The following is a 55153-nucleotide window of genomic DNA, read 5'->3' as shown; positions in this document are numbered from 1 at the left end:
CGCGTACCGGTGCCACGTCACCCCGGGCCGCTATCCACGTTCCCCTAACCGGGGGCAGGCCGACGGCCGGATCGGAGCCGGGCCCGGAAGTGTCGTACAACCGGACCGGCGGCTCGTCCCCGGTCAACACCACCTCGGCGAACGGCACCCGGATGTCCGGCCGGCTGCCCTGGACGTACACCTTGCGACGAGCTTCCACGAGAACTGCCTCCCTGCTGTGTGTTCGGTCCGGCCAGCCGTCCCGGCCGGTCGTCGGTGCCATCCACTGGTGCCGGTCACCGGTGCCATCCGAAGTGGTCCAGTGGGCCGCTACCGCCGCCGAGTCGCCAACGTCGGGCACCGACGAGCGCTCCGGCGACGTACTCCTTGGCGAACCGCACCGCTTGCGGGACCGCGTCGCCGAGGCCGAGCCGCACGGCGATCGCGGCCGAGAACGAGCAGCCGGTACCGTGCGTGTTCCCGGTCGCGACCCGAGGGCCGGGCAGCAGTTGGACCTCGGTACCGGTCCACAACGCGTCGACGGACTCCGCCTCATCCGGCAGGTCGCCACCGGTGACCACCACGTACCGAGGGCCGCCCGAGGCGAGGTCCCGCGCCGCGTCCGCCAGATCCGACCGGCTCGACACCCGCCGGCCCAGCAGCGCCTCGGCCTCCGCCCGGTTGGGCGTCGCCACCATCGCGTACGGCAACAGCCGCTCGACCACCGCCACCGCGCCGAGCCGGTGACCGCTGGTCGAGACGAGTACCGGGTCGACCACCAGGTTGGGTAGCAGCCCGTCCCTGGCCCGTTCCGCCACGGCCGACGCGATCTCCGGGGTGCCGAGCACACCGGTCTTGACCGCCCGGACCGCGAAGTCGGCCAGCACCGCGTCGACCTGTGCGGTCACCACGTCGGGCGGGAGCGGGAACACCCCGGCCACCCCGAGGGTGTTCTGCGCGGTGACCGCGGTGAGCACCGAGGTGCCGTACGACCGCAGCGCGGCGAACACCTTCAGGTCAGCCTGGATGCCGGCACCAGCCCCGGAGTCGGAACCGGCGATGGTCAGCACCACCGGCGGTGTCATCGGCCCACCGCCGCCGCCAGCAGGGCACCGACCAGTGCGGCCGGGTCACCGGCCCGCATGACCGCCCCCATCACCGCCACCCCACCGGCACCGGCCGCCCGGCAGGCCGTCACCTGTTCCGGGGTGGTGATCCCGCCGAGGGCGAGCACCGGAGTCCGGGTACGACGAACCAGTTGCGCCAGACCATCCGTTCCGAGCGCCGGGCCGTACCCCGGTTTGGACCCGGTCGGAAAGACCGGCGACAGGGTGACATAGTCCACACCGGACAATTGGCTCAACTCGTCTGCGTTGTGACACGAACGGCCGACCAGCCGCACCTCGGGTGACATGGGCTCCGAATCGGCGGCGGGCAGATGCACCGCGTCGCCACCGAGCGGGTCGGGACCCGCGACGACCAGCGTGCCGCCCACCGTGGCCAGGACCGTCCGCAGCTCGTCGGCCAACTGGAGACGCACGTCGCGGGGCAGATCCCGCTCCCGCAGAACCACCCAGCGCGCACCGCCGGTCACAGCGTCCCGTACCACGTCGACCAGCGGCCGGAGCGCCTGCCGCCGATCGGTGAGCACCACCACCCCAGCCGGTACGCCACCGCCACCCGACCGGTCCGGTCCGGTCACAGCTCGGGCCGCCCGTCGTCCGAGGTGGAGGCCAGCGCATGGAACCGGCGCGGGATACGGCCGGCACCGGCCGCCAGCCGGCCCGCCGCCACGGCGTACCGCATCGCCGCCGCCATCCGGGCCGGGTCGGCGGCCCGGGTCACCGCGCTGGCCAACAGCACACCGTCGCAGCCGAGTTCCATCGCCAACGCCGCGTCGGACGCGGTGCCGATACCGGCGTCGAGGATCACCGGCACGTCGACGCTCTGCCGGATCAGCCGGATGTGGTGCTGGTTGGTGATGCCCAACCCCGAACCGATCGGGGCGCCGGCCGGCATCACCGCGGCGCAGCCGACATCGGCCAACCGGCGGGCCAGCACCGGATCGTCACTGGTGTACGGCAGCACGGTGAAGCCGTCATCGACCAGCCGCTCGGCGGCCGTCAGCAACTCCACCCCGTCGGGCAGCAGCGTCCGCTCGTCGCCGATCACCTCCAGCTTCACCCACGACGTCCCGAACGCCTCCCGGGCAAGGTGGGCGACCTTGACCGCCTCTGTCGCGGTGTAGCAACCGGCGGTGTTCGGCAGCAGCCGTACGCCACAGCGGTCCAGCACCTCCAGCAGACCGCCGCGCATCGTGGCGGCCGTGTCGATCCGGCGTAGCGCCACGGTGACCAGCCCGGTGCCGGAGGCCCGGATCGCGGCTTCCAGCGCGTGCAGGCTGGCGGCGCCACCGGTGCCGAGAATGAGTCGGGAGCCGAAGATCTCCCCGCCGATGGTGAGCCCACCGGCATCCCCGGTCACCTGACCGACCGGTGCCCCACCCGACGAACCGTCCATCCCGGTCACCCGCCCTGGGCCGCGGTGAGCACCTCGACCCGGTCCCCGTCGCGCAGGACCGTGGTCGACCAGCCGGCCCTGGGCACCACCTCACCGTTCACCGCGACCGCCACGCCCCGGGTCTGTGCCGTCGACCCGGTCACCAGCTCCACCACGGTCGCGGGTTCGGGCAGTTCCCGTCGTTCCCCGTTCACTGTCACTTCCGCCACGTCCACGCCTCCTGTCAGTCGGTGACGAACCGGTCCGGCGTGAACGGCACCATCGCCGGATCCGGTACGCCGGTCGAGAGCAGATCGGCGACCAGGTCGGCGGTCACCGGGGTGAGCAGGATGCCGTGCCGGTAGTGGCCGGTCGCCACGATCACCTCCGGCCGGTCCGGCAACCGGCCGATGATCGGTGCGTTGTCCGGCGTACCGGGCCGCATCCCGACCTGCGCCTCCACCAGCTCGTACTCGGCGATCTCCGGCATCAGATCGGCGGCGGCCCGGAGCAGCCGGAGCACCGCCCCGGCGGTGACCGCGTCATCGACACGTTCCTCGACCGTCGCGCCGACCACCACCTCACCGTCGGTACGCGGCACGAGATAGACCGTCCAGCCGTCGACGTATCCCCGGACGACGTGCCGGAAGCCCGGCGCGGCACCACCGGGTGCCCGCAGCCGCAGGATCTGGCCCTTCACCGGCCGGACCGGCAGGCCGGTCAGCGCAGCGGCACCACAGCCGGCGGCCACCACCACGGTCGGTGCGTCCACTGCGGACAGGTCGGTGACGGTGTCCCGGATGAACGCCACCCCGGCGCGGTCGGCCGCGACGCGCAGCGCGGCAACCAACCGACGCGGGTCGATCTGGTGGTCACCGGGCGCATGCGCGCCGCCGCGTACACCGGGCGCCAACAGCGGCTCGTAGGCCCGCAGCTGCGCCGGTCGCAGCGGGGTGATCGGCAGTCCGAGATCCTGCTGGTACGACCACAGTCGCCGCGCCTCGGCCACGTCGTCGCTGGTGAGCCCCACGACCAGGGTGCCCTCGGTACGGTAGCCGAGGTCCAGTCCGGACACCTCGGAAAGCTCGGCTGCGAACGCGGGCCACCGCCGGGCCGACTCGGTCAACAGCCGGGTCAGCGCCTCCTCGCCGAAGTACGCCTCGGCGACCGGGGCCAGCATGCCAGCCGCGACCTGGTACGCCCCGCGACCCGCAGCGAACACAGCTCCCGCCACCTCGTCCGCCCCACCGCCCGAGGCAAGCGCTCCGCCCGCCACCCCGTCCGCCCCACCGACGCCCGGGTCCGGGTCGTACACGGCCACCCGCCTGCCCCGTACCGCGCACCGCCAGGCGACCGCCAGGCCGATCGGCCCACCGCCAACCACCGCCACGTCTGCGCGGAAGGGCTCCCGGTCGGATTCTGCGGTGAAGGGGGCCCTTCCTAACACGAAAGGGCTCCGACCAGCGCGGCGGTCGCGCGAGCCGGATCAGCAGCGGTGGAGACCGCACCCACGACCGCCACGCCGTACGCGCCAGCGGCCAACAGTTCGGGCACCCGGGCCGGGGTGACACCGCCGATCGCGATGACCGGCACGGCCACCGCCCCGGTCACGTCCCGGATGCCGGCCGGCCCGATCGGAGCCGGCAGCCCGTCCTTCGTCGTGGTGGCGTAACACGGGCCGACACCGAGATAGCTGGCACCCGCCGAGACCGCTTCCGCAGCGGTCGCCGGGGTGCGAGCGGTGACGCCGAGCACGGCGGTCGGGCCCAGCACCCGCCGCGCGGCGGCCACCGGAAGGTCGGAGTCGCCGACGTGTCCGCCCGCAGCGCCCACCGCCAGCGCGACGTGCAGCCGGTCGTTGACCAGGCAGGTCGCCCCGGCCTCGGCGCACAGGTCCATGACCCGTACGGCCAGGTCGTAGGTTTCCCGGTCGCTGGCCGAGTCGGCCACCCGGACCTGTACGACCAGGTCCGGCCCGGCCACCGAGAGCGCGGCCCGGGTAACGGCCAACGGGTCACACCCGGGTCGGGTGTCGGTAATGAGATGCAGTCGTCCCAGGGACAGCACGGCAACACTCCTCCCTGCGCCGGCATTACCCGGATCAGGTTCGACGGTCGGGGGCTGCAGCCCCCCTCTCAGCCCGGTACACCGGGCTCCCGTGGGTCACTTCTTCGCCGAGGCTACGTCGTCGAGGAGGTCAAGTAAAGAAAGGTGACCTGACACACCAACCACGAAGGGCAACCGGACGCATCGATCGGTCAACATCCGATGTGCCCGGTTGCCCCGGCCAGCGCCTGCTCAGCGCAGGGAGATCAGTGATCTAGATCGAGGTTCAGAGCAGGGCGTTCAGCGCGGCGAGATCCTCGGCCGAGGGTTGCCAGCTTCCGGCTGCGGCGTTGGCCCGTACCTGGTCCGGTGTGGTGGCTCCGGCGATGACCGAGGTGACCGCCGGCTGGGCGGCCAGGCCGGCGATCGCCACGTGGAGCATGGTGAGGCCGCGCTCGGCCGCGTACGCCTCGATCGCCTCGATCGTGTCCCACGGCGCGTTGGCCAGCCGCTCGGCGTAACGGCCACCACCGGACAGCCGGCTGCCCTCCGGCGCCGCCGCACCACGCCTGTACTTGCCGGTGAGCAGCCCGTCCGCCAGCGGGAAGAACGGCAGCAGTCCCAGACCGAACTGCTGGCAGGCCGGAACCACCTCTGCGGTGACGTCCCGGTCGAGCAGGTTGTACTCGTTCTGCGCGCTGATGAACGGGGTGTATCCCCGGGTCCGGGCCACCCACGCCGCATCGGCGATCTGCCATCCGGCGAAGTTGGAGTTGCCGAGGTAGCGCACCTTGCCATCGCGGACCAGGTCGTCCAACGCGGACAGGGTCTCCTCGATCGGCGTACCCGGGTCGGGCTCGTGCATCTGGTAGAGATCGATGTAGTCGGTGCCGAGCCGGCGCAGCGACGCCTCCACCGCGCGGGCAACGTAGCGCCGGGCACCCCTGGCCCCGTGGTCCGGCCCGTTCATCCCGTGCATGTTCATGCCGAACTTCGTCGCCACCACCACGTCGTCACGTCGACCCCGCAGCGCGGCACCGAGCTGCTCCTCGGAACCGCCCTGGGGCTGGCCGTAGATGTCAGCGGTGTCGAAGAAGTTGATTCCCGCGTCGAGCGCGGCGTCGACGACGGCCCGGGTGCCGTCGAGGTCGAGTTTGCGGCCGAAGTTGTTGCAGCCGACCCCAACCACGGACACCACGAGTCCGGAGTTGCCGAGCCGGCGGTAGGTCATTTCACTCACTGATCAACCCTATGCCCATGTCGACTGTCGTGGCCTGACGACGGCCCGGTTGGCAGGCGTGGGTTGGGAAGGGACCCTTCCCACCCGGAAGGCGACAACAGGGCTTCCCTACACCCCCCAGACCGGTTCCGGGGTCTCCACCACCTCACCGTCGCCACGGAAGAGCACGAACCGGTCGAAGGACCGGGTGAACCACCGGTCGTGGGTGACGGCGATGACCGTGCCCTCGAAGGCCCGCAGCCCCTCCTCCAGTGACTCCGCCGAGGCCAGGTCCAGGTTGTCGGTGGGTTCGTCGAGCAACAGCAGCGTCGCCCCGGACAACTCCAACAGCAGTACGAGGAACCGGGCCTGCTGTCCACCGGAGAGCGACCCGAACCGCTGGTCGCCCTGGCCGCTCAACTCGTACCTGCTCAGCGCGGCCATGGCGGCGTGCCGGTCCATCCCGGCGCGGTGCTCGTCCCCCCGCCAGAGCACCTCGACCAGGGTCTTCTCCATCAACTCCGGCCGGTCGTGGGTCTGGGAGAAGTGACCAGGGCGGACCCGGGCGCCCAACCGGGCCACGCCGTCGTGCCGTACCGGGGTCAGGTCCAGACCACCGGCCAGCGGCACGTTCGCCGGATCAGGGTCGGTGCCGCCCCGGGCCAACAGCCGCAGGAAGTGGGACTTGCCCGTCCCGTTGGCACCGAGCACCGCCACCCGGTCGCCGTACCAGAGTTCCAGGTCGAACGGATAGGTCAACCCGTCCAGCTCCAGCTGCTCACACATCACCGCCCGTTTACCGGTACGGCCACCGGCCAGCCGCATCCGGATGTCCTGGTCCTTGGGCGGTAGCGGCGGCGGCCCGGCCTCCTCGAACTTGCGCAGCCGGGTCTGCGCCGACTGGTACCGCGAGGCCATGTCGGAGTTGTAGGCCGCCTTCTGCTTGTACATCAGCATCAGCTCACGCAGCTTCTGATGCTCCTCGTCCCAGCGCTTGCGCTGCTCTTCGAGCCGGCCGTGCCGGGCCACCCGGGCCTCGTGCCAGGTGGTGAAGCTGCCCGGATGGACCCAGGCGCTGCCCCCTTCCACCGCGACCACCCGGTCGGCGGTCTGGGCCAGCAGCTCCCGGTCGTGCGAGACGTAGAGGACGGACTTCTGCGACTCGCGCAGTCGGGCCTCCAACCACCGTTTCCCGGGTACGTCGAGGAAGTTGTCCGGTTCGTCGAGCAGCAGCACCTCGTCCGTGCCGCGCAGCAGCAACTCCAGCGCGAACCGCTTCTGCTGCCCACCGGAGAGGGTCCGCACCGGACGGTTCCGGGTCTGTTCCCAGGGCAGGTTGAGCACGATCGTCGACACCGTGTCGAAGAGCACCTCGGCGTCGTAGCCGCCGGCTTCCCCCCAGGCGGCCAGCGCATCCGCGTACGCCATCTGCGCCTTGCCCGCGGCGGAGCTGAACTTGCCGCGCACCTCGGCGGCGTGCAGGGCCGCCTCGGCGGTGGCCAGCCGCGCACCGGCCGACCGGAGCGCCGGGGCGGCCAGCGAAAGTGCCAGGTCCCGCAGCTCCGTCTCGTCACCGATCATGCCGATGAACTGCCGCATCACCCCAAGGCCGCCGCTGCGGGCGATCGCGCCGGTCTTGGTGGCCAGATCACCGGCCACCATCCGGAGCAGGGTCGTCTTGCCGGCCCCGTTTGGCCCGACCAGGGCGACCTTGGCTCCCTCGCCCACCCGGAACGACACATCGGCGAAGAGTTCCCGGCCATCTGGCAGCGTGTATCCCAGTCCGGCGACGTCTATGTACCCCACGACGGCATACTGCCTGACCCTGGCGGGTCGGGGCACCCGGGTTTTCTGTCCCGCCCTCGGGTCGGCGCCTGTCCCGCCCTCGGGTCGGCGCCTGTCCCACCCTCGGGTCGGTGCTCAGCGGGTCACCCGCAGCACCCGGTAGCCCTTCTGGCTGGCGTGTCGCTCCACCGTCCAGCCCTGTTCGACCAGCCACTGGGCCAACGAGTCGCCACCGAGGTGTCGGGCCACGACCAGCCAGGCCACCCCGCCCGGAGCCAGCCGGGGCAGCCACCGCAGCAGCATGGCGTGCAGTTCCTGCTTGCCGATCCGGATCGGCGGGTTGGACCAGATCTGCGCGAAGGTGACCTCCGCCGGCACCTCGTCCGGCGCGGCCACCCGTACCCGGTCCGCGACACCGACCCGGGCGGCGTTCTCGGCGGCGAGTTCCCGGGCCCGGGCGTTCACGTCGACCGCCCAGACCGTCGCGGAGGTCACCGAGGTCGCCAGGACACAGGTGATCGGACCGTAGCCGCAGCCCAGGTCGAGCAACGGCCCGTCCGCGTCGGGCTCGGGCAGTTCCGCCTTGCGCAGCAGTACGGCGGTGCCGGGGTCGAGCCGGTCCGCGGAGAAGACCCCGCCGGCCGTGGTCAACGTGTAGTCCTGACCGGCGGCCGAGAACTCGATGTCACGCCGGTGCGGGGCAGCTCCGGGCTGGGCGCTGAAATAGTGTTCGCCGGTCACGCCTGGCATTGTCGCGCACCCGTTCCGGTGCCTGCTCCGGTGCCCGGTCCGGTGCCTGTCCGGCCGGTCGACTGCCGGTCCCGGTCATCGCCGATGCAGGTCACGGGCGACCCCGCGAAGGTCACATCCACCGATGGATCAGTCACGGATCAGGACAAGAGGGAACGCGCGATGCGGAATCCCACGTCGTCGATCTGGAAGGTCGGATGGCTGCGACGCCGTACCGAGGCCCGGCAGCTCCAGTGCTCGTCACACCAACCACCGCCACGTAACACCCGGTAACTGCCGTAGACCTCGGCATCGTAGATGTCCCAGCACCACTCCCAGACGTTGCCGAGCATGTCGTACATGCCCCACTCGTTGGGCTGTTTGCCGCCCACGTCGTGGATCCGCTCCTGCGAGTTACCGCGATACCAGGCGATCTCGTCGAGCGGCCCGTACCGTGGACCGGCCGTACCGGCACGACAGGCATGCTCCCACTCGGCCTCGGTCGGTAACCGGTACCCGTCGGCGGTCGGATCCCACTCGATGCGTTCGACGTCCGCAGGGTGGCGGTACACGGGGGCCAACCCCTCTCGCCGGGACAGGGCGTTGCAGAACCAGACCGCGTCCAACCAGGAAACACCCTCGACGGGTAACCGGTCGCCGCGCGCGGTGCTCGGCCGCTCGCCGACAACCTGCGCGTACTGCGCCTGGGTGACCGGAAACATCGCAAGCTCGTACGGGGTCAGCTCGACCGACCAGTTTGTCTGCGTTCGCCGGTCCGACAACGTCACCTGCCCCGGCGGGACGGCGATCATCATCGGGCACCGGTCACTGCCGTGCCCCGACCCGCAGCCGCCGGGTCTGATCCGCCCGGCGGGCGTACTCGGCCGGGTCGTCCGGATAGCCCACCGCGACCAGGGTCAGGCCGTGGGCCGGTGCCACCGTCACCTCACTGGACCGCTCCCGCCGACTGAGCAGGCTCGCCGGCCACTGCACCGGACGTCGGCCGTCGCCGGCCACCAGCATCGCGCCGACCAGGCTACGCACCATCGACTGGCAGAACGCGTCGGCCTGCACCGTGGCCACCAGCACCCCGTCCGGGTCACGCCGCCAGTCCAGGCGGGTGATCTCCCGCAGCGTGGTCGCATGCTCCTTGCGGCGGCAGTACGCGGCGAAGTCGTGCTCACCGACCAGGCCGGCGGCTGCGCCGTTCAGCGCCGCCAGTTCCAGTGGACGTGGCCAGGCCAGGATCTCGTGCCGACGTAGCGGCTCCGTACCGTGCGGGGCGTCGGTGACCCGGTACTCGTACCGCCGGAAGGTGGCCGAGAAGCGCGCGTCGAAGTCGGCCGGCATCTCGGTCACGGCCCGGACCCGTACGTCGCCGGGCAACAGGCCGGCCAGCCGGCGCAGCAGGGACCCCTGCAACGTCTGCCAGGCGCTGGTCAGCAGGTCGACATGGCAGACCTGACCGGTGGCATGCACGCCGGCGTCCGTACGACCGGCCACGGTCAGCCCGGTCACCGCCGGCGGAACCGCCATCGGCTCCACCGCCGCCGGACCCGGTTCCATCGTCGCCGGGTCCAGTTCCGCTGCCGCCGGAACCGACTCCACTGCTGCCCGGCGGGCCGGGCCCGCAGCACCGAAGACCCGGTCCAGGGCCTCGGTCAGGACACCGGCGACGGTACGCCGCCCCGGCTGTACCGCCCAGCCGGAGAAGTCGGTGCCGTCGTAGGCGACGTCAAGTCGTACCCGGGTGTGTGTCTCCACTCGAACCTCCCCCAGATAGCGTCCGGGCCCGGCACCCTCGGAAAGGGTGCCGGGCCCGATCTGCCCGTTGTCGCTCAGGCCTTGGCTTCGCCTGCCTCGTCGGAGTCCTCGCGGGCGGCCGCCGTGTCACCCGACACCGACTCCGGTGCCTCGGCGTCCTGGTCAGCCGGACGGGTCTCGGGGGCCTCGTCCGACGGGGCGAGCGCCTCGACCTTGTCCTGCTGCGCCGCCTTGCGGGCGGCGGTCTTCTTGTTGGCGGTCGGCGCTGCGACGACCAGTTCCTCGACCAGCTCGATGATCGCCATCGGGGCGGCGTCACCCTTGCGCGGCCCGACCTTCACGATCCGGGTGTAGCCACCGTTGCGGTTGGCGTACCGGGGTGCGATCTGGTCGAACAGGGCGTAGACCACGTCCTTGTCCCGCACGACGGACAGCACCCGGCGCCGAGCGGCCAGGTCACCGCGCTTGGCCTTGGTGATGAGCTGCTCCGCGAGGGGGCGCAGCCGCTTGGCCTTCGTCTCGGTGGTCCGGATCTTGCCGTGCTGGAACAGCGAAGTAGCCAGGTTGGCCAGCATCAGCCGCTCGTGCGCGGGGCTGCCGCCGAGGCGGGGGCCCTTGGTGGGCGTGGGCATGCTTGGTGCTCCTCAGTAATGGCAGCGGATCTAGAGCTGCTCGGTCTCGCGGTAGTCGTCGGTGTCGTAGTCGGCCTCGCCGAAGGTGTCCACGACCTGTGCCGGGTCGAAGTTCGGGGCCGAGTCCTTCAGCCCCAGTCCCATCCCGGCGAGCTTCATCTTGACCTCGTCGATCGACTTCTGACCGAAATTCCGGATGTCGAGGAGGTCGGCCTCGGTACGCCCGATGAGCTCACCAACGGTGTTGATGCCCTCGCGCTTGAGGCAGTTGTAGGAGCGGACGGTGAGGTCCAGCTCCTCGATCGGCAGGGCCAGGTCAGCGGCCAGCTGAGCGTCCTGCGGCGACGGGCCGATGTCGATACCCTCTGCGGTCTCGTCCAGCTCGCGCGCCAGCCCGAAGAGTTCGACGAGGGTGGAGCCGGCCGAGGCCAGCGCGGTGCGCGGGCCGATCGACGGCTTGGTCTCGACGTCGATGATCAGCCGGTCGAAGTCGGTACGCTGCTCGACACGAGTCGCCTCGACGCGGTAGGTCACCTTCAGCACCGGCGAGTAGATCGAGTCGATCGGGATCCGGCCGATCTCGGCACCGGCCTGCTTGTTCTGCGCGGCGGTGACGTAGCCACGACCCCGCTCGACGGTCAGCTCCATGTCGAGCCGGCCCTTGCCGTTGAGCGTGGCCAGCTTCAGGTCGGCGTTGTGCACCGAGACACCGGCCGGGGGCTGGATGTCTCCGGCGGTCACGTCACCGGGGCCCTGCTTGCGCAGGTACATGCTGACCGGCTCGTCGTGGTCGGAGCTGACGCACAGCTCCTTGACGTTCATGACGAGCTCGACCACGTCCTCCTTGACACCGGGGATCGTGGTGAACTCGTGCAGGACACCGTCGATCTTGATCGACGTGACGGCCGCGCCCGGGATGGACGACAGCAGGGTACGCCGCAGGGAGTTGCCCAGGGTGTAACCGAAGCCCGGCTCCAGTGGCTCGATGGTGAACCGGGACCGGGTCTCGCTGATCGACTCCTCGGACAGAGTCGGCCGCTGGGTGATGAGCATTTCGTCTCTTTTCGTTCGGGGCACCCGCTATTTGATGCCCAAACTGTTCGACACCCGGTGTTGGTCCGGGCAGGACCAACACCGGGATGCCAAATTACTTCGAGTAGAGCTCGACGATCAGCTGCTCCTGCACCTGCGTGTCGATGACCTGCCGGGCGGGGAGCGAGTGCACCAGGATCTTCATCTGGCTGGGGATCGCCTCCAGCCACGCCGGCACCGTCTTCGAGCCAGCCTCGGCCTGCGCCACGATGAACGGCGTCAGCTCCTTGGACTTGGTCCGGACCTCGACGATGTCGTGCTCCTTGACCCGGTACGACGGGATGTCGACCTTCTTGCCGTTGACCGTGAAGTGGCCGTGCTTGACCAGCTGGCGGGCCATGTCCCGGGACTTGGCGTAGCCAGCCCGGTAGACCACGTTGTCCAGCCGCGACTCGAGGATCTGCAGGAGGACCTCACCGGTCTTGGCCTGCTTGGCCACGGCCTCCTCGTAGTAACCGCGGAACTGCTTCTCCAGCACGCCGTAGACGCGGCGGGCCTTCTGCTTCTCCCGAAGCTGGAGCAGGTACTCGGTCTCCTTGGTGCGACCCCGGCCGTGCTGCCCGGGCGGGAACGGCCGGGACTCGAACGGGCACTTCGGGCCATCGCACTTGCTGCCCTTGAGGAACAGCTTCATCTTCTCCCGCCGGCAACGGCGGCAGTCAGCACCGGTGTAACGAGCCATCTCTCTCTACCTCTCAGACCCGGCGACGCTTCGGCGGACGGCACCCGTTGTGCGGCTGCGGCGTGACGTCGGAGATCTGCCCGACCTCGAGGCCGACGGCCTGCAGCGAACGGATTGCGGTCTCCCGGCCGGAGCCGGGGCCCTTGACGAACACGTCCACCTTGCGCATGCCGTGGTCCATGGCCCGACGAGCGGCGGCCTCGGCGGCCAGCTGCGCGGCGAACGGGGTCGACTTGCGGGAGCCCTTGAAGCCCACCTGTCCGGCGGAGGCCCAGGAGATGACGGCACCGGTCGGGTCCGTGATGGACACGATGGTGTTGTTGAAGGTGCTCTTGATGTGCGCCTGCCCGTGGGCGACGTTCTTGCGTTCCTTGCGCCGGACCTTCTTTACGGCGGCCCCGGCACGAGCCTTCGGTGGCATAAGTCTGTGCGCTCCTAGTGATTACTTCTTGCCGGGCTTCTTCTTGCCGGCGACGGTCCGCTTCGGGCCCTTCCGGGTCCGCGCGTTGGTACGGGTCCGCTGGCCACGCACGGGCAGGCCCCGGCGGTGCCGGATGCCCTCGTAGCAGCCGATCTCGACCTTGCGGCGGATGTCAGCGGCGACCTCGCGGCGCAGGTCGCCCTCTACCTTGTAGTTCGCCTCGATGTGATCGCGGAGCTGGACCAGCTCCTCGTCCGTGAGGTCCTTGGCGCGCTTGTCCGGGGAGATACCGGTCGCGGCGAGCGTCTCGACCGCCCGGGTCCGACCGACCCCGAAAATGTAGGTGAGCGCGATCTCCATCCGCTTCTCGCGGGGGAGATCGACGCCGACTAGACGTGCCATGTGTGGGCGTACTCCTCGTGGTGTTGTCGCGGAGGTCTGTACCCGCCCCACCCCGATCCGACCATTCTGGCTCGGCGCGTTCTTGACGCCGCGCCACGACCCAGAGCGGTCGCTGCCCGATCGGGCCCCGGCCTCCGACCGGGGGTCAGCCACGATTCACGTGTACGCGATGCGCTCCGCTGCTCGTGGCTGGGACGAGCCTGTGTTGTTGTGCCGATCTGCGGCCTGGGCTGTCAGCCCTGGCGCTGCTTGTGGCGCGGATCGGTGCAGATCACCATGATCCGGCCGTGCCGGCGGATAACCCGGCACTTGTTGCAGATCCTCTTGACGCTCGGCTTGACCTTCACGGTTGCCTTACTTCCCATCTACGCCCGGCAGCGCTGGTTGGCGCGGCATCGGACCTCGAAGACGGACACGGGACATCCCGGCCCGTCGTCAGGTGGCTGATGAACATTGTCTGGACTCACAGCGTCGTCGCTTGGCTCGGCCAGCGCAGGCTGGTCGCCCGAACAGGTTCACTTATAGCGGTAGACGATGCGCCCGCGAGTCAGGTCGTACGGCGAGAGTTCGACGACGACCCGGTCCTCGGGCAGGATGCGGATGTAGTGCTGCCGCATCTTGCCGCTGATGTGAGCCAGCACCTTGTGACCGTTGGCGAGCTCCACCCGGAACATGGCGTTCGGGAGTGGCTCGATCACCCGGCCCTCGATCTCAATGGCTCCGTCTTTTTTCGGCATGTCCTCCGCTGTCCTGACGTCGGTTTATCCGGACGGCTCACAACGCCTTACTGGGTTCACTCAACTTGACTCAAGACTCGACTTGAACCAAGATCACTCACCCGAGCCAGCCGCGGCTCCGGCACCCACCGAAGCGCGGGTGGACATGCCAGAGTGGACGCTGTGCGCCGATCAGCCAGTGTACGCGCGGGTACGCATCGACGCCAAACCGAGGTCCGTCCAGGCGCGGCGATCGGACGAACGGGACTATATCAGTCGTCTTCCCGGTCGCCTTGGCGTTCGACGCCGGACCCGGCCCGCTTTTCGATCTTCTCCCGCTTCTTGCGGGCCTGCTTCGCGGCCCAGCGCTGCGGCTCTCCCTTGATCAGCCCGCCGACGGTCGAGACCAGCAGGACGGCTCCCCAGGGACCGGCCACCCAGATCGGCCAGTAGTAGAGCAGTTCGCCCGAGCTGAGACTACTCGCGCCCCAGACCGCGGTGGTGATCGTCATCGCCCCGAAATACGGACCCCAGGTGTCGAACAACCACCGGCGGACCGCTCCGGGATGACGGACCTCGCCCGCCTCCGGTGCCGGCGCCGGCCGGTCGCCCACCGGTGCCAGTTGCGCCCGCTGCGCCGGGATCGTCTCGGGCAGATCCGAAAGCAGCCCGTCCAGTTCGGCGTACGTCTTCGCAGCGTAGGTCCGGGCCAGGCGGTCGTCGTACTCGTGCAGGTCCAGCCGACCCTCGTCCAACGCGACGCGGAGCCGCTCAGCCACCGCCTCCCGGTCAGCGTCCGCCGCCCGCATCCCGTCCCGCCCGTTCATGGCTGCCAGCATGCCACTCCCGCTTGTCAGCAGCGAGTCAGGACTGAACCCACCTTTCGCCCCAGGGGCCGCCATCGGGGCAGTTCAGGACCATTCGGGCACGATCACCCCCGGCGCCGGCGGATCGGGCCAGTCGGTACCGGTAACGAACGGGCGGCCGGCAACGGGCCCGGAACGAACAACCGGGACGAACAGGACACCGATCCCCGGGCCGCGCCTGCCGGCGTGTCTGCCGCTAGGCCTGTTGCGAACCGGCCGGCTGCCGGGCGGACACCAGGTCACCGAGCCGGGCGCGCCCGCCGTCCGGAGCGGTCAACACCCACACACCGTCGTCCAGCAGCGCCATCGAGTGCTCCACGTGCACCGCGATCGACCGGTCCCGGGTGATCACGGTCCAGCCGTCGGACAGCTCGACGGTCCGGGGCGAGCCCATCGTGATCATCGGCTCGATGGCCAGGGCCATCCCGGAGACCAGCCGTGGCCCGCGTCCCGGCCGGCCGTGGTTGAGCACGTGGGGATCCTGGTGCATCTCGGTACCGATACCGTGCCCGCCGTACCCGTCGACGATCCCGTACCGGCCGCCCTTCCGGACCGCACACTCCACCGCGTACGAGATGTCGGTCAGCCGGCCCTTCCCGCTGGCCGCGCCACGCGCTGCGGCGGCGATCCCGGCCCACATCGCGTCCTCGGCCACCTCGGCCATCCGGAGCAGTTCCGGCCGTACCTCGCCGACCCCGACCGTGATCGCCGCGTCGCCGTGCCAACCGTCGAGGACCGCACCACAGTCGATCGAGATCAGGTCACCATCGCGCAGCACCTGCTGAGGCGATGGGATCGCGTGCACGACCTGCTCGTTGACCGAGGAGCAGATGGAGGCGGGGAACCCGTGGTAGCCCTTGAACGACGGTACGGCACCCGCCTCGCGGATCACCGACTCGGCGATGGCATCAAGGTCAGCAGTCGTGACCCCCGGGGCCACAGCCGCCCGCATCCGCTCCAGCGCAGCAGCGACCACGAGCCCTGCGGCTCGCATCTTGTCGATCTGCTCCGGAGTCTTCAGCTGGATGTCCAACTGCTGACGGCGCATGCCGTGTCTACCTTTCGTTCACCGCTGCGGGCCCGCCGCGCACCGCCGGCGATCCGGCCGTACGCGTACCGGCCGGACACCCGGGAAGACCCGCCTCCCGCACTCGCGTGGCGAGCCTATCCCCCGTACGAGCGCAGCGCGTCGATTGCCCGGACCGTGACGTCCTCAACCGGGCCGGTGGCGTCGATCCCGACGAGCTTGCCCTGGGCGCCGTAGAAGTCGACCAGTGGCGCGGTCTTGTCGGCGTACTCGCGCAGCCGCTCAGCGATCGTCTCGGCCTTGTCGTCGTCACGCTGGAACAGCTCGGCGCCGCAGCGGTCACAGATGCCCTCGCGCGACGGCGCGTCGAACTCGACGTGCCAGATCTTTCCGCAGCCCCGGCAGGTACGCCGGCCCGAGAGCCGCCGGATCACCTCGTCGTCGTCCACGACCAACTCGAGCACCAGGTCGAGGGCGGTGCCGAGATCAGCCAGCAGTTTGTCCAGCGCAGCCGCCTGCGGCGTGGTACGCGGGAAGCCGTCGAGGAGGAACCCACCGGCCGCGTCCGGCTCGGCCAGCCGGTCCCGGACCATGTTGATGGTCACCTCGTCGGGCACCAGCTTGCCGGCGTCCATGTAGCGCTTGGCCTCGACCCCCAGGGGCGTGCCCTGGGAGACGTTCGCCCGGAAGATGTCGCCGGTCGAGATCTTGGGCACCGCCAGGTGCGCGGCGATGAACTCGGCCTGAGTCCCCTTTCCGGCCCCCGGAGGGCCGACCAGCACGAGTCGCATCTACCGCAGGAACCCTTCGTAGTTCCGCTGCATGAGTTGGCTCTCGATCTGCTTCACGGTCTCCAGTCCCACACCGACCATGATGAGCACCGCAGTACCACCGAACGGGAAGTTCACGTACTGCTCGCTGTTCAGCCAGATGAAGAAGAAGTTCGGCAGGATCGAGATGAGGCCCAGGTAGAGGGCACCCGGCAGCGTGATCCGGCTGAGGATGAAGTCGAGGTATTCGGCGGTCGGCTTACCCGGGCGGATACCCGGCACGAACCCGCCGTACTTCTTCATGTTGTCCGCGACCTCGGTCGGGTTGAACGTGATCGAGACGTAGAAGTACGTGAAGAAGATGATCAGCAGGAAGTAGACGCTGATGTAGATCGGGCTCCGCGGGTTCGCCAGGTTGTTCTGGATCCACAGCTGCCAGTCGTTGAGGTTGTTCGGGTCGAAGAACTGCAACCCGAGCTGCGGCAGGTAGAGCAGTGACGAGGCGAAGATGACCGGGATGACACCGGCCTGGTTGACCTTCAGCGGGATGTAGGTGGAGGTGCCGCCGTACATCCGCCGACCGATCATGCGCTTCGCGTACTGCACCGGGATCCGGCGCTGCGCCTGCTCGATGAAGACGACCGCGGTGATGACCACCAGGACCAGCGCCAGCACCAGGGCGAACATGCCCCAGCCGTTGGTCTTCTTGATCGTCCAGCCCTCGCTGGGGAGCCGGGCGGCGATCGAGGTGAAGATCAGGACCGACATGCCGTTGCCGACGCCGCGGTCGGTGATCAGCTCACCCAGCCACATCACCACACCGGTACCGGCGGTCATCGTGATGACCAGCGTCACCAGGGTGATCCACAGCGGGAGGCCGGTGCCCTCGGGAACGATCGGCCACTGGTCGCACTGGTTGTTGAACAGCTGCCCGGAGCGGGCCAGGGCGACGAACGCCGAGGCCTGCAGGACGCCGAGCCCCAGCGTCAGGTAGCGGGTGTACTGGGTGATCTTCGCCTGGCCGGCCTGGCCCTCCTTGCGGAGCTGCTCCAACCGTGGGATCACCACGGTGAGCAGCTGGAGGATGATCGAGGCCGTGATGTAGGGCATGATGCCCAGCGCGAAGACCGACAGCTGCAGCAGCGCGCCGCCGGAGAAGAGGTTGAGCAGCGTGAAGACACCGCTACCCTCGCCGGTCTCCATCGCGTTGATGCACTTCTGCACGTTGGCGTAGGAGACACCAGGGCTTGGCAGCGTCGCACCAAGCCGGTAGACCGCGACGATGGCTACTGTAAACAGCAGCTTCTTGCGCAGGTCAGGCGTGCGAAACGCACTGAGAAAGGCGGAGAGCAACTTCATCCTCCTGCGCGAGGCGGGCCGCCGGTGGTCGTGGCGGGGCGTGGTGGTTGCCGGGCGAGCGCCCGATGTCCATAGCTGGGATCGGACTCTAACAGTCCAGCGCGTATCCGGGCAGGTGCGCCGGAGAACATTTACCGGATGCGATGCTATCGAGAGATTGTTGTACTGGGCAGACCGTGGCGCCCGTCAGTTGTGAACAACTGAGCGAGCGCCACGATGTCATGCGTCCCTTACAGCTCGGTAACCGAGCCACCAGCAGCGGAGATCTTCTCCTTGGCCGACGCGCTGAACGCGTGCGCCGACACCTGGAGAGTCACGCCACCAAGGTCACCCGTACCGAGGATCTTGACCGGCTGGCCCTTACGGACCGCGCCGGCCTCGGCCAGCTCCGCCGGACCGACCTGGCCACCGTTGGGGAACAACTCAGCCAGCCGGTCCAGGTTGACCACCTGGAAGACGACCTTGAACTTGTTCTTGAAGCCCTTCAGCTTCGGCAGGCGCATGTGGATGGGCATCTGCCCACCCTCGAAGGCCGCCGAGATGTTCTTCCGGGCCTTGGAGCCCTTCGTACCCCGACCAGCGGTCTTGCCCTTGGAGCCTTCACCACGACCCACCCGGGTCTTGGCGGTCTTGGCACCGGGCGCGGGGCGCAGGTGGTGGACCTTGATCGTCATTACTCGACCTCCTCGACCTTCACGAGGTGGTTCACGGTGAAGATCATGCCCCGAATCTCGGGGCGGTCCTCCTTGACCACCACGTCATTGATCCGCTTGAGACCGAGCGACCGCAGCGACTCCCGCTGCTTGTGCTTGGTCCCGATCTCGGACCGGACCTGGGTGACCTTGAGACGTGCCATCAGGACGCCACCCCCGCCCGCGTGGCCAGCATGGCGGCCGGCGCGACATCCTCGACCGGCAGGCCGCGACGTGCCGCAACCGCCTCCGGCGACTCGAGGCTCTTCAGGGCCGCCACCGTGGCGTGCACGATGTTGATCGGGTTCGACGAACCGAGGCTCTTGGAGAGCACGTCGTGGATGCCGGCGCACTCCAGCACGGCACGCACCGGGCCACCGGCGATGACACCGGTACCGGCGCTGGCCGGCTTGAGCAGCACGACGCCAGCGGCGTCCTCGCCCTGAACCGGGTGCGGAATCGACGCGGCGATCCGCGGCACCTTGAAGAAGTGCTTCTTGGCCTCCTCGACACCCTTGGCGATCGCCGCGGGCACCTCCTTGGCCTTCCCGTAGCCCACACCGACGGTACCGTCGCCATCGCCCACGATCACCAGGGCGGTGAAGCTGAAGCGACGACCACCCTTCACGACCTTGGCGACACGGTTGATCGCGACGACCCGCTCAAGGTGCGGGGTCTTCTCGACGGGCGCGTTTCCGCGGCCGCCCTCACGGCGGTTGTCGCGGCGACCACCCTCGTTGCCACCGGACCCGCCGCCACGGCGCTGTTGACCTGGCATCAGCAGCCTTCCTTTTCTCTCGTGACGGGGTTAGCTAGTTGCGATCCTCGTCTGACGCGCATCAGACGCCGTTAGAACTCGAGTCCGGCTTCGCGGGCAGCGTCGGCCAGCGCGGCAAGCCGCCCACCGTACCGGTTGCCACCGCGGTCGAAGACGACCTTGGAAATTCCCGCAGCCTTGGCCCGCTCGGCGACCAGCGCGCCGACCTTGCTGGCCAGTGCGCTCTTGTCGCCCTCGATGCCACGGATCGACGCGTCCAGGCTGGAGGCCGACACCAGGGTACGTCCCTGGGTGTCGTCGACCACCTGGGCGGTGATGTGCCGCAGCGACCGGGTAACGACCAGGCGCGGCCGCTCGGACGTGCCACTGACGTTCTTGCGAACCCGGAAGTGCCGACGCGCACGCCCGACGGCGCGCTTGGCGGCGACGCCGCGGCGGCGCTTGAGCAGCGTGGCGCTCACTTCTTACCTGCCTTTCCAGCCTTGCGGCGGATGACCTCGCCCTGGTACTTCACACCCTTGCCCTTGTAGGGCTCCGGCGGGCGGATCTTCCGAATGTTGGCGGCAACCTCACCGACCAGCTGCTTGTCGATGCCGGCCACGTGGAACAGCGTCGGCTTCTCCACCGTGAAGGAGATGCCGTCGGGTGCCTCGACCACGACCGGGTGCGAGAACCCGAGCGCGAACTCGAGCGCGCTTCCCTTGGCCGTGACCCGGTAACCGGTGCCGGCGATCTCAAGGGTCTTCTTGTAACCCTCGGTGACCCCGATGATCATGTTGGCGACCAGCGTACGGCTCAGGCCGTGCAGTTCCTTGGCGCGGCGCTCGTCGTTCGGCCGGTTGACGTGCACCTGGCCGTCCTCGCCCCGCTCCGCCGTGATCGGCTCGGCCAGGGTGTGCGAGAGCTCGCCCTTCGGGCCCTTGACCTTGACGGTCGGGCCATCGATCGTGACGTCGACGCCGGCCGGCACCGGGATCGACTTACGTCCAATACGCGACATCTCTACCTGTCTCCGTTACCAGACGAAGGCGAGGACTTCCCCGCCAACGCTCCGCTTGCGGGCCTGCCGGTCGGTGAGCAGTCCCTGGGACGTCGAAATGATCGCCACGCCCAGCCCGCCGAGCACCCGGGGGAGCCCATCCGACTTGGCGTACACCCGGAGACCGGGCTTGGACACCCGCTTGATGCCGGCCAGGCTCCGCTCCCGGTTCTGGCCGTACTTCAGCTCAACCACCAGCCGCTTGCCGACAACGCCCTCTTCGGGCTCCTCGACCGACCAGGTGGCGATGTAACCCTCGGCCTTGAGAACCTCGGCGATGTTCGCCTTGATCTTCGAGTAGGGCATCGTCACCCGGTCGTGGTACGCCTGGTTGGCGTTACGCAGACGCGTGAGCATGTCTGCGATCGGGTCGGTCATAGTCATTGGTTCTCGTCAGCCTTTCTCACCGGGGTTCCCTGGGCGCTCAGCCCTGGGCCTACGGCGTTGCGATCCTCGTCCAGGCCGTCGGCCGGGACGCAGCTGGGCTCTACCAGGTTGCGATCCTCGCCCCGCCCTTGGCCAAGGCGTAGCGTCACCAGGAAGCCTTGGACACGCCGGGCAGCTCACCGCGGTGGGCCATCTCCCGGAGGCACACCCGGCAGAGACCGAACTTGCGGTAGACCGCCTTCGGACGCCCGCACCGCTGGCAGCGGGTGTACGCCTGAACCGAGAACTTCGGCTTCTTGGCCGCCTTGAGAATCAGCGCCTTCTTCGCCATCTGTTACTCACTGCTCCTTGAACGGGAAGCCCAGGAGCTTGAGCAGCGCCCGGCCCTCGTCATCGGTCGTCGCGGTGGTAACCACCGTGATGTCCATGCCCCGCTGCCGATCGATCCGGTCCTGGTCGATCTCGTGGAACACCGACTGCTCGGTCAAACCGAACGTGTAGTTACCGTGCCCGTCGAGCTTGCGCCCGTCGAGGCCGCGGAAGTCGCGGATACGCGGCAACGCGATGGACAGCAGCCGGTCCAGGAACTCCCACATCCGGTCGCCGCGCAGGGTCACCTTCGCGCCGATCGGCATACCTTCACGCAGCTTGAACTGCGCGATGGACTTGGTCGCCCGCCGCACCTGCGGCTTCTGGCCGGTGATCGTGGCGAGGTCACGGACCGCGCCATCGATCAGCTTGGCGTCCCGAGCGGCCTCGCCGACACCCATGTTGACAACGATCTTGACCAGGCCCGGCACCTGCATCGGGTTGCCGTACTGGAACTGCTCCCGCAGCTTGGCCACGATCTCGTTGCGGTACCGCTCCTTGAGACGCGGCATGGTCTTCGTTTCGGTAGCCGTGGTCATCACAGGTCCTTACCGGTGCTGCGCGCGACGCGGACCTTCTGGCCACTGTCGTCGATCCGGTACCCGACGCGGGTCGGGTTGCCGTCGGAGTCCAGGACCTGCACGTTCGAGACGTGGATCGGGGCCTCCTGGGTGACGATGCCACCGGTCTTGGCGCCACGCTGGGTGGTGGTGATACGGGTGTGCTTCTTGACCCGGTTCACGCCCTCGACCAGGACCTTGTCCTGCCGCGGGTAGGCCGCGATGACCTTGCCCTTGGCACCCTTGTCCTTGCCAGCGATGACGATGACCGTGTCGCCCTTCTTGACCTTCACGGTCACAACACCTCCGGCGCGAGCGAGATGATCTTCATGAACCGCTTGTCCCGCAGCTCGCGACCCACCGGGCCGAAGATACGGGTACCCCGCGGGTCCCCGCCGTCCTTGATGATGACGGCGGCGTTCTCGTCGAAGCGAATGTACGAGCCGTCCGGACGCCGCTTCTCCTTGGCGGTGCGGACGACGACCGCCTTGACGACGTCACCCTTCTTCACACCGGCACCCGGGATCGCGTCCTTGACGGTGGCCACGATGACGTCGCCGATACTCGCGTAGCGCCGACCGGAGCCGCCGAGAACCCGGATGCACAGGATCTCCCGAGCACCCGTGTTGTCGGCGACGCGCAGTCGCGACTCCTGCTGAATCACGTCTATCTCCTATGTCTGCCAGTTCTCAGTCGGCCAGGCCAACCGAGCTTGGCGGAACCCTGAGCCTGCTGGTTCGGTCTGCTACGCAGCCCGTACGGCTCTTACTTGGCCTTCTCGAGGATCTCCACGATCCGCCACCGCTTGGTGGCGGACAGCGGACGGGTCTCCATGAGCAGCACCCGGTCGCCGATGCCGCACGCGTTCTGCTCGTCGTGCACCTTCAGCTTGCTGGTACGGCGCATGACCTTGCCGTACAGCGGGTGCTTGACCCGGTCCTCGACCTCGACGACGACGGTCTTGTTCATCTTGTCGCTGACCACGAGGCCCTCGCGCACCTTGCGCTGTGCCCGCGGAGCCGTACCGGTCCCCTCCGGGGTGGTGTTGTCACTCATGCCTTCACCTCAGTTGGCGCGGCCGAGAGCCCCAGCTCACGCTCACGCATGATCGTGTAGATCCGGGCGATCTCCCGACGGATGACCTGCAGCCGACGGTTGTTGTCGAGCTGGCCGGTCGCGGCCTGCACGCGGAGGTTGAACAGCTCCGCCTTGGCCTCCCGCAGCTTCGTGACCAGCTCCTCCTCGGAGAGCTCACGCAGCTCGGCGGCCTTAACGCCCGCTGCCATCAGGATTCACCCACTTCGCGCGTCACAATGCGGCACTTCATCGGGAGCTTGTGGATCGCGCGACGCATCGCCTCTCGCGCGATCTGCTCGTTGGGGAAGGACATCTCGAAGAGCACCCGCCCCGGCTTCACGTTGGCGACCCACCACTCGGGCGAGCCCTTACCGGAACCCATCCGGGTTTCCGCCGGCTTCTTGGTCAGGGCCTGGTCCGGGAAGACCGTGATCCAAACCTTGCCGCCACGCTTGATGTGACGGGTCATCGCGATACGGGCCGACTCGATCTGCCGGTTCGTCACGTACGCCGGCTCGAGCGCTTGGATTCCGAACTCGCCGAAAACCACCCGGTTGCCGCCCTTCGACGCGCCGTGGCGGTCGGGGTGGTGCGGCTTGCGGAAGCCCTTCGGGGGCTTGCGCGGCATCAGCATCTGTCAGCCCTCCTGCGCTGAGCTGTCCGATCCGGCCGAAGCGGCCGGAGTGGCCGGCGCGGCGGTGGCCGGCGCGGCGCTTTCGTTCGTGGCCTCCGCGGCACCGGCCTCAGCCGCCGCCCGTCCGGCCTCAGTGCCACCAGCGGTGGTACCGGAGGAGCCGGAGCGACCACGACGCGGCCGCTCGGGGCGGTCACCGCGCTCGCGGCGCGGACGCGCCGGGCCCGCCTCAGCCGGGGTCTCCCGACCCGGTACGGCGTCGCCCTTGTAGATCCAGACCTTCACGCCGATACGGCCGAAGGTGGTCCGTGCCTCGAAGAAGCCGTACTCGATGTTGGCCCGCAGCGTGTGCAGCGGCACCCGGCCCTCGCGGTAGAACTCGGTACGGCTCATTTCCGCACCACCGAGCCGGCCGGAGACCTGCACCCGGATGCCCCGCACGATCGGGTTCTTCATCGCGGACTGCATGGCCTTACGCATCGCCCGCCGGAAGCTGACCCGGCTGGAGAGCTGCTCGGCCACGCCCTGGGCGACCAGCTGCGCGTCCGACTCCGGGCTCTTCACCTCGAGGATGTTGAGCTGCACCTGCTTACCGGTGAGCTTCTCCAGCTCGCCCCGGATCCGGTCGGCCTCCGCACCCTTCCGGCCGATGACGATGCCCGGCCGGGCGGTGTGGATGTCGACCCGGACCCGGTCCCGGGTCCGCTCGATGTCGACCTTGGAAATGCCCGCACGCTCGAGGCCCTTGGACATCATCCGCCGGATCTTCACGTCCTCGGCGATGTAGTCCTTGTAGAGCTTGTCCGCGTACCAGCGGGACTTCCAGTCGGTCGAGATGCCGAGCCGGAACCCGTGCGGGTGAACCTTCTGCCCCATTACTCGGCACCCTCCGTCTTGCTCTGCGTCTCGGCAGCCGCCGCCTCGGGCGCGGTCTCCTTGACCGGCGCCGCCTTCTTGGCTGGCGCGCTCTTCTTCACCGACGCGGCCGGTGCAACTGCCTCCACCACGATGGTGATGTGACAGGTGCGCTTGCGAATCCGGTACGCCCGGCCCTGTGCCCGAGGACGGAACCGCTTCATGGTCGGGCCCTCGTCGACGAACGCCTCGCTGACGAGCAGCGCGTCAGGGTCCAACCGCTCGTTGTTCTCCGCGTTGGCGATCGCGCTCGCGAGGACCTTGTAGACCTGCTCGCTCGCAGCCTGCGGCGCGAACTGCAGCACCGTGAGCGCCTCCTTCGCGGGCAGACCGCGGACGAGGTTGACCACCCGGCGCGCCTTCGTCGGCGAGATGCGCACGTGTCGCGCAACCGCCCGCGCGCCCGGAAGCACCGGAGCGTCGCCCCTAACTGGCATCGCTGTAACCCCTTGATCCTTAATCCGTGGCTTTACGACCATTGTTCGGCCAAATCCGTCTGACGTACGGTCCGCCCGATGGTGGACCGAACAAGAGTCGGCCTCAGCGCCGGCGGCTCTTCCGGTCGTCCTTCTCGTGACCCTTGAACGTACGGGTCAGCGCGAACTCGCCGAGCTTGTGCCCGACCATCGCCTCGGTGACGAACACCGGGACGTGCTTACGCCCATCGTGCACGGCGATCGTGTGTCCGAGCATCTCGGGGATGATCGTCGAGCGCCGCGACCAGGTCTTGATGACGTTCTTCGAGCCCTTTTCGTTCTGCGTCTCCACCTTCTTGAGCAGGTGGTCGTCGATGAACGGGCCCTTCTTCAAGCTGCGAGGCATGTCTACCTAATCTCCTTAGCCGCGCTTGCGGGTCGCGTAGCGGCGGCGGACGATCAGCCGGTCGCTCGGCTGGCCCTTACGACGGGTACGGCCCTCGGGCTTACCCTGCGGGTTCACCGGGTGGCGACCACCGGAGGTCTTACCCTCACCACCACCGTGCGGGTGGTCGACCGGGTTCATGGCCACACCACGAACGGTCGGGCGCTTGCCCTTCCACCGCATCCGGCCGGCCTTACCCCAGTTGATGTTCGACTGGTCGGCGTTGCCGATCTCGCCGATCGTCGCGCGGCAGCGGACGTCGACACGACGGATCTCACCGGAGGGCATCCGGAGGGTGGCGTACGCGCCCTCCCGACCCAGCAGCTGGATACCGACGCCAGCGGAACGGGCCAGCTTGGCACCGCCGCCCGGCCGCAGCTCCACCGCGTGGATGGTGCTACCCATCGGGATGTTGCGCAGCGGCAGGTTGTTGCCCGGCTTGATGTCCGCGCCCGGCCCCGACTCGACCCGGTCGCCCTGCTTCAGGTCCTTCGGCGCGATGATGTAGCGCTTCTCGCCGTCGGCGTAGTGCAGCAGTGCGATCCGCGCGGTGCGGTTGGGGTCGTACTCGATGTGGGCGACCTTCGCCGGCACGCCGTCCTTGTCGACCCGCTTGAAGTCGATCAGACGGTACTGCCGCTTGTGCCCACCGCCCTGGTGCCGCGTGGTGATCCGGCCGTGGGCGTTACGTCCGCCCTTCTTCGGCAGCGGAGCCAGCAGCGACTTCTCGGGAGTCGACCGGGTGATCTCGGCGAAGTCGGCGACGCTGGAGCCACGCCGGCCCGGCGTCGTCGGCTTGTACTTACGGATAGCCATTGTCTATACCCCTCAGCTGACCGGGCCGCCGAAGGCCTCGATACGGTCACCGTCAGCCAGCTTCACCATCGCCCGCTTGGTGGCCTTGCGCTGGCCGAACCCGGTACGGGTGCGCTTGCGCTTGCCCTCGCGGTTGAGCGTGTTCACCGTCAGGACGCGGACGTCGAAGATCTGCTGGATCGCGATCTTGATCTCGGTCTTGTTGGCGTCCGGGTGCACCAGGAAGGTGTACCAGTTCCGGTTCAGCTCGCTGTAGCTCTTCTCCGAGACGACCGGCGCCACGATGATGTCGCGCGGGTCGGCAATCGTCGTCACTTGCCACCCTCCTCAGTGGTCTCGGCCCGCACCCCGAGGAACTCGTCCAGCGCGTCCTTGGTGAAGACCACGTCGTCCGCTACCAGCACGTCGTACGTGTTGAGCTGACCGGCCTCGATCAGGTGTACCCGCGACGTGTCGGCGTTGCGCAGGTTGCGCAGCGACAACCAGTTGATCTCGTCGGTGCTGCTCAGTACGACCAGCACCCGCTTGGCCTCGGTCACCTTGGTCAGCGTGGCCAGGGCCGCCTTGGTCGACGGCTTGTCGCCGGCGACGAAGCTCTCGACCACGTGCACCTGCCCGGCGCGGGCCCGGTCCGAGAGGGCGCCACGCAGCGCGGCGGCCTTCATCTTCTTCGGGGTCCGCTGGCTGTAGTCACGCGGTACCGGGCCGTGGACGACGCCACCGCCGGCGAACTGCGGAGCGCGGATCGAACCCTGCCGGGCGCGACCGGTGCCCTTCTGCTTGTACGGCTTCTTGCCGCCACCGGCGACCTCGCCGCGGGTCTTGGCCTTGTGCGTGCCCTGGCGCGCGGCGGCGAGCTGAGCCACGACGACCTGGTGCATCAGCGCCAGGTTGGCCTGGACGTCGAAGACCGCGTCCGGCAGCTCGACCGAGCCGCTCTTGGCACCCTCGACGTTGTGCACGTCAACCGTGCTCACTTCGCCGCCCCCTTCTTCACCTGGGTCTTCGCCGCGGTGCGGACCAGGACCAGCGCGCCCTTGGGGCCGGGGATGGCACCCCGGACCAGGAGCAGGTTGTTCTCAGTGTCGATCGCCTGGATCGTCAGGTTCTGGACGGTGTAGCGGACGCCACCCATCCGACCGGCCATCCGGACGCCCTTGAAGACGCGACCCGGGGTCGCGCACGCGCCGATCGAGCCGGGCGAGCGGTGCTTACGCTCGACACCGTGGCTGGCGCGCAGACCGTGGAAGCCGTGCCGCTTCATGACACCGGCGTAGCCCTTGCCCTTGGTCTTACCGGTCACGTCGATCGTCCCGCCCGCGGCGAACGTGTCGACGGTGACCTCCTGACCGAGCTCGTACTCGGCCGCGTCGGTGGTGCGCAGCTCGACCAGGTGCCGCCGCGGCGCCACACCGGACTTCGCGAAGTGGCCGGATTCCGGCTTGTTGACCTTCCGTGGGTCGATCGCGCCGTACGCCAACTGGACCGCGGAGTAACCGTCCTTGTCAGCGGTACGAACCTGAGTCACGACGCACGGGCCGGCCTGCACCACGGTCACCGGAACAACGCGGTTGTTGTCCCAGACCTGGGTCATGCCGAGCTTTGCGCCCAGGATGCCCTTAACTTGCCTGTCCATTAGTCCGGTCCCTACAGCTTGATCTCGATGTCGACGCCAGCCGGAAGGTCGAGGCGCATGAGCGAGTCGACCGTCTTGGGGGTCGGGTCGATGATGTCGATCAGCCGCTTGTGCGTGCGCATCTCGAAGTGCTCGCGCGAGTCCTTGTACTTGTGCGGCGAACGGATCACGCAGAAACGGTTGATCTCGGTGGGCAGCGGTACGGGGCCTGCGACCTGCGCCCCGGTACGCGTCACCGTCTCGACGATCTTCCGCGCCGAGGAATCGACGACCTCGTGGTCATAGGCCTTGAGCCGGATGCGGATCTTCTGTCCCGCCATGATGGCTTCTGTTCCTTCTCTCTCCGCCCCGCCCGCAATGGAGCCCGCTCACGGCGAGCGGGATACTGCCAGACCGGGCCCGGCGCTGCCGATTCGTGTTGTGTCCGACCCCCGCGGTCGGGCGTGTCGCGCCCTTGGATCAGACTCCGCCCTGAACGATCAGAGCGGTCCGACCTCGCGGTTGGATCGGGGGCACCAGGTCGTGTCTCCAGACCTGACGCGCCCCGCAAGGGTGGCTGACTGCTGGGCAGCCAGCCACCCTGCTGGTACGCAACCTGACCAGTATGCCGTACTACCGTACGGCAGCGCTAATCGGGGTTACCTTGGTCACTTAATGATCTTGGTGACGCGACCAGCGCCGACCGTACGACCACCCTCACGGATCGCGAACTTGAGGTTGTCCTCCATCGCGATCGGCTGGATGAGCTTCACGGTCATCGTGGTGTTGTCGCCCGGCATGACCATCTCGGTGCCCTCAGGCAGCGTGACGACGCCGGTAACGTCCGTGGTCCGGAAGTAGAACTGCGGACGGTAGTTCTGGAAGAACGGGGTGTGCCGGCCACCCTCCTCCTTGGAGAGGATGTAGACGGTCGCCTCGAACTCGGTGTGCGGGGTCGAGGTGCCCGGCTTGATGACCACCATGCCGCGCTCGACGTCCTCGCGCTTGATGCCACGCAGCAGCAGACCGACGTTCTCACCCGCGCGGGCCTCGTCGAGCAGCTTGCGGAACATCTCGATACCGGTGCAGGTCGTCTTCATCGACTTCTCCCGGATGCCGACGATCTCCACCTCCTCGTTCGGCTTGAGAACGCCACGCTCGGCACGACCGGTGACGACCGTACCACGACCGGTGATCGTGAAGACGTCCTCGATCGGCATCAGGAACGGCTTCTCGATCTCGCGCTCCGGCTGCGGAATCGCGGTGTCGACCGCGCTCATCAGGTCCATGAGCTTCTCGGTCCACTCGGGGTCGCCCTCGAGCGCCTTCAGCGCGGAGACCCGCACGACCGGCAGGTCGTCGCCCGGGAACTCCTGCGAGGACAGCAGCTCACGGACCTCGAGCTCGACGAGCTCCAGGAGCTCCTCGTCGTCGACCATGTCGCTCTTGTTGAGCGCCACGACGATGTAGGGCACACCAACCTGGCGGGCCAGCAGCACGTGCTCGCGGGTCTGCGGCATCGGGCCGTCGGTGGCCGCCACCACCAGGATCGCGCCGTCCATCTGCGCGGCACCGGTGATCATGTTCTTGATGTAGTCAGCGTGACCCGGGCAGTCGACGTGCGCGTAGTGCCGCTGGTCGGTCTGGTACTCGACGTGAGCGATCGAGATCGTGATGCCGCGGGCCTTCTCCTCCGGCGCCTTGTCGATCTCGTCGAACGGCGTGTACGGGTTCAGGTCCGGGTACTTGTCATGCAGGACCTTGGTGATGGCCGCCGTCAGCGTCGTCTTACCGTGGTCGATGTGACCAATGGTGCCGATGTTGACGTGCGGCTTAGTCCGCTCGAACTTCGCCTTCGCCACTGGTGTCCTCCTGTGGACTTCTTGGTTCGTACGCCCGGCACGCCGTTCGGCGTTTGGGACTCTGTCGACAGCCTTTCCGGCCCAACGATCAGGCCGGGAAGAACTTGTGTCTTGCGGTGGTGAAACCTTCAGGCCCGGTCTCACGCAGCCCGGCCCGGAAGGCCGCGGACGACGTTACTCGCCCGTCGCCTTCGCGATGATCTCCTTCGCCACGTTCTGCGGAACCTCGGCGTAGGAGTCGAACTGCATACTGTAGCTAGCCCGGCCCTGGGTCTTCGACCGCAGGTCGCCGACGTAGCCGAACATCTCCGACAGCGGCACCAGAGCGCGAACGATGCGAGCACCGTGACGCTCCTCCATGGCCTGGATGATGCCGCGCCGGGAGTTGAGGTCGCCGATCACGTCGCCCATGTTCTCCTCGGGCGTGGTGACCTCGACCGCCATCATCGGCTCGAGCAGTGCCGGGTCAGCCTTGCGGGCCGCCTCCTTCAGCACCATCGAACCGGCGATCTTGAACGCCATTTCCGACGAGTCGACCTCGTGGTACTGACCGTCGAGCAGCGTCAGCTTCACACCGACCAGCGGGAAGCCCGCCAGGATGCCGTACTGCATCGCGTCCTGGGCACCGGCGTCGACCGAGGGGATGAACTCCTTCGGGATCCGACCACCGGTGACGGCGTTGGCGAACTCGTAGGTCGCCGACTCGTTGGTCAGCGGCAGCGGCTCGAGGCTGACGATGACGCGGGCGTACTGACCCGAACCACCGGTCTGCTTCTTGTGGGTGTACTCGACCTTCTCCACCTTGCGGCGGACAGTCTCGCGGTACGCCACCTGCGGCTTACCGATGTTGGCCTCGACGTTGAACTCACGCCGCATCCGGTCCACCAGGATGTCCAGGTGCAGCTCGCCCATGCCGGAGATGACGGTCTGGCCGGTCTCCTCGTCGTTCTTGACGCGGAAGGTCGGGTCCTCTTCCGCCAGACGCTGGATCGCGGTGCCCAGCTTCTCCTGGTCGGCCTTGGTCTTCGGCTCGATCGCGACCTCGATGACCGGCTCGGGGAAGGTCATCGACTCCAGGATGACCGGGTTCGCCGGGTCGCAGAGGGTGTCACCGGTGGTGGTCTGCTTGAGACCCTGCACGGCGATGATGTCGCCAGCCTGCGCGGTCGTACGCTCCTCGCGCTTGTTGGCGTGCATCTGGTAGATCTTGCCGATCCGCTCCTTGCGGTCCTTGGTGGAGTTGATCACCTGGGAACCGGACTCGAGCTTGCCGGAGTAGACCCGGACGTAGGTCAGCTTGCCGAGGTGCTTGTCCGTCTGGATCTTGAAGGCCAGACCGGCGAACGGCTCGCTGACCGACGGCTTGCGCAGCATCGGGGTCTCACCGTCGGTGGCGGTTCCCTCGATCGCGGGGATGTCGAGCGGCGACGGCAGGTAGGCGACGACCGCGTCGAGCATGGGCTGGATGCCCTTGTTCTTGAACGCGGTACCGGTGAGCACCGGGTTGGCCTTGCCAGCGATCGTGGCGCGCCGGATGGCGGCCTTGATCTCGTCGGCGGAGAGCTCCTCGCCCTCGAGGTACTTCTCCATGATCGAGTCGTCGACGTCGGCCAGGGTCTCCAGCAGCTTGTCACGCCACTCGGCGGCCAGGTCGGTGAGGTCGGCCGGGATCTCCTCGACCGAGTAGTCCTCACCCTTCTGGGTCTCGCCGCGCCAGGTCAGTGCCCGCATCTCGATCAGGTCGACGACGCCGATGAAGTCCGACTCCGCGCCGATCGGCACCTGCAGCACCAGCGGCGTCGCGTTGAGCCGGTCGATCATCATCTGGACGCAGCGGAAGAAGTCCGCGCCGGTCCGGTCGAGCTTGTTTACGAAGCACATCCGGGGCACGTTGTACTTGTCCGCCTGCCGCCAGACGTTCTCCGTCTGCGGCTCCACACCGGCGACACCGTCGTACACCGCGACCGCACCGTCGAGCACCCGCAGCGACCGCTCGACCTCGACCGTGAAGTCGACGTGGCCGGGCGTGTCGATGATCTGGATCGTGTGGCCCTTCCACTCGCACTTCGTGGCGGCGGAGGTGATGGTGATGCCGCGTTCCTGTTCCTGTTCCATCCAGTCCATGACGGCGCCGCCCTCGTGGACCTCACCGATCTTGTAGGTGATGCCGGTGTAGAACAGGATCCGCTCAGTGGTGGTGGTCTTGCCGGCATCGATGTGCGCCATGATGCCGATGTTGCGTACCTTGGCGAGCGCGTCTGCGGCGGCCACTTCAATCCCTACTCTTCATCGTCGTCTCGGGCCTACGGCGCTTCTCCGTCCCGTTGCCCGGGGATGCCGGGCAACGAGCCGAAGAAGGACGCCGGTATTACCAGCGGTAGTGCGCGAAGGCCTTGTTGGACTCGGCCATCTTGTGGGTGTCCTCGCGCCGCTTGACAGCGGCACCGAGACCGTTGCTCGCGTCGAGCAGCTCGTTCATCAGACGCTCGACCATGGTCTTCTCGCGGCGGGCCTTGGCGTAGGTGACCAGCCAGCGCAGTCCGAGCGTGGTCGCCCGGGCCGGACGGACCTCGACCGGCACCTGGTAGGTCGCGCCACCGACCCGGCGGCTGCGGACCTCGAGAGTCGGCTTGACGTTGTCCATCGCGCGCTTGAGCGTGACGACCGGGTCGGTGCCCGACTTCTCCCGGCACCCCTCGAGGGCGCTGTAGACGATGCGCTCGGCCAGCTGACGCTTGCCACGGAGCAGGATCTTGTTCACCAGCTGGGTGACCAGCGGCGAGTTGTATACCGGGTCAGCGACCAGCGGCCGACGCGGAGCAGGGCCCTTACGCGGCATGTCAGCTCTTCTCCTTCTTCGCGCCGTAGCGGCTACGCGCCTGCTTACGGTTGCGGACGCCCTGGGTGTCCAGCGAGCCGCGCACGATCTTGTAGCGGACACCTGGGAGGTCCTTCACCCGGCCGCCACGGACGAGCACGATCGAGTGCTCCTGGAGGTTGTGGCCGACACCCGGGATGTAGGCGGTCACCTCGATCTGGCTGCTGAGCTTGACACGAGCGACCTTGCGCAGCGCCGAGTTCGGCTTCTTGGGGGTGGTGGTGTAGACGCGCGTGCAGACGCCCCGCCGCTGAGGACTTCCCTTCAGCGCTGGTGTCTTCGTCTTACTCGTCTTCGCCTGGCGGCCCTTTCGGACCAGTTGCTGAATGGTGGGCACCGGGTTTCTCCGCTCCCTCCGACCGCCTCTCAGCGGCCGCGCTGTGTCGTCGTAGTCGCCCTGGCAGGCGACTCTCCTACATTCCGACCAGAAGCCCCAAACGGGATTCCGGCACCCGCGGTCGGGCGTGTCGCCCGGCCCCAGGGTGCCGATACGTCACTCACGCGCGTATCGGACTTGTCAGCCCCTCGGGCGTTGCGGCCCTGCGGTTCTGGTGTGACTTGATCGTGGCGCTGCTCGATGGCCGGAGGCCGACTCGGGCGCACGCACGATTTGCCCAGGCAGGCCTGAGCACAAGGGGAAAGAGTACCCACCGTGAGCGCGCAGGTCAAAACGGGGTCCTCGAAAGCTGCCGCACAGCCTCCTCAGCCGGATCGTTCCGTCATACCGCCCGCGAAGAGCGACTCCAACAGAGGATTCTACCGGCTTCCCGAACAGCGGGACCGGCACCCCGGGCCTCCGTATCAGGACAGCGGTTCCGGCTACCCGGAGGAGCAGCGCCGGGTCCGGTCCGCCTAGAAGAAGCAGCGCCGGGTCCGGTCCGCCTAGAAGAAGCAGCGCCGGGTTCGGGCGGCCGGGAAGAAGCAGCGCCCGGGTTCAGGCCGCCTGGAGGAGCAGCGCCAGTAGAAGCGAGAGGACGGTCACGCCCAACCCGGTGGCACCGCAACTCAATCCGGCGATGGCCAGCCCCCGGCCGGTGAACCGGATCGCCGGCGGTGGCAGGATCCGGCGGATCTGTCGCATTCCCAGGATGCCCAACACGATCGCGGCGCCACCGGCAAGACCGCCGAGGATCGCGAAGGCTCCTGCGGCCCACCCGCCCCAACCGCCACTGGCGCCCGCCAGACCGAAGCACGCGACCAGGAGTGCGACCAGCACCGACGCGATCCCGGCGACGAGTGCGCCGATCGCCAGGCCGGAGTTGACCGGTGGTACGTCGAGATGAACGACACCGAAGGGTGTACCCGGTACCGTCTCGATCCGGCGTGGGGCACGCCACGCCTCCCGGGGCGGCGGTGGCACCCAACCACCCCCTGCCTGGCCGGTAGCCGCGTTCGGGCTGCCCCCAACCGGGCCGGACAAGCTGCCCGCGCCTGGACCGCCCACCGTCGGACCGATGTTCGGGCTGCCCGGAACCGGGCCAGGTGGCGGGTACGCCGGCTGCGGGCCCACCCCGGACGGGTACGCCGGTCCCGGAGCGGCCAGGTCCGGAGGTGCTCCGGTCGACGACGGCTGGTCGGGGTTGACGGACGGGGCGGACGGCACCCGGCCGTCCCGCTCGCCGTCGACGTTGGCATCGCCGGTCCCGGTTGTCGGCTCGGCCACGGCCGGCGGGGTCGACAGCGACGGTGATCCGATCGGGGTGGCCCGGTCCCGGTCACCCCCGGTCGGCAGGTCGTACGACGGGACATGGAAGTGGGGTTCGTGGCCGGTGGACGCCTCCGGTGATCGCCACCCCACGTCGTTCGTCGACGATGGCTGCCCCTCTTCCGTCACTAACGTCCCCTCCCACCGCACGACCGATGAAGCTCAGGAAGTCAGGCTACCGCCGGGCCTAGTCGCCGGTCGGTGTGAAGTCCGGCCCACCGGGGTTTTCCGCCAGATTGACCACGCCGATGATGCTCGCGACCACGACCGTGGTCGCGGCCAGCAGGAGCGCGGTCCAGGCCAGTCGCTCGCCACGCCGGATCCAGGCCGCGCCGGTGAGGTACCCGCCGGAGGCGTACGCGTCCCGCCGAGCCTGCCGGGCCAGCAGCAACGCGACCGCTGCCGGCACCGCGCCACCGAGGAACACACCGGTCAACGCGGCCAGCAGTCCCAGTGCGAACACCGTACGGGACTTGGACGAACGAACCGGATCCGGATCGAGCGGATGGCGCAGAGGTTGTCCGGGAACGCTCACCCGCATCATCTCCACCCCGTCAGCCTACAAAGACGCCAGGCGCCCCACGCGTCGTCGGTACGACGTGCGGAGCGCCTGGCACCGTTTCGCCTAGCGGTACGACCCGAAGTCGAAGTCGTCCAGCGGCACTGCCTGGCCACTGGCCGGCCCGAACCCGTAGTCGGTCTCCGGGTATCCGGTCATCGAGTAGACCTTGGCCTTCGCCTCCTCGGTCGGCTCCACCCGGACGTTGCGGTACTTGCTGATGCCCGTACCGGCCGGGATGAGCTTACCGATGATGACGTTCTCCTTCAGGCCGATCAGCGAGTCGCTGCGGGCGTGGATCGCCGCGTCCGTCAGCACCCGGGTGGTCTCCTGGAAGGAGGCCGCCGACAGCCACGAGTCCGTGGCCAGCGACGCCTTGGTGATACCCATCAGCTGCGGACGACCCGCTGCGGGCTCGCCGCCCTCGGAGACGAGTCGGCGGTTCTCCGACTCGAAGAGCGCCCGGTCGACCAGCACACCCGGCAGGAACTCGGTCGAGCCGGAGTCGATGACCGTGACCCGCTTGAGCATCTGCCGAATGATGATCTCGATGTGCTTGTCGTGGATGAGCACACCCTGCGACCGGTAGACCTCCTGGACCTCCTGGGTCAGGTGGACCTGGACCGCCCGCGGGCCGAGGATCCGCAGCAGCTCGTGCGGGTCGATCGTGCCCTCGGTGAGCTTCTCGCCGACCTCGACGTGATCACCGTCGTGGGCCCGCAGCCGGACCCGCTTGGAGATCTTGTCGTAGACGATCTCGTCACTGCCGTCGTCCGGCACCACGATGATCTTCCGCGACCGCTCGCCGTCCTCGATCCGGACGCGTCCGGGGGTGTCGGCGATCGGCGCCTTGCCCTTGGGTACCCGGGCCTCGAAGATTTCCGTGACACGCGGCAGACCCTGCGTGATGTCCTCACCGGCGACACCACCGGTGTGGAAGGTACGCATCGTCAGCTGGGTACCGGGCTCACCGATCGACTGGGCGGCGATGATGCCGACCGCTTCGCCGACGTCCACGGTCTTGCCGGTCGGCAGCGAACGCCCGTAGCAGGCCCCGCAGACGCCCAGCTTCGACTCGCAGGTGAGCACGCTGCGGACCCGGACCGTCTCGACCCCGGCCGCAACGAGCTTGTCGACCAGCACCGAGTTGAGGTCCGCGCCCCGCTCGACCACCAGGTTGCCGTCGGCACCCTTGACGTCGTCGGCCAGGGTACGGGCGTGCACGCCGGTCTCGGCGTGCTCGTGCACCACCAGCTTGCCGTCGATGTACTCGCCGACCTGCATCGGGATGGCACGGTCGGTGCCGCAGTCCTCTTCCCGGATGATCACGTCCTGCGAGACGTCCACCAGACGACGGGTCAGGTAACCCGAGTCGGCGGTACGCAGCGCGGTGTCGGCCAGACCCTTACGGGCACCGTGCGTGGAGATGAAGTACTCCAGTACGGACAGACCCTCCCGGTAGCTGGCCTTGATCGGCCGCGGGATGATCTCACCCTTGGGGTTGGCCACCAGACCACGGATGGCCGCGATCTGCCGGAGCTGGAGCAGGTTGCCTCGGGCACCCGAGTTGATCATCTTCCACAGCGGGTTCTCCTGCGGAAGCGCCGTCTCCATCTCCTTGGCGATCTCGTTGGTCGCCTTGGTCCAGATCTCGATGAGCTCGCCGCGACGTTCCTCGGCGGTCATCAGACCCCGCTGGTACTGCTTGTCGATCCGGTCGGCTTCCTTCTCGTACCGGTCCAGGATCTCCCGCTTGCGCGGCGGCGCGATGACGTCCTCCATGCCGATCGTCACGCCGGACCAGGTGGCCCAGTGGAAACCGGCCTCCTTGAGCCCGTCGAGCGTCGCGGCCAGCGCCACCTTCGGGAACCGCTCGGCGAGGTCGTTGACGATCGCCGAGAGCTGACCCTTACGGATCTCGTAGTTCACGAACCGGTAGCCCTGCGGCAGGGTCTCGTTGAACAGCACCCGGCCGAGCGTGGTCTCCACGATCAGCGGGTCACCCTGGGTCCAGCCCTCGGGCGCGGTCCACGGCTGTCCACCGACGCCGTTGTCCACCCCGACCAGGCCCCGGAGCCGGATCTTCACCGGTGCCTGCAGGTGCAGTTCACCGCTGTCGAAGGCCATCCGGGCCTCGGCGTCCGAGCTGAACTCCCGGCCCTCGCCCGCGCCACCCGGCGTGAGGTGGGTCAGGTGGTAGAGGCCGATGACCATGTCCTGGGTGGGCATGGTGACCGGCTTGCCGTCGGCCGGCTTGAGGATGTTGTTCGACGACAGCATCAGGATCCGTGCCTCGGCCTGGGCCTCGGCGGACAGCGGTACGTGCACCGCCATCTGGTCACCGTCGAAGTCCGCGTTGAACGCGGTGCAGACCAGCGGGTGGATCTGGATCGCCTTGCCCTCGACCAGCTGCGGTTCGAAGGCCTGGATACCCAGCCGGTGCAGGGTCGGTGCCCGGTTCAGCAGCACCGGGTGCTCGCCGATGACCTCTTCCAGCACGTCCCAGACGACCGGCCGCTGCCGCTCGACCATCCGCTTGGCGGACTTGATGTTCTGCGCGTGGTTGAGGTCGACCAGCCGCTTCATCACGAACGGCTTGAACAGCTCCAGCGCCATCTGCTTGGGCAGACCGCACTGGTGCAGCTTCAGCTGCGGACCGACCACGATGACCGAACGGCCGGAGTAGTCGACACGCTTACCCAGCAGGTTCTGCCGGAACCGGCCCTGCTTGCCCTTGAGCATGTCGGAGAGCGACTTCAGCGGCCGGTTACCGGGACCGGTGACCGGACGTCCGCGACGGCCGTTGTCGAACAGCGCGTCGACGGCCTCCTGGAGCATCCGCTTCTCGTTGTTGACGATGATCTCGGGCGCGCCCAGGTCGATCAGGCGCTTGAGCCGGTTGTTGCGGTTGATGACCCGGCGGTAGAGGTCGTTCAGGTCGGAGGTCGCGAAGCGGCCACCGTCGAGCTGCACCATCGGGCGCAGGTCCGGCGGGATGACCGGTACGCAGTCCAGCACCATGCCCAGCGGCGAGTTGCGGGTGTTCAGGAACGCCGCGACGACCTTCAGCCGCTTCAGCGCCCGGATCTTCCGCTGCCCCTTACCGGACCGGATGATCTCGCGGAGGTTCTCGGCCTCGGCGTCCAGGTCCATGTTCTGGACCAGCGCCTTGATCGCCTCGGCACCCATGCCGCCGGTGAAGTACTCACCGAACCGGTCCCGCAGCTCACGGTAGAGCAGCTCGTCGGTGACCAGCTGCTTCGGCTCCAGCTTGCGGAAGGTGTCGAGGACCTCGTCCAGCCGGTCGATCTCGCGCTGCGCCCGGTCGCGGATCTGGCGCATCTCGCGCTCGCCGCCCTCTTTGACCTTGCGACGCACGTCGGCCTTGGCGCCCTCGGCCTCCAGCTCGGCCAGGTCGGCCTCGAGCTTGGCGGCCCGCTTCTCGATCTCCGAGTCGCGGCTGTTCTCGGACTGGCGCTTCTCGGCCAGGATCTCGTTCTCCAGCGTGGACAGGTCGCGGTGACGCGCCTCGGCGTCGACGCTGGTGACCACGTAGGAGGCGAAGTAGATGATCTTCTCGAGGTCCTTCGGCGCCAGGTCGAGCAGGTAGCCCAGCCGGCTCGGCACACCCTTGAAGTACCAGATGTGGGTGACGGACGCGGCCAGCTCGATGTGGCCCATCCGCTCACGACGCACCTTGGAACGGGTCACCTCGACGCCACAGCGCTCACAGATGATGCCCTTGAAGCGGACGCGCTTGTACTTACCGCAGTAGCACTCCCAGTCGCGCTGCGGACCGAAGATCTTCTCGCAGAAGAGCCCGTCCTTTTCCGGCTTCAGAGTGCGGTAGTTGATCGTCTCGGGCTTCTTGACCTCACCGTGCGACCACTGCCGGATATCGTCCGCGGTGGCCAGCCCGATGCGGAGCTCGTCGAAGAAATTGACGTCGAGCACTTGGTCCTATCCCTCTTCGTTGCTCGGTTGGGTTCTAGGTCCGACGGGTGTCCGGGGCGGGTGATCACCCACCCCGGACACGCCCGCTAAATTTCGTCGACGCTGCTCACGCCTTCGTTCGGGCGCCGGGACAGGTCGATGCCGAGTTCCTCCGCGGCCCGGAAGACCTCGTCGTCGGTCTCGCGCATCTCCAGAGCCACACCGTCGCTGGAGAGCACCTCGACGTTGAGGCACAGCGACTGCAGCTCCTTGAGCAGCACCTTGAACGACTCCGGGATGCCCGGCTCGGGGATGTTCTCGCCCTTGACGATCGCCTCATAGACCTTGACCCGGCCCAGGACGTCGTCGGACTTGATCGTCAGCAGCTCCTGCAGGGCGTACGCGGCGCCGTACGCCTGCATCGCCCAGCACTCCATCTCACCGAAGCGCTGACCACCGAACTGCGCCTTACCACCCAGCGGCTGCTGCGTGATCATCGAGTACGGGCCGGTCGACCGAGCGTGGATCTTGTCGTCGACCAGGTGGTTCAGCTTGAGGATGTAGATGTAGCCGACCGCGATCGGGTCGGGCAGCGGCTCGCCGGAACGACCGTCGAAGAGCTGCGCCTTTCCGCTCGCGCCGATCAGCTGCTTGCCGTCCCGGTTGGGCAGGGTCGACGAGAGCAGACCGGAGATCTCCTCCTCCTTGGCGCCGTCGAAGACCGGCGTCGCCACGTTGGTGTCCGGCTCCGACTCGGCGGCGTCGATCGAACGCAGCGCCCGCTTCCAATCGGCGTCGTCGCCATCGATCTTCCAACCGGTCTTGGCCACCCAGCCGAGGTGGGTCTCCAGCACCTGACCGATGTTCATCCGGCTCGGCACACCGAGCGGGTTGAGCACGATGTCGACCGGGGTGCCGTCCTCCAGGAACGGCATGTCCTCGACCGGCAGGATCTTGGAGATGACACCCTTGTTACCGTGCCGGCCGGCGAGCTTGTCGCCGTCCTGGATCTTCCGCTTCTGCGCGACGTAGACCCGTACCAGCTCGTTGACACCCGGCGGCAGCTCGTCGCCGTCCTCACGGGAGAACGTACGCACACCGATGACCGTGCCGCTCTCACCGTGCGGCACCTTCAGCGAGGTGTCCCGGACCTCACGAGCCTTCTCACCGAAGATCGCGCGAAGCAGCCGCTCCTCCGGGGTCAGCTCGGTCTCACCCTTGGGCGTGACCTTTCCGACCAGGATGTCGCCGGGGACGACCTCCGCACCGATCCGGATGATCCCCCGCTCGTCGAGGTCGGCCAGCATCTCCTCGCTGACGTTCGGGATGTCGCGGGTGATCTCTTCCGGGCCCAGCTTGGTGTCACGGGCGTCGACCTCGTGCTCCTCGATGTGGATCGAGGTGAGGGCGTCCTGCTGCACGAGGCGCTGCGACAGGATGATCGCGTCCTCGTAGTTGTGGCCCTCCCAGGTCATGAACGCCACGAGCAGGTTGCGCCCGAGCGCCATCTCGCCCTCGTCGGTGCACGGCCCGTCGGCGATGACCTGACCGGCCTCGACGCGGTCCCCCTCGAAGACGACCGGCTTCTGGTTGACGCAGGAGCCGGCGTTGGAGCGGCGGAACTTGTGCAGCAGGTAGGTACGCCGGTGCCCGTCGTCCTGGTGCACCGTCACGTAGTCGGCGCACAGGTCCTCGACCACACCGCCGACCTCGGCCACGACCACGTCACCGGCGTCGACTGCGGCGCGGTACTCCATGCCGGTGCCGACCAGCGGCGACTCCGCCTTGACCAGCGGCACGGCCTGGCGCTGCATGTTCGCGCCCATCAGTGCCCGGTTGGCGTCGTCGTGCTCGAGGAACGGGATCATGGCGGTCGCGACCGACACCATCTGACGCGGCGAGACGTCCATGTAGTCGACTGCGGTCGGGGCGACGAAGTCGACCTCACCGCCCTTTCGACGGACCAGGACCCGGTCCTCGGCGAAGTGCCCGTCGCTCTTCAGCGGGGCGTTGGCCTGCGCCTTGACGAACCGGTCCTCCTCGTCCGCGGTCAGGTAGTCGATCTGGTCGGTCACCCGGCCGTCGACGACCTTGCGGTACGGCGTCTCGATGAACCCGAACGGGTTGACCCGCGCGAAGGTGGAGAGCGCACCGATCAGACCGATGTTCGGGCCTTCCGGGGTCTCGATCGGGCACATCCGGCCGTAGTGGGACGGGTGCACGTCACGGACCTCGAAGCCGGCCCGCTCCCGGGACAGACCACCCGGGCCAAGCGCGCTCAGCCGGCGCCGGTGGGTCAGGCCCGCCAGCGGGTTGGTCTGGTCCATGAACTGGGACAGCTGGGACGTGCCGAAGAACTCCTTGATCGCCGCCACCACCGGACGGATGTTGATCAGGGTCTGCGGCGTGATCGCCTCGACGTCCTGGGTGGTCATCCGCTCACGGACGACCCGCTCCATCCGGGACAGACCGACCCGGACCTGGTTCTGGATCAGCTCGCCCACGGTACGCAGGCGACGGTTGCCGAAGTGGTCGATGTCGTCGGCCTCGTAGCCGTCCTCACCGGCGTGCAGCCGGCAGAGGTACTCCACGGTGGCGACGATGTCGTCCTCGGTCAGCGTGCCCGTGGTGATCGGCACGTTGACTTCGAGCTTCTTGTTGAACTTGTACCGACCGACCTTGGCGACGTCGTACCGCTTCGGGTTGAAGAAGAGGTTGTCGAGCAGGGTCTGCGCGTTCTCCCGCGTCGGCGGCTCACCCGGCCGCAGCTTGCGGTAGATGTCGAGTAGCGCCTCGTCCGCCCCGGCGATGTGGTCCTTCTCCAGGGTGGTCATCATCAACTCGGACCAGCCGAACCGTTCGCGGATCTGCTCGGTGGTCCAACCGATGGCCTTGAGCAGCACGGTGACTGCCTGACGCCGCTTACGGTCGATACGGACACCGACAGTGTCGCGCTTGTCGATGTCGAACTCCAGCCAGGCACCCCGGCTCGGGATCACCTTGACGCTGGAGAGGTCGCGGTCGGAGGTCTTGTCCGGCTGCTTGTCGAAGTAGACGCCCGGGGACCGGACGAGCTGGCTGACCACGACGCGCTCGGTGCCGTTGATGATGAAGGTGCCCTTCGGCGTCATCATCGGGAAGTCACCCATGAACACCGTCTGGCTCTTGATCTCGCCAGTGGTGTTGTTGGTGAACTCCGCCGTCACGAACAGCGGAGCGCAGTAGGTCAGGTCCTTCTCCTTGCACTCCTCGATCGAGGCCTTGACCTCATCGAAGCGCGGCGCGGAGAAGGACAGTGACATGGTGCCGGAGAAGTCCTCAATGGGACTAATCTCGTCGAGGATCTCCGCGAGACCCGAGCGAGCGTGCGGGTCGTCAGCCGACCGGCCCTGCCAAGCCTCGTTACCGACCAGCCAGTCAAACGACTCGTTCTGGATGGCAAGGAGGTTGGGGACCTCGAGGTGTTCGGTGATCCTGCCGAATGAGATTCGGCGGGGCGCGAAAGCGCTCGACGTACGACTGGTCTTCGCAGGGCGGGAAGCTGCCAAGATGCGTCCTTCCGAGGACCGGTGCTGCAAAACGGCTGTTACGCGTGCACTCCAATGACCCCACTCCAAATATCCACAAACGGACATTCCGAGCAGGGGTCAAGTCGGAAGGCAGCGCAAACTAGCAGTGTAGCCGAGAGGCTAACCGCTGTCCAGCCAACCACCGCAGGACGTCGCGGAACGTGCCTCCGGGCACCTGAACAGGTGCCTCCGGGCCGCTCAGAACGCGGCGTTTCCCGCGGGACCACTTGGGCTGTCGGGACATGGCGACGGTGCTGCCATGGCCATTACCCAAGCGGTAGCCGTTGCAAGCGCGGAAGGTCTTGCTGGTCCAGCGTGCCTGTCGGCTGGGGGCTGCGTCAAGGGCTGGCAGGCGGGTCGAATCGTAGCCTCACCAACGGTCCTGACGCGAACACGCCCCTACCAGCCGACACCCGGGCGACCAACGCCCTGATCATCGGGCTACCGCCGGACACCGGACACAGCAGAGCGGGCGGGGATCCGGCGCCGAATCCCCGCCCGCTCTGGCACAGTGTGCGTCAGCTCACTTCAGGGAAACCTTGGCACCCTCGGCCTCGAGCTTCGCCTTGGCCTTGTCGGCGGTCTCCTTGTTGACCTTCTCCAGGACGGCCTTCGGCGCGGCCTCGACCACGTCCTTGGCCTCCTTCAGGCCCAGGCCGGTCAGCTCACGCACGACCTTGATGACCTGGATCTTCTTGCCACCGTCAGCCTCGAGGACGACGTCGAACTCGTCCTTCTCCGGCTCGGCCTCGGCCGCGGGGGCACCCGGGGCGGCAGCCGCGACAGCCACCGGGGCGGCAGCGGTGACGTCGAAGGTCTCCTCGAACTGCTTCACGAACTCCGAGAGCTCGATCAGCGTCATCTCCTTGAACGCGTCGAGCAGCTCTTCGGTGCTGAGCTTCGCCATGTCTGGCGTCCTTTCCTAAGTACTTTGAAGAATGACTGGTGGCGACGAGTCCGGCCGTCAGGCCTGCTCCTCGCCCTCCTTCTCGCGCTTTTCCTGCAGGGCAGCCGCCAGGCGGGCGGTCTTCGACAGCGGCGCCTGGAACAGGGCCGCAGCCTTGCTCAGGTTGGCCTTCATCGCGCCGGCCAGCTTGGCCAGCAGCACCTCGCGGGACTCAAGGTCGGCGAGCTTGTTGACCTCGGCCGCGGTGATGGCCTTGCCCTCGAAGACGCCACCCTTGATGACGAGCTTCGGGTTGGCCTTCGCGAAATCACGCAGGCCCTTCGCCGCCTCGACGACATCGCCGGAGACGAAGGTAAGCGCGGTAGGACCGGTGAACAGCTCGTCGAGGCCGTCGATGCCAGCATCCGCTGCAGCACGCTTGGCCAGCGTGTTCTTCGCGACCGCGTAGGTCGTTTCCCGACCCAGCGCGCGCCGCAGCGCGGTGAGCTGGGAAACCGTCAAGCCGCGGTACTCGGTCAGCACGGTGGCACCCGAGCTACGGAAGTGCTCGGTCAGTTCGGCAACGGCAGTGGCCTTGTCGGCCCGAACCGGCTTGTCCGCCATGTCCCTCCTCTCTCATTGCTCCGGGCTGGTTACCTTCGAAATCGGTATTGAAGAAACCGCCGCAACGAGAAACGCCCCGGCGCAGGGCGCACGGGGCGGACATGGTCATAGGTGGACGACCAGTGAACGCTACCGTCTCCCCCTGCGCGGGCCGCCCGTCGAACGGGACCTTCGACCGTGCCGGGGCACGGTGACCAGCGGTCTTTGGGTGGTTACGATGCTCGTCCGGCCGGAAACCGGACGTGCGAGGCCAGAGTACGGGAAGCCCTGGCTGGCTGCCAAATCGCCTCCGGCTCGGCGGAACCGGGACCCTGCAGCGTGACCATTGGGCAGCGGTGGCGCGTGCTTCCAACCGGCCCCGGCCCCGGCCACGTACCCGCCAGGTTGCCGGGCAACCAGGCCGAGGGCCGACACGTACGCCGAGGGCTGCCCCGGACGTCGGGAGCGGAGCCGCCCGAGGGCGGTACGGCGACGTACCCTCCGTGCCCCGCACACCCACGGTCCCGGTACGGCGGTGCCGCCCGTACGCGTACCGCCCCGGCTTCTGCTGTTCCCCGTGGGCTGAGACGGATCGGGGCACCCCCAGAAGCTGGGGGTGCCCCGATCCGTCGTTCGACCGTGAAACTCAGGCCTCGGCCTGGCCCTCGCGCAGGTTCTTCACCACGTTGGGGTCAACCGGGACGCCCGGGCCCATCGTGGTGGTGAGGGTGACCTTCTTGAGGTACTTGCCCTTGGCAGCGGACGGCTTGACCCGCAGTACCTCGTCGAGGACCGCGGCGTAGTTGTCGACCAGCTGAGCCTCGGAGAAGGAGGCCTTGCCGATGATCAGGTGCAGGTTGGAGTGCTTGTCCACCCGGAAGGTGATCTTTCCACCCTTGATGTCCGAGACGGCCTTGGTGACGTCCATGGTCACGGTGCCGGTCTTCGGGTTCGGCATGAGACCGCGCGGGCCCAGGATCCGCGCGATTCGACCGATCTTGGCCATCTGGTCCGGCGTTGCGATCGCCGCATCGAAGTCGAGCCAGCCCTCTTGGATCCGGGCAACCAGCTCGTCGGTGCCCACCGCGTCCGCACCGGCGGCGGTGGCCTCCTCGGCCTTCGCTCCGGCCGCGAAGACGATCACGCGGGCGGTCTTACCCGTGCCGTGCGGCAGGTTGACCGTGCCGCGAACCATCTGGTCCGCCTTACGGGGGTCGACACCGAGGCGCATCGCGACCTCGACCGTGGCGTCGAACTTGACGGTGCTGGTGTCCTTGGCGAGCTTGACCGCCTCGGCCGGGGTGTAGAGCTTGGACCGGTCGACCGCCTCGGCGGCCTTACGGTAGTTCTTGCTGCGCTGCATGTCTCGATACTCCTGTGGTTCCTGGCGGGTCACGCCGATGCGTGCCCTCCCACGGTTTGGTCCCTGCTGGTGCTCGGAGCCTTATTCCTTGACCGTGATGCCCATCGACCGGGCGGTGCCGGCGATGATCTTCTCGGCCTGTTCCACGTCGTTGGCGTTCAGGTCGGCCATCTTCTTCTCGGCGATCTCGCGCAGCTGGGCGCGGGTCACCGAACCGACCTTGGTGGTGTGCGGCACGCCGGAGCCCTTCGGCACACCAGCAGCCTTGATCAGCAGCCGAGCGGCCGGCGGGGTCTTCAGCACGAAGGTGAAGGTCCGGTCCTCGTACACGCTGATCTCAGCGGGGACGATGTCACCACGCTGCGACTCGGTCTGGGCGTTGTACGACTTGCAGAACTCCATGATGTTGACGCCGTGCTGACCGAGCGCGGGACCAACCGGCGGTGCCGGAGTGGCCTGGCCGGCCGGCAACTGAAGCGTGAACGTCTTGACGAGCTTCTTCTTCTTGGGAGGCATGTCTCTTCCTGGGGCTTGAACTGGTGAAGGTGCACCTGACTCGCTGGCAGGGCGCGCACGGTCAAGCGCGACCCACCGGGCGACGTTCTAGGCTAGCGCAGGTCATGCTCGGCCAAACGGCCGAGGTCCTCGCCCAGCGCTCCGCTAAGTCAGATCCTGGCGACCTGGTTGAAGTTGAGCTCGACCGGCGTCTCCCGACCGAAGATCGAAACCAGCACCTTCAGCTTCTGCTGGTCCGGGTTGATCTCGCTGATCGTGGCTGGCAGCGAGGCGAACGCACCGTCGGTGACCGTAACCGAGTCGCCAACCTCGAAGTCGAGGACCTTGATCTCCGGCTTCGCCTTCTTCTGCTCGGCGGTCTCGACCGCCGGCGCCAGCCACTTGAGAACCTCGTCGAGCGACAGCGGGGCCGGACGGTCGGCCCGGTCGGTCGCCCCGACGAAGCCGGTCACTCCCGGCGTGTTGCGCACACAGGAGTACGACTCCGGCGTCAGCTCCATCCGGACCAGGATGTAACCGGGGAAGACCTTCGCCTGAACCTGCGAACGCTTGCCGTTCTTGACCTCGACCTCTTCCCGGGTCGGCACCTCGACCTGGTAGATGAACTCCTCCATGTCGAGGCTGGTGATCCGAGTCTCAAGGTTGGTCTTCACCTTGTTCTCGTAACCGGCGTACGAGTGCACCACGAACCAGTCGCCCGGCGCGTAACGCAGCTTCTGCCGTAGCTCGGCGACCGGGTCGAAGGTCTCCTCCGGCTCCGAATCCGGCTCGCTGGCGGCCTCGACCGACTCGTCGTCCGCCGCCGTCGCCACCGCGGACTGCTCGTCCGCGTGTTCGGCGGTCTCGTCGTACTCAGGCACGCTCGCTCACTTCCGTCACTATCAGCTGGGTCGGCTCATCAGCTGGAGCTGCCGAAGACGAACAGCACGCCCTTCGCAAACGCGAAGTCCAGCCCGGCCACGATCGCCAGCATCACGGTGACGAACGTAACCACCACGGCGGTGTAGGTCAGCAGCTCCTTGCGGGTAGGCCAAATGACCTTACGCAGCTCGCCCACTACCTCGCGGAAGAACCGGCCGACCCGGCCGAAAATTCCAACCCGGTTAGTCTCTGCCTTGGCCTTGGACCGGCTGTCCGCCGATTCCGCCTTCTTGCGGGAGCGGGTAGCGGTGCCGCCGCGGGAAACCGGCTCCTCAGCGTCGTCGTCGATAGCGTCGTCGATCGTCTCGTCGTCAAGACGGTCGTCCGCGGCGTCCTCGCCGCGCCGGTTGCTCTCGGCCACTTCGCCCTCCGTCACCGGGTGGTTGGTGCGCGCGTCGGTAACGCGCGCCGCGCTGGTCTCACCACTCCCGGACGGGCCGGCCGAAATCCGACCCCCGGGACCGGTCAGGCCTAAGGCGCAGGGGTGACAGGACTTGAACCTGCAGCCTGCGGTTTTGGAGACCGCTGCTCTGCCAATTGAGCTACACCCCTTCGTGGGAAACCAACCACTGCGACGCGCGGACGCGTGCAGGGGTCACTTGCCCCACGGCGGACCAGTGTACGGGTAGAGGCACGACTTTCCCAACCGGTCCACCCACCGCGCGTCGGACAGCGTGACTGCCGACGCGCGGTCCCCTTCTCAGCTCGGGGTACGGATCGTGGCCCGGGCCTGTGCCAGCACCTTTTCGCCGTGGCAGGTCGCGGTCAGGTCGAGCCGGGTCAGCCCCTCCTCGGTGACTCCCCGGACGACCGCGCTCACCTGGATCTCGGTGCCCTCGTCGTCGTCCGGCACCACCACCGGTCGGGTGAACCGGACGCCGTACTCGACCACCGCGTCGGCCGCGCCAGCCCATTCGGTCACCGCCCGGCCCACCAACGCCATGGTGAACATGCCGTGCGCGATCACCCCGGGCAGGCCGACCTTGACCGCGGTCCGATCGCTCCAGTGGATCGGGTTGAAGTCGCCGGATGCACCCGCGTAGCGGACCAGATCGGCCCGGGTGACCCGGAACGTCTTGACTGGAAGATCCATGCTCAGTCCTCCCCACGTACGACGAGCTTGGACCAGACCGTCACCACCGGCTCACCGGCCACCGTCGCCACCTCGGTCCGGGTGGTCAGGAAATCGTGGCCACCCCGGGACACGATGTCCTCCACCGTGTTGACGCAGACCAGCTCGTCGCCGGCGACCACCGGTCGGGTGTAGGCGAACCGCTGGTCGCCGTGCACCACCCGGCTGTAGTCCAGCCCGAGTGCCGGATCGTCGATAATCTGCTGGCTGGCCGCCATGGTGAGTACGACCGGGAAGGTCGGCGGGGCCAGCACGTCGGAGTGGCCGAGCGCGTGGGCCGCCTCGGGGTCGTGGTAGGCCGCCTCGGTGGCGCCGATCGCCGTGGCGAACTCACGGATCTTCTCTCGCCCCACCACGTACGGGGCGGTCGGCGGGTAGCTCCGGCCGACGAAGGAGGTGTCCAAGGGCATGCCGCGAACCTACACGTAACGCAAGATCGCCGACCCGGTGGTGGACACCGCGGTTCAACCGCAGCGTCCGTACCGAATCGGCGATCTGTACGTTGATGGACCCACATCGGCCTGGCGGCCGACGGCACTGCTGAGATCAGCGGGTCTCGCGGTGCAGGGTGTGCTTGCCGTCCCGGGGGCAGAACTTCTTCAGCTCGATGCGGTCCGGGTCGTTCCGGCGGTTCTTACGCGTGATGTAGTTGCGCTCTTTGCACTCCACACACGCCAAAGTGATCTTTGGACGGACATCGGTCGCCTTGGCCACGGCGGAGGGCCTTCCTCGCTAATGGAACAGCTACAACGCATCAGCGTAGACGCAAGTCCAGCAGACACGCAAAGTGGGCGCCCTTAGCGCCCGTCTTTTCGGCCCCGGGATCTCCCCCGGCGGTCGAGAGTAGCGGTGGCCGGACTTGAACCGGCGACACAACGATTATGAGCCGTTTGCTCTACCAAGCTGAGCTACACCGCCGTGATGGGTCCAGCTGAACCCGCTGAGCCCCCTTACGGAATCGAACCGTAGACCTTCTCCTTACCATGGAGACGCTCTGCCGACTGAGCTAAGGGGGCTTGCACGATCTCTGTGAGCCGCGCAGAGGTAAGAGTACACGGCGTCGCGCGTCAGGTGAAATCGGATCCGGCACCGGATCCGGCACCGATCGGACCGGGGGTCGCACAGGTGCGCCACCGGGAATCCGTCGACACCATTCCGTGCCTGGTCGGAGCGCATCCAAGCCGGGTCAGGGCACGGCACGGAGCCTGCGAACGTCACCGTGCGACGCAGACTCCGGCTCCGCCTGGGCCCCGATCCAGGCCGCCAGACGCTCGTACGGCAACGATCTGCTGAACAGGAACCCCTGCCCGATCTGGCAGCCGATGTCCTGGAGGAGTTCCAGGGTCAGTTCGCTCTCCACACCCTCGGCGACCACGGTCAGCCCGAACTGCTGGGCCAGCGTCACCATGGCGTTCACGATGGCCAGGTCGCCCGGGTCGGTCGCCATGCCCTGCACGAACGAACGGTCGACCTTGATCTCGTGTACCGGCAGTCTCCGCAGGTAGGACAGGGATGAATTTCCGGTACCGAAGTCGTCCACGGACAGTCGTACCCCGATGTCCCATAACCGACGCAATGTCGGCATCGGGCGGTTCGTACCGTCCAACACACCTGATTCGTTGATCTCGAAAGTCAACCGTTCGGGCGGAACACCGTACTCTTCGAGCAGTTCCTGTACGCGGCTCGGGAAGTGCTGGTCGGTGAGCGTACGGGCGGAGAGGTTGACCGCGACGGAGAGCGGCTCGTCGGTGACGTTCCAGTCCCGACTACGCCGCAGCCCCTCCCTGAGCACGATCTCGGTCAGCCGGCCGAGCTGCCCGGTGTGCTCGGCGACCGCGACGAAGTCCTCGGGTGCGACCGCGCCGTGGGCCGGATGCTCCCAGCGGGCCAGGCATTCCACCCCGACCAACCGTCGGTCACCGAGGGTCACCTTCGGTTGGAAGTGGACCTCCAGGTCCCCCTGGTCCAGCGCCCGGCGCAGATCACCGGCCAGACCGAGCCGGCGCATCGACCGCGACTCCATGGCCGGGTTGAACATCTGGATGCTGCCCGGCGTGGACTTCGCCGCAGTTGCCGCCAGGTCGACCCGCTGGAGCAGGACCGCCGGCTCGCTGCCGTGATCCGGATGGATCGCCACCCCGACCGCCGTATCGACGTCGAGTGTCAACGCGTCGAAGACCATCTGGTCACGGATCTGCTCCCGCAGACCGGCCGCCAGGGTCAACGCCTCCTCGGTGCTCTCGACCCGTAGCGTCACCACGAACTCGTCGCTGCCGACCCGACCGACCAGCGCCCCTGGTGGCGCCGAACGGCGTAGCCGGCTGGCCACCTCGGTCAGCATCTTGTCGCCGGCGGCATGTCCCAGTGACTCGTTCACCTGGCGGAGCGCGTCGACGTCGAAGAGCAGGACGGCGACCATCTCACCCGGAGCGCGTACCCGGACCGCCTCCTCCAGCGCCCCCGTGATCCGGCGTCGGTTGGGCAGGTTGGTCAAGCCGTCGTGATAGGCGTCGTAGCGCAGCCGGTCGACCAGCCGGGAGTTCTCCAGGGCAACGGCGGCATGGGCGGCGATAGTCTCCAGGACGGGAATGTCCCCGGGCTTGAAGTGACCCATGTCACCGAGCCGGTTGACCACTTCCAGCGAGCCGATGACCGCCTGCCCGGACCGCAGGGGGGAGACGATGACGTCCTTCACGTCCCCCTGACGTAGCGCGGCACGCAACTCGTCGCCACCGTCCAGGAACCTGCCAGCGGCGACCGTCCGGCGTTCCTCGCAGGCCTTTTCCCTGGCCTTCGGGGGCGTCCTGGCAAAATCGAGCAGGCCCGGGTCGTCGACCCGGGCGGTGAGCAGCACCTCTGGGTGTCGCCCCTGGGCCGGCAACCAGAGGGTGGCGTACTCGGCCTGCATCAGGGCACGGACCCGGCCCAGCAGTGAGTCGGCCAGTGTTCCGTCGTGGCCGCTCTCGGTTATGGCACGAGTCAACTCGTACATGTCAGACAGCGTGTGGTGCTGCCGGAAGAACCGGGCGTACGACCGGTAGAGCAGCAACAGCGCACCAGCGAGCGCGGCCAGCAGCAGCACCGACCACCAGGTCGTCTCGAGACAGATCAGGATCACCAGGCCGACCCACGCATTCGCGGCGGCGGTGACCAGGCCCGGCCCGGCGCTGCGGATGATCTCACCGCCCGCCTGCGCCCCCTGCATGAGCGTCATCACACCGGCGACGGCCGCCAGCGTGACCAGGCTGTTGATGCAGACGGCGATCAGCAGGGTCACCCAGGTGCCCGGCCCGGCATCCTGGATCTCCGGCATCGCCACCAGGGCGAGGGAGGCCAGTGAGGTCGCCGCTGCCGTCTTGGCGACGTTGAACCAGAGTTTGGCGGCGGGCAGTCGACGCCGCACCTGTGTGATCAACGAGCTGACCGTACAAATCAGCACCACGGTCAATGGCGGCAGGTAGAACAGCGCAAGGATCAACGGAACTTCGTTGATCGTTATGCTAATACCCTGCCTGTGGGTGATGAAGTACAGGACAGGGACCTCTACCAGGACAAAGAGTCCTAGGAAAAGGACGGCCACCCATGGGTTGAAGGGATCGGTGTCACGGCCGAGCAAAGCAAGAACAACCGACCAGACCACCGCCAGCATGGCCAACGGACCAGTAATCAACCAAGAAACTTCGGATGGTCGTCGCGGTGGCTGACGCCTGGCCATTCCACTCCTATGGGTTGGCCGCCCGTCTCATCACAAGGCGTGGATTTTAGCTCCAGTCCCAACCGTCGGTCACGACCGAGCCCTCGGTGATCGGCTGGGTACCAGCGCCCTCGGCCTGTGCCCCGGCGCCGCTAACACCGATACCGGCGGCATAGATCCCGCCCACGAGCGCCATGAGCGCCATGACAGAGCCGAAGCGTCGGCTCAGCCTCCATGCAGGCATCTGCTGCTCCCGTCAAGTTGGCGAAGAGGTGGTAGAGGTTCCATGATGGTGCCACAGTCGACGGGGGCAGCAAAGCGGCAGCAGCGTCTCAGCGTGGCCTTTTAGGTGAAGCTCACCCACTTGGATTGCGTCAACTTCCCGCCCTGAAAGCAACTATGGACGCTGGCAGATCCCCGACTGGGCACGTGCACCGCACAATAAGACTTCTCTCGCAAGCCCGGCTACTGACCCTAAACCCCGTTGTCCACAGTTAACGGTCATAGGGTTGCCATACCCACCTATTCCCTTAACCAGGACACATGCCTATATTTGCCCTGGACTGGAACGGATTTCACGTCGAAGCAGGCCTCGGCCCACCCGAAGCTATCTACCTATGCACCGTATGTCCGCCTATCCAGCGGACCACGTGGCCTGCAGCGGGAGAGGGTGGGAGTCCACCCCGGAACTCGCACACCATCGACCCCAACCGATGACGGGAGAGATCCGTACGGTCGACACCGCCGGGGCACCCCAGACAGAAGAAAGTCCGGTCTGACATGTATTTCCATTACCGACCGGCATCAGCCCCGTACGCCCTGCCTCGTTCCGCGTCCCCGGCATCATGGCGGAAGCCCTCGCCGGGTCCGGCGGTGAGCAACCGCCCGACTGACGGGCGGGCGGGTAGCCACGTGGAGCACCTGGTGGCAGTTAGAGGATTCGAACTTCTGTAGCTTTCGCGACGGATCTACGGAGCTTGGCAATCTCGGTTGGGGCGCCCTGCTGACCTGCCGTTCCTCAGTGTCGCAACGGGACCACCACTCAGCCACGCACTGCCCACAGCCTGCCCCCGCAGCGTCCCGTCGCCGCCTGGTATCCACACACCCCAAGAGGCAGGCTCTACCCCATGGAGAACACGCCCCAACTCGCGACCCTCGTCTCGGCTGCCGCTGGCCGACTGCACGTGGGCGACACCCCGGGCGTCGCCTATGTCCACCTCGCCACGACCGGAGGTGACCTGCGCGTGACTGCGGTGGCGGTCTGCGTGGCCTGCGGCACCAACATCACCGAGGCTCATCAGCGATTGCTGAAGTACAGCGAACTTTTCGACGCAGTACTGCCAGGTGAAGAGAACGTCATCGGGGAAGTCCTGGAGGTCGCAGGATACTTTGATCACCGGGTCGAACTGGACGACGCCGGCGCTGAGATCGCGGAAGCGCTTCAGGAAGCGCTCAAGGCCGCTGGCCCCGCCCCGAGCGGCTTGGCTAATAACGTCTATAGGAGGCTGACCGCAGGGAGGCTGCGAGAGGCGTTCCTCTCGATCGAAGCTCTGTGGAGTAGAGGCACGCCAGAAAGCCCGCCGGTCTTCTGGGCTCACATGGCGAAGGCCGCTCGTCTCCTAGGTGACAGCACCAAACCTGGATTCGCTGAGGCTGCCCAGCGTTGTCGCGACCGGCTGCACAACTGAGATCATCCGAGCAAACCTGCGATCGCAGCACTGAGCGACCACCATCTGCCCCGGCCCGCAACCTTCACTCGGTCTGCCCAGCAGCCGAGTCAGGGATGCTCACACTCGTCGCGCCCTCATACATACGCCGGCTGGTAAGTGAGGTGCCGGTACCGAGATCAGCACTGTTTCTCGGACGTTCGGCGGCCCTCCGCCCATCGGCATCTTGATCGCATGGCGCACCGCCAACCGGATCACCAGGTAGAGAACCGCCAGTCCGAAGATCTAACTGCCGAGACCGGACACCAGGGTGCCCGCTGGGGTTGAGTGGCGCTACCGATCGGACGCACCGGCCACCGCGGATTGGAGATCCCTGAGACGAACCAGGACAGTCGCCCGAGTTCCGATCTTGAGCCGCACCGTCGCACGAACACCTTCTGGCAGCCCGACGCGGCGTCCTCGCGTCGTCAACGCGATCATGGCGTCTGCGGGAAGCGCCGACGCGAGCGTCCCTAGCAGGCCGGGAATGCCTTCCTCCTGCCCTGAACCCAGCCATGAGGTCTGTTCGCCGTACGGCACGTCGGCCAACACAAGCCTCGGCGGTGGTAGCGCGGTCAACAGAGCGGCCACCTGCTGTCGGTCGAGGACGTCGGCCCGTCCGACCACGTGGGGGAGGTCTCCGCCACCCTGGGCAAGCAGCTCTTGCAGGCGCCGTGCAGCCTCGGCGGCCTCCCCGTAGGAGGGCCGGCCGAAACGGCGAGCCATGTCTTCCAGCTCGGCTGTCCGCTTCCGCATACCCTCGGCGGACAGGAGAGCAAGGTTCGCCCGTGCTAGCCGGAGCGGGCCATCGGCGATGTCCGAGGCGACGAGGCCCGCGATCTTGTCCCGATGCAGCAGGCCCAACACGGTGAGCAGATACCCGCTGCCACAGCAGGGATCCCACACGGTCAGAGGCCGGGGTCGTCCCAGGGCGTGCCACGCGCGGAGGAACACCTCTGATGCGAGGCGGACGGGAAAGGCCGGATGGCCCGGCGCCGAACGCAACACCGCCCCGCTGGCCAGGTCAGAGTAGTCATGTCGCTCCGTCACAAACCGATAGGTCATCACACCTCCGAGTAGCCACTACCGCCCGCAACACGTACCTCCGGCGTCGACGCCCGTCACCCGCGCCGCGCAGCCACGATCCCATGCTCATCATGGCCGAGCCGCCAACCAGCGCGTAATCGCATGAGATCGAACAGGCGGCGCTTCTGGCAAGATCCTGAGTCGGCTCCGTGCTCAGCGTTTCTGCTGGTTACAGGGCCGTTTCCGCACCTGATGACCGGTAGAGAATTCGAACCTCTGTAGCTTTCGCGACGGATTTGCAGGGCGTGCGATCTTTCCCCACACAAGCCGCCTGCGCTAGTTCGGATCTCGCCAGCTGCCAGCCGAGGTCACCCCGTGCCCGGGTGATGTCCGCTACCAACCTGGGTGGTTCTGGCTTGGGCGGCATACGGCGTACCGTCACCGGGTGCCAGGTGACCCGTTCGGCGGTGGCCACCACTTCCGCCATGCTCGTTCCGATGCCTGAACCGAGGTTGACTGTCTGACTGCTACCGGGTGTGCAGGCCGATAGCGCCAACCGGATTCCACTCGCCACGTCGGCTACATGCACGAAGTCACGTACGGCTGACCCATCGCCGTTCAGCGTGACGTGGTCGAGTTGACCGGTAATGGCCCGGAAGATGTTGGGGATGATCCGAGCAGGATCGGTGTCGCCGACCCTGTCGACTGCTCCGGCGACGCACGAGCAAAAGTCCTCACGCCGGCCCAGCAACGCTTACCTCTGGGCCGGCGGCCGTATGACCTACGTCATGCCGCCGTGTCGCTCTGGCTCAACGCCGGGGTACCGGCTACCCAGGTCGCCGAATGAGCCGTGCACAGCGTGCACGTCCTCATGCGGGTGTACGCAAAGTGTGTCTACGGCCAGGAGGAAGCCGCCCGCCGCCGGGTAGAGGCGACGCTCGGCTTGCCACCGGTCACTAGCGCAGCGGCTAATACGGCAGCCGCCGTTTGAGATCTTGCTGGTGGAGCGGGGTGGACGCGAGGCGGCCACCGCGTGATCGTCTGTACGTTGTGGACATAACTTCAGATC

General features: G+C 67.7%; 66 protein-coding genes, 3 tRNA genes, 1 pseudogene and 1 riboswitch (1 of these 71 cut by a window edge). Of the genes and pseudogenes, 2 read left to right on the top strand and 68 right to left on the bottom strand.

Translation table 11 applies throughout. The annotated features are described in order from the left end of the window. The 66 genes from thiC to ACFQ4H_RS23050 form a co-directional block, all read right to left on the bottom strand. On the bottom strand, positions 1 to 199 hold the 5' portion of the coding sequence (gene thiC, locus ACFQ4H_RS23375) for a phosphomethylpyrimidine synthase ThiC (protein ID WP_377573958.1). It extends 1394 nt beyond the left edge of the window; only the first 199 of its 1593 coding nucleotides appear in the window; the start codon lies at positions 197 to 199; its stop codon lies off the left edge, out of view. Positions 200 to 275: 76 nt separating this feature from the next. Next, entirely contained in the window at positions 276 to 1064 is a 789-nt protein-coding gene (thiD, locus tag ACFQ4H_RS23370; RefSeq protein ID WP_377573956.1) for a bifunctional hydroxymethylpyrimidine kinase/phosphomethylpyrimidine kinase, read from the bottom strand. Beyond that, positions 1061 to 1681, bottom strand: coding sequence for a thiamine phosphate synthase (locus ACFQ4H_RS23365; RefSeq protein WP_377573954.1), 621 nt, complete (start codon positions 1679 to 1681; stop codon positions 1061 to 1063). The genes thiD and ACFQ4H_RS23365 overlap by 4 nt, the downstream gene beginning before the upstream one ends. Continuing rightward, positions 1678 to 2499: a thiazole synthase gene (locus ACFQ4H_RS23360; protein WP_377573951.1), complete on the bottom strand. Its 822-nt coding sequence runs from the start codon at positions 2497 to 2499 to the stop codon at positions 1678 to 1680. Before ACFQ4H_RS23360 ends, ACFQ4H_RS23365 begins: the two co-directional genes overlap by 4 nt. A 5-nt stretch (positions 2500 to 2504) precedes the next feature. Next, positions 2505 to 2708, bottom strand: coding sequence for a sulfur carrier protein ThiS (gene thiS, locus ACFQ4H_RS23355; protein ID WP_377573948.1), 204 nt, complete (start codon positions 2706 to 2708; stop codon positions 2505 to 2507). A gap of 14 nt (positions 2709 to 2722) precedes the next feature. Continuing rightward, entirely contained in the window at positions 2723 to 3925 is a 1203-nt protein-coding gene (thiO, locus tag ACFQ4H_RS23350) for a glycine oxidase ThiO (RefSeq protein ID WP_377573945.1), read from the bottom strand. Further along, a complete protein-coding gene (thiE, locus tag ACFQ4H_RS23345; protein ID WP_377573942.1) occupies positions 3919 to 4545 on the bottom strand; it encodes a thiamine phosphate synthase in 627 nt (208 codons plus the stop codon). The genes thiO and thiE overlap by 7 nt, the downstream gene beginning before the upstream one ends. Beyond that, positions 4540 to 4647: riboswitch (TPP riboswitch) on the bottom strand. Its footprint overlaps the gene before it by 6 nt. Positions 4648 to 4810: 163 nt before the next feature. Beyond that, positions 4811 to 5755, bottom strand: a complete 945-nt coding sequence (locus ACFQ4H_RS23340) for an aldo/keto reductase (protein WP_377573984.1) — start codon at positions 5753 to 5755, stop codon at positions 4811 to 4813. A 117-nt stretch (positions 5756 to 5872) separates the two neighbouring features. Next, positions 5873 to 7549 carry an ABC-F family ATP-binding cassette domain-containing protein gene (locus ACFQ4H_RS23335; RefSeq protein WP_377573939.1) on the bottom strand — a complete coding sequence of 559 codons (1677 nt, stop codon included), beginning with the start codon at positions 7547 to 7549 and terminating at the stop codon, positions 5873 to 5875. Between the two features lie 114 nt (positions 7550 to 7663). Continuing rightward, entirely contained in the window at positions 7664 to 8269 is a 606-nt protein-coding gene (locus tag ACFQ4H_RS23330; RefSeq protein WP_377573936.1) for a class I SAM-dependent methyltransferase, read from the bottom strand. A 149-nt stretch (positions 8270 to 8418) separates the two neighbouring features. Next, entirely contained in the window at positions 8419 to 9072 is a 654-nt protein-coding gene (locus tag ACFQ4H_RS23325) for a formylglycine-generating enzyme family protein (protein ID WP_377573933.1), read from the bottom strand. Positions 9073 to 9082: 10 nt separating this feature from the next. After that, a complete protein-coding gene (truA, locus tag ACFQ4H_RS23320; protein ID WP_377573930.1) occupies positions 9083 to 10021 on the bottom strand; it encodes a tRNA pseudouridine(38-40) synthase TruA in 939 nt (312 codons plus the stop codon). Positions 10022 to 10095: 74 nt separating this feature from the next. Beyond that, complete coding sequence (gene rplQ, locus ACFQ4H_RS23315; protein WP_377573927.1) at positions 10096 to 10653, bottom strand: 50S ribosomal protein L17; 558 nt, start codon at positions 10651 to 10653, stop codon at positions 10096 to 10098. Between the two features lie 30 nt (positions 10654 to 10683). Next, positions 10684 to 11706: a DNA-directed RNA polymerase subunit alpha gene (locus ACFQ4H_RS23310; RefSeq protein ID WP_377573924.1), complete on the bottom strand. Its 1023-nt coding sequence runs from the start codon at positions 11704 to 11706 to the stop codon at positions 10684 to 10686. A 94-nt stretch (positions 11707 to 11800) separates the two neighbouring features. Then, positions 11801 to 12427, bottom strand: a complete 627-nt coding sequence (gene rpsD / locus ACFQ4H_RS23305; protein ID WP_377573922.1) for a 30S ribosomal protein S4 — start codon at positions 12425 to 12427, stop codon at positions 11801 to 11803. Positions 12428 to 12440: 13 nt separating this feature from the next. Next, positions 12441 to 12848, bottom strand: coding sequence for a 30S ribosomal protein S11 (rpsK, locus tag ACFQ4H_RS23300; protein WP_076466649.1), 408 nt, complete (start codon positions 12846 to 12848; stop codon positions 12441 to 12443). Between the two features lie 21 nt (positions 12849 to 12869). Further along, positions 12870 to 13250, bottom strand: a complete 381-nt coding sequence (gene rpsM / locus ACFQ4H_RS23295; RefSeq protein WP_377573919.1) for a 30S ribosomal protein S13 — start codon at positions 13248 to 13250, stop codon at positions 12870 to 12872. A gap of 233 nt (positions 13251 to 13483) precedes the next feature. Then, a complete protein-coding gene (gene rpmJ, locus ACFQ4H_RS23290; protein WP_184539455.1) occupies positions 13484 to 13597 on the bottom strand; it encodes a 50S ribosomal protein L36 in 114 nt (37 codons plus the stop codon). A 168-nt stretch (positions 13598 to 13765) separates the two neighbouring features. After that, positions 13766 to 13987, bottom strand: a complete 222-nt coding sequence (infA, locus tag ACFQ4H_RS23285; protein ID WP_007073013.1) for a translation initiation factor IF-1 — start codon at positions 13985 to 13987, stop codon at positions 13766 to 13768. A 251-nt stretch (positions 13988 to 14238) separates the two neighbouring features. Continuing rightward, positions 14239 to 14775 (bottom strand): DUF1707 SHOCT-like domain-containing protein, encoded by a 537-nt coding sequence (locus tag ACFQ4H_RS23280; RefSeq protein ID WP_377573981.1) that lies wholly within the window; start codon positions 14773 to 14775, stop codon positions 14239 to 14241. A gap of 253 nt (positions 14776 to 15028) precedes the next feature. Next, positions 15029 to 15880 carry a type I methionyl aminopeptidase gene (gene map / locus ACFQ4H_RS23275; RefSeq protein WP_377573915.1) on the bottom strand — a complete coding sequence of 284 codons (852 nt, stop codon included), beginning with the start codon at positions 15878 to 15880 and terminating at the stop codon, positions 15029 to 15031. Positions 15881 to 15996: 116 nt separating this feature from the next. Then, positions 15997 to 16650 carry an adenylate kinase gene (locus ACFQ4H_RS23270; RefSeq protein WP_377573912.1) on the bottom strand — a complete coding sequence of 218 codons (654 nt, stop codon included), beginning with the start codon at positions 16648 to 16650 and terminating at the stop codon, positions 15997 to 15999. After that, complete coding sequence (secY, locus tag ACFQ4H_RS23265; protein ID WP_377573978.1) at positions 16651 to 17982, bottom strand: preprotein translocase subunit SecY; 1332 nt, start codon at positions 17980 to 17982, stop codon at positions 16651 to 16653. Between the two features lie 236 nt (positions 17983 to 18218). Further along, entirely contained in the window at positions 18219 to 18662 is a 444-nt protein-coding gene (gene rplO, locus ACFQ4H_RS23260) for a 50S ribosomal protein L15 (RefSeq protein ID WP_377573909.1), read from the bottom strand. After that, positions 18662 to 18844, bottom strand: a complete 183-nt coding sequence (rpmD, locus tag ACFQ4H_RS23255; RefSeq protein WP_377573906.1) for a 50S ribosomal protein L30 — start codon at positions 18842 to 18844, stop codon at positions 18662 to 18664. Before rpmD ends, rplO begins: the two co-directional genes overlap by 1 nt. Further along, on the bottom strand, positions 18844 to 19458 hold the full coding sequence (gene rpsE / locus ACFQ4H_RS23250) for a 30S ribosomal protein S5 (protein WP_377573903.1): 615 nt from the start codon (positions 19456 to 19458) through the stop codon (positions 18844 to 18846). Before rpsE ends, rpmD begins: the two co-directional genes overlap by 1 nt. A 71-nt stretch (positions 19459 to 19529) precedes the next feature. Continuing rightward, entirely contained in the window at positions 19530 to 19919 is a 390-nt protein-coding gene (gene rplR / locus ACFQ4H_RS23245; RefSeq protein ID WP_377573901.1) for a 50S ribosomal protein L18, read from the bottom strand. Then, entirely contained in the window at positions 19916 to 20458 is a 543-nt protein-coding gene (rplF, locus tag ACFQ4H_RS23240; protein ID WP_377573898.1) for a 50S ribosomal protein L6, read from the bottom strand. The genes rplR and rplF overlap by 4 nt, the downstream gene beginning before the upstream one ends. Before the next feature lie 15 nt (positions 20459 to 20473). Continuing rightward, positions 20474 to 20881: a 30S ribosomal protein S8 gene (gene rpsH, locus ACFQ4H_RS23235; protein WP_377573895.1), complete on the bottom strand. Its 408-nt coding sequence runs from the start codon at positions 20879 to 20881 to the stop codon at positions 20474 to 20476. 148 nt (positions 20882 to 21029) lie between these two features. Then, a complete protein-coding gene (locus ACFQ4H_RS23230; protein WP_184534359.1) occupies positions 21030 to 21215 on the bottom strand; it encodes a type Z 30S ribosomal protein S14 in 186 nt (61 codons plus the stop codon). A gap of 7 nt (positions 21216 to 21222) precedes the next feature. Continuing rightward, positions 21223 to 21792, bottom strand: coding sequence for a 50S ribosomal protein L5 (rplE, locus tag ACFQ4H_RS23225; RefSeq protein ID WP_377573892.1), 570 nt, complete (start codon positions 21790 to 21792; stop codon positions 21223 to 21225). Continuing rightward, positions 21792 to 22112, bottom strand: coding sequence for a 50S ribosomal protein L24 (rplX, locus tag ACFQ4H_RS23220; RefSeq protein WP_377573889.1), 321 nt, complete (start codon positions 22110 to 22112; stop codon positions 21792 to 21794). Before rplX ends, rplE begins: the two co-directional genes overlap by 1 nt. Continuing rightward, entirely contained in the window at positions 22109 to 22477 is a 369-nt protein-coding gene (rplN, locus tag ACFQ4H_RS23215) for a 50S ribosomal protein L14 (protein WP_007073026.1), read from the bottom strand. The genes rplX and rplN overlap by 4 nt, the downstream gene beginning before the upstream one ends. 101 nt (positions 22478 to 22578) lie before the next feature. Next, positions 22579 to 22869, bottom strand: coding sequence for a 30S ribosomal protein S17 (gene rpsQ, locus ACFQ4H_RS23210; protein WP_377573886.1), 291 nt, complete (start codon positions 22867 to 22869; stop codon positions 22579 to 22581). Then, complete coding sequence (gene rpmC / locus ACFQ4H_RS23205; protein WP_184534363.1) at positions 22866 to 23099, bottom strand: 50S ribosomal protein L29; 234 nt, start codon at positions 23097 to 23099, stop codon at positions 22866 to 22868. The genes rpsQ and rpmC overlap by 4 nt, the downstream gene beginning before the upstream one ends. Next, entirely contained in the window at positions 23099 to 23524 is a 426-nt protein-coding gene (rplP, locus tag ACFQ4H_RS23200) for a 50S ribosomal protein L16 (protein WP_088647000.1), read from the bottom strand. The genes rpmC and rplP overlap by 1 nt, the downstream gene beginning before the upstream one ends. A gap of 3 nt (positions 23525 to 23527) precedes the next feature. Next, on the bottom strand, positions 23528 to 24400 hold the full coding sequence (gene rpsC, locus ACFQ4H_RS23195; protein WP_377573881.1) for a 30S ribosomal protein S3: 873 nt from the start codon (positions 24398 to 24400) through the stop codon (positions 23528 to 23530). Further along, on the bottom strand, positions 24400 to 24876 hold the full coding sequence (gene rplV, locus ACFQ4H_RS23190; RefSeq protein WP_377573878.1) for a 50S ribosomal protein L22: 477 nt from the start codon (positions 24874 to 24876) through the stop codon (positions 24400 to 24402). Before rplV ends, rpsC begins: the two co-directional genes overlap by 1 nt. 103 nt (positions 24877 to 24979) lie before the next feature. Continuing rightward, positions 24980 to 25261 (bottom strand): 30S ribosomal protein S19, encoded by a 282-nt coding sequence (rpsS, locus tag ACFQ4H_RS23185; protein WP_013735950.1) that lies wholly within the window; start codon positions 25259 to 25261, stop codon positions 24980 to 24982. A gap of 15 nt (positions 25262 to 25276) precedes the next feature. Further along, positions 25277 to 26116 carry a 50S ribosomal protein L2 gene (gene rplB / locus ACFQ4H_RS23180; protein ID WP_377573875.1) on the bottom strand — a complete coding sequence of 280 codons (840 nt, stop codon included), beginning with the start codon at positions 26114 to 26116 and terminating at the stop codon, positions 25277 to 25279. A 12-nt stretch (positions 26117 to 26128) separates the two neighbouring features. After that, entirely contained in the window at positions 26129 to 26431 is a 303-nt protein-coding gene (gene rplW, locus ACFQ4H_RS23175; RefSeq protein WP_377573872.1) for a 50S ribosomal protein L23, read from the bottom strand. Continuing rightward, positions 26428 to 27093 carry a 50S ribosomal protein L4 gene (gene rplD, locus ACFQ4H_RS23170; protein WP_377573869.1) on the bottom strand — a complete coding sequence of 222 codons (666 nt, stop codon included), beginning with the start codon at positions 27091 to 27093 and terminating at the stop codon, positions 26428 to 26430. The genes rplW and rplD overlap by 4 nt, the downstream gene beginning before the upstream one ends. Beyond that, a complete protein-coding gene (rplC, locus tag ACFQ4H_RS23165) occupies positions 27090 to 27752 on the bottom strand; it encodes a 50S ribosomal protein L3 (RefSeq protein WP_377573866.1) in 663 nt (220 codons plus the stop codon). The genes rplD and rplC overlap by 4 nt, the downstream gene beginning before the upstream one ends. Positions 27753 to 27763: 11 nt before the next feature. After that, positions 27764 to 28072, bottom strand: coding sequence for a 30S ribosomal protein S10 (gene rpsJ / locus ACFQ4H_RS23160; RefSeq protein WP_007073037.1), 309 nt, complete (start codon positions 28070 to 28072; stop codon positions 27764 to 27766). A gap of 327 nt (positions 28073 to 28399) precedes the next feature. After that, positions 28400 to 29593 (bottom strand): elongation factor Tu, encoded by a 1194-nt coding sequence (gene tuf, locus ACFQ4H_RS23155; RefSeq protein ID WP_377573864.1) that lies wholly within the window; start codon positions 29591 to 29593, stop codon positions 28400 to 28402. Positions 29594 to 29767: 174 nt separating this feature from the next. Then, positions 29768 to 31864 (bottom strand): elongation factor G, encoded by a 2097-nt coding sequence (gene fusA, locus ACFQ4H_RS23150; RefSeq protein WP_377573861.1) that lies wholly within the window; start codon positions 31862 to 31864, stop codon positions 29768 to 29770. A 97-nt stretch (positions 31865 to 31961) separates the two neighbouring features. After that, the gene (gene rpsG / locus ACFQ4H_RS23145; protein ID WP_377573858.1) at positions 31962 to 32432 is read right to left on the bottom strand and encodes a 30S ribosomal protein S7; all 471 of its coding nucleotides are present in this window, start codon (positions 32430 to 32432) and stop codon (positions 31962 to 31964) included. Between the two features lies 1 nt (position 32433). After that, positions 32434 to 32808: a 30S ribosomal protein S12 gene (rpsL, locus tag ACFQ4H_RS23140; protein WP_014440718.1), complete on the bottom strand. Its 375-nt coding sequence runs from the start codon at positions 32806 to 32808 to the stop codon at positions 32434 to 32436. A gap of 597 nt (positions 32809 to 33405) precedes the next feature. After that, entirely contained in the window at positions 33406 to 33789 is a 384-nt protein-coding gene (locus ACFQ4H_RS23135; protein ID WP_377573975.1) for a hypothetical protein, read from the bottom strand. 574 nt (positions 33790 to 34363) lie between these two features. Beyond that, complete coding sequence (locus ACFQ4H_RS23130; RefSeq protein WP_377573972.1) at positions 34364 to 34720, bottom strand: hypothetical protein; 357 nt, start codon at positions 34718 to 34720, stop codon at positions 34364 to 34366. Between the two features lie 81 nt (positions 34721 to 34801). Beyond that, a complete protein-coding gene (locus tag ACFQ4H_RS23125; protein ID WP_377573855.1) occupies positions 34802 to 38689 on the bottom strand; it encodes a DNA-directed RNA polymerase subunit beta' in 3888 nt (1295 codons plus the stop codon). Positions 38690 to 38775: 86 nt separating this feature from the next. Beyond that, positions 38776 to 42216, bottom strand: coding sequence for a DNA-directed RNA polymerase subunit beta (gene rpoB, locus ACFQ4H_RS23120; protein WP_377573852.1), 3441 nt, complete (start codon positions 42214 to 42216; stop codon positions 38776 to 38778). Positions 42217 to 42760: 544 nt separating this feature from the next. Then, positions 42761 to 43144, bottom strand: a complete 384-nt coding sequence (rplL, locus tag ACFQ4H_RS23115; RefSeq protein WP_377573849.1) for a 50S ribosomal protein L7/L12 — start codon at positions 43142 to 43144, stop codon at positions 42761 to 42763. A gap of 57 nt (positions 43145 to 43201) precedes the next feature. Beyond that, a complete protein-coding gene (gene rplJ, locus ACFQ4H_RS23110; RefSeq protein WP_377573846.1) occupies positions 43202 to 43747 on the bottom strand; it encodes a 50S ribosomal protein L10 in 546 nt (181 codons plus the stop codon). A gap of 625 nt (positions 43748 to 44372) precedes the next feature. After that, a complete protein-coding gene (gene rplA / locus ACFQ4H_RS23105; RefSeq protein ID WP_377573843.1) occupies positions 44373 to 45089 on the bottom strand; it encodes a 50S ribosomal protein L1 in 717 nt (238 codons plus the stop codon). A gap of 81 nt (positions 45090 to 45170) precedes the next feature. Continuing rightward, complete coding sequence (gene rplK, locus ACFQ4H_RS23100; RefSeq protein WP_377573841.1) at positions 45171 to 45605, bottom strand: 50S ribosomal protein L11; 435 nt, start codon at positions 45603 to 45605, stop codon at positions 45171 to 45173. A gap of 149 nt (positions 45606 to 45754) precedes the next feature. Further along, positions 45755 to 46465: a transcription termination/antitermination protein NusG gene (gene nusG / locus ACFQ4H_RS23095; RefSeq protein ID WP_377573838.1), complete on the bottom strand. Its 711-nt coding sequence runs from the start codon at positions 46463 to 46465 to the stop codon at positions 45755 to 45757. 38 nt (positions 46466 to 46503) lie between these two features. Continuing rightward, positions 46504 to 46887, bottom strand: a complete 384-nt coding sequence (gene secE / locus ACFQ4H_RS23090) for a preprotein translocase subunit SecE (protein WP_377573836.1) — start codon at positions 46885 to 46887, stop codon at positions 46504 to 46506. Positions 46888 to 47005: 118 nt separating this feature from the next. Continuing rightward, positions 47006 to 47078: transfer RNA gene (locus ACFQ4H_RS23085), tRNA-Trp, on the bottom strand. Between the two features lie 148 nt (positions 47079 to 47226). Beyond that, positions 47227 to 47619, bottom strand: a complete 393-nt coding sequence (locus tag ACFQ4H_RS23080) for a MaoC family dehydratase (RefSeq protein WP_377573834.1) — start codon at positions 47617 to 47619, stop codon at positions 47227 to 47229. 2 nt (positions 47620 to 47621) lie between these two features. Next, positions 47622 to 48068: an FAS1-like dehydratase domain-containing protein gene (locus tag ACFQ4H_RS23075; protein ID WP_377573832.1), complete on the bottom strand. Its 447-nt coding sequence runs from the start codon at positions 48066 to 48068 to the stop codon at positions 47622 to 47624. 136 nt (positions 48069 to 48204) lie between these two features. Further along, entirely contained in the window at positions 48205 to 48372 is a 168-nt protein-coding gene (gene rpmG, locus ACFQ4H_RS23070) for a 50S ribosomal protein L33 (RefSeq protein WP_046567246.1), read from the bottom strand. A gap of 130 nt (positions 48373 to 48502) precedes the next feature. After that, positions 48503 to 48576 (bottom strand) — tRNA-Met (locus ACFQ4H_RS23065). A 25-nt stretch (positions 48577 to 48601) separates the two neighbouring features. Further along, a tRNA-Thr gene (locus ACFQ4H_RS23060) sits at positions 48602 to 48674 on the bottom strand. Positions 48675 to 48844: 170 nt separating this feature from the next. Continuing rightward, complete coding sequence (locus tag ACFQ4H_RS23055) at positions 48845 to 51373, bottom strand: putative bifunctional diguanylate cyclase/phosphodiesterase (protein ID WP_377573829.1); 2529 nt, start codon at positions 51371 to 51373, stop codon at positions 48845 to 48847. Between the two features lie 46 nt (positions 51374 to 51419). Beyond that, positions 51420 to 51596 (bottom strand): hypothetical protein, encoded by a 177-nt coding sequence (locus ACFQ4H_RS23050; protein ID WP_377573827.1) that lies wholly within the window; start codon positions 51594 to 51596, stop codon positions 51420 to 51422. Between the two features lie 883 nt (positions 51597 to 52479). Between ACFQ4H_RS23050 and ACFQ4H_RS23045 the strand changes: the two genes are divergently transcribed. Continuing rightward, positions 52480 to 53040: a hypothetical protein gene (locus ACFQ4H_RS23045; protein ID WP_377573825.1), complete on the top strand. Its 561-nt coding sequence runs from the start codon at positions 52480 to 52482 to the stop codon at positions 53038 to 53040. A 312-nt stretch (positions 53041 to 53352) separates the two neighbouring features. On the opposite strand, the gene ACFQ4H_RS23040 is transcribed toward ACFQ4H_RS23045, so the two are convergent. Both ACFQ4H_RS23040 and ACFQ4H_RS23035 read right to left on the bottom strand, forming a co-directional pair. After that, on the bottom strand, positions 53353 to 54123 hold the full coding sequence (locus ACFQ4H_RS23040) for an rRNA methyltransferase (RefSeq protein WP_377573822.1): 771 nt from the start codon (positions 54121 to 54123) through the stop codon (positions 53353 to 53355). 190 nt (positions 54124 to 54313) lie between these two features. Beyond that, positions 54314 to 54835: an NAD-dependent epimerase/dehydratase family protein gene (locus ACFQ4H_RS23035; RefSeq protein ID WP_377573820.1), complete on the bottom strand. Its 522-nt coding sequence runs from the start codon at positions 54833 to 54835 to the stop codon at positions 54314 to 54316. On the opposite strand from ACFQ4H_RS23035, the pseudogene ACFQ4H_RS23030 reads away from it, so the two are divergent. After that, positions 54800 to 55075: pseudogene (locus ACFQ4H_RS23030) on the top strand (integrase); the annotation flags it as partial. The gene ACFQ4H_RS23035 and the pseudogene ACFQ4H_RS23030 sit on opposite strands and share 36 nt — an antisense overlap. Positions 55076 to 55153 lie beyond the last annotated feature (78 nt).

Origin of the sequence: Micromonospora sonneratiae (assembly GCF_042679305.1) — a bacterium.
Classification (GTDB): domain Bacteria; phylum Actinomycetota; class Actinomycetes; order Mycobacteriales; family Micromonosporaceae; genus Micromonospora_H; species Micromonospora_H sonneratiae.
The sequence above is the reverse complement of the archived record's forward strand: the minus strand, read 5'-3'. Positions and strand labels throughout refer to the sequence as shown.

Coding starts and splice junctions, on each gene's coding strand:
- thiD (WP_377573956.1), bottom strand. CDS start 1,064: ATGACACCGCCGGTGGTGCTGACCATCGCCGGTTCCGACTCCGGGGCT.
- ACFQ4H_RS23360 (WP_377573951.1), bottom strand. CDS start 2,499: ATGGACGGTTCGTCGGGTGGGGCACCGGTCGGTCAGGTGACCGGGGAT.
- ACFQ4H_RS23340 (WP_377573984.1), bottom strand. CDS start 5,755: ATGACCTACCGCCGGCTCGGCAACTCCGGACTCGTGGTGTCCGTGGTT.
- ACFQ4H_RS23325 (WP_377573933.1), bottom strand. CDS start 9,072: ATGATGATCGCCGTCCCGCCGGGGCAGGTGACGTTGTCGGACCGGCGA.
- rplQ (WP_377573927.1), bottom strand. CDS start 10,653: ATGCCCACGCCCACCAAGGGCCCCCGCCTCGGCGGCAGCCCCGCGCAC.
- ACFQ4H_RS23310 (WP_377573924.1), bottom strand. CDS start 11,706: ATGCTCATCACCCAGCGGCCGACTCTGTCCGAGGAGTCGATCAGCGAG.
- rpsD (WP_377573922.1), bottom strand. CDS start 12,427: ATGGCTCGTTACACCGGTGCTGACTGCCGCCGTTGCCGGCGGGAGAAG.
- rpsK (WP_076466649.1), bottom strand. CDS start 12,848: ATGCCACCGAAGGCTCGTGCCGGGGCCGCCGTAAAGAAGGTCCGGCGC.
- rpsM (WP_377573919.1), bottom strand. CDS start 13,250: ATGGCACGTCTAGTCGGCGTCGATCTCCCCCGCGAGAAGCGGATGGAG.
- infA (WP_007073013.1), bottom strand. CDS start 13,987: ATGCCGAAAAAAGACGGAGCCATTGAGATCGAGGGCCGGGTGATCGAG.
- ACFQ4H_RS23280 (WP_377573981.1), bottom strand. CDS start 14,775: ATGCGGGCGGCGGACGCTGACCGGGAGGCGGTGGCTGAGCGGCTCCGC.
- map (WP_377573915.1), bottom strand. CDS start 15,880: ATGCGCCGTCAGCAGTTGGACATCCAGCTGAAGACTCCGGAGCAGATC.
- ACFQ4H_RS23270 (WP_377573912.1), bottom strand. CDS start 16,650: ATGCGACTCGTGCTGGTCGGCCCTCCGGGGGCCGGAAAGGGGACTCAG.
- rplO (WP_377573909.1), bottom strand. CDS start 18,662: ATGACGATCAAGGTCCACCACCTGCGCCCCGCGCCCGGTGCCAAGACC.
- rpmD (WP_377573906.1), bottom strand. CDS start 18,844: ATGGCACGTCTCAAGGTCACCCAGGTCCGGTCCGAGATCGGGACCAAG.
- rpsE (WP_377573903.1), bottom strand. CDS start 19,458: ATGCCAGGTCAACAGCGCCGTGGCGGCGGGTCCGGTGGCAACGAGGGT.
- rplF (WP_377573898.1), bottom strand. CDS start 20,458: ATGTCGCGTATTGGACGTAAGTCGATCCCGGTGCCGGCCGGCGTCGAC.
- rpsH (WP_377573895.1), bottom strand. CDS start 20,881: ATGACTATGACCGACCCGATCGCAGACATGCTCACGCGTCTGCGTAAC.
- ACFQ4H_RS23230 (WP_184534359.1), bottom strand. CDS start 21,215: ATGGCGAAGAAGGCGCTGATTCTCAAGGCGGCCAAGAAGCCGAAGTTC.
- rplE (WP_377573892.1), bottom strand. CDS start 21,792: ATGACCACGGCTACCGAAACGAAGACCATGCCGCGTCTCAAGGAGCGG.
- rpsQ (WP_377573886.1), bottom strand. CDS start 22,869: ATGAGTGACAACACCACCCCGGAGGGGACCGGTACGGCTCCGCGGGCA.
- rpmC (WP_184534363.1), bottom strand. CDS start 23,099: ATGGCAGCGGGCGTTAAGGCCGCCGAGCTGCGTGAGCTCTCCGAGGAG.
- rplP (WP_088647000.1), bottom strand. CDS start 23,524: ATGCTGATGCCGCGCAAGCCCCCGAAGGGCTTCCGCAAGCCGCACCAC.
- rpsC (WP_377573881.1), bottom strand. CDS start 24,400: ATGGGGCAGAAGGTTCACCCGCACGGGTTCCGGCTCGGCATCTCGACC.
- rplV (WP_377573878.1), bottom strand. CDS start 24,876: ATGCCAGTTAGGGGCGACGCTCCGGTGCTTCCGGGCGCGCGGGCGGTT.
- rpsS (WP_013735950.1), bottom strand. CDS start 25,261: ATGCCTCGCAGCTTGAAGAAGGGCCCGTTCATCGACGACCACCTGCTC.
- rplB (WP_377573875.1), bottom strand. CDS start 26,116: ATGGCTATCCGTAAGTACAAGCCGACGACGCCGGGCCGGCGTGGCTCC.
- rplC (WP_377573866.1), bottom strand. CDS start 27,752: ATGGACAGGCAAGTTAAGGGCATCCTGGGCGCAAAGCTCGGCATGACC.
- rpsJ (WP_007073037.1), bottom strand. CDS start 28,072: ATGGCGGGACAGAAGATCCGCATCCGGCTCAAGGCCTATGACCACGAG.
- rpsG (WP_377573858.1), bottom strand. CDS start 32,432: ATGCCGCGTAAGGGCCCTGCTCCGCGTCGGCCGCTGGTCGCTGACCCG.
- ACFQ4H_RS23130 (WP_377573972.1), bottom strand. CDS start 34,720: ATGATGCGGGTGAGCGTTCCCGGACAACCTCTGCGCCATCCGCTCGAT.
- rplL (WP_377573849.1), bottom strand. CDS start 43,144: ATGGCGAAGCTCAGCACCGAAGAGCTGCTCGACGCGTTCAAGGAGATG.
- rplJ (WP_377573846.1), bottom strand. CDS start 43,747: ATGGCGGACAAGCCGGTTCGGGCCGACAAGGCCACTGCCGTTGCCGAA.
- rplA (WP_377573843.1), bottom strand. CDS start 45,089: ATGCAGCGCAGCAAGAACTACCGTAAGGCCGCCGAGGCGGTCGACCGG.
- rplK (WP_377573841.1), bottom strand. CDS start 45,605: ATGCCTCCCAAGAAGAAGAAGCTCGTCAAGACGTTCACGCTTCAGTTG.
- ACFQ4H_RS23080 (WP_377573834.1), bottom strand. CDS start 47,619: ATGGATCTTCCAGTCAAGACGTTCCGGGTCACCCGGGCCGATCTGGTC.
- ACFQ4H_RS23075 (WP_377573832.1), bottom strand. CDS start 48,068: ATGCCCTTGGACACCTCCTTCGTCGGCCGGAGCTACCCGCCGACCGCC.
- ACFQ4H_RS23055 (WP_377573829.1), bottom strand. CDS start 51,373: ATGGCCAGGCGTCAGCCACCGCGACGACCATCCGAAGTTTCTTGGTTG.
- ACFQ4H_RS23050 (WP_377573827.1), bottom strand. CDS start 51,596: ATGCCTGCATGGAGGCTGAGCCGACGCTTCGGCTCTGTCATGGCGCTC.
- ACFQ4H_RS23045 (WP_377573825.1), top strand. CDS start 52,480: ATGGAGAACACGCCCCAACTCGCGACCCTCGTCTCGGCTGCCGCTGGC.
- ACFQ4H_RS23040 (WP_377573822.1), bottom strand. CDS start 54,123: ATGACCTATCGGTTTGTGACGGAGCGACATGACTACTCTGACCTGGCC.